The sequence below is a fragment of the Shewanella psychropiezotolerans genome (assembly GCF_007197555.1).
In the GTDB taxonomy this organism is placed as follows: domain Bacteria; phylum Pseudomonadota; class Gammaproteobacteria; order Enterobacterales; family Shewanellaceae; genus Shewanella; species Shewanella psychropiezotolerans.
This window is the reverse complement of record NZ_CP041614.1, coordinates 3108668-3166338: the sequence shown is the minus strand read 5'-3', so window position 1 is coordinate 3166338 and position 57671 is coordinate 3108668. Positions and strand designations below refer to the sequence as shown.

General features: G+C 44.3%; 45 protein-coding genes and 2 pseudogenes (2 of these 47 running past the window's edge). 16 read left to right on the top strand and 31 right to left on the bottom strand.

What is annotated here, in order from left to right:
* Window positions 1–1495 carry the 3' portion of an NAD(P)/FAD-dependent oxidoreductase gene (locus tag FM037_RS13990; RefSeq protein ID WP_144046505.1) on the top strand. It extends 122 nt beyond the left edge of the window, so 1495 of the gene's 1617 nt are visible here — the last part of the coding sequence; its start codon lies beyond the left edge, outside the window; its stop codon occupies window positions 1493–1495.
* Between the two features lie 269 nt (window positions 1496–1764).
* On the opposite strand, the gene FM037_RS13985 is transcribed toward FM037_RS13990, so the two are convergent.
* Complete coding sequence (locus FM037_RS13985) at window positions 1765–2613, bottom strand: mechanosensitive ion channel family protein (protein ID WP_144046504.1); 849 nt, start codon at window positions 2611–2613, stop codon at window positions 1765–1767.
* 1063 nt (window positions 2614–3676) lie between these two features.
* On the opposite strand from FM037_RS13985, the gene FM037_RS13980 reads away from it, so the two are divergent.
* The 3 genes from FM037_RS13980 to FM037_RS13970 all read left to right on the top strand — a co-directional run bounded on the left by FM037_RS13980 (window position 3677) and on the right by FM037_RS13970 (window position 6567).
* Window positions 3677–4057 carry a helix-turn-helix transcriptional regulator gene (locus FM037_RS13980; RefSeq protein WP_221937512.1) on the top strand — a complete coding sequence of 127 codons (381 nt, stop codon included), beginning with the start codon at window positions 3677–3679 and terminating at the stop codon, window positions 4055–4057.
* Window positions 4051–5352 carry a type II toxin-antitoxin system HipA family toxin gene (locus tag FM037_RS13975; protein WP_144046503.1) on the top strand — a complete coding sequence of 434 codons (1302 nt, stop codon included), beginning with the start codon at window positions 4051–4053 and terminating at the stop codon, window positions 5350–5352. Before FM037_RS13980 ends, FM037_RS13975 begins: the two co-directional genes overlap by 7 nt.
* A 483-nt stretch (window positions 5353–5835) precedes the next feature.
* Window positions 5836–6567 carry a type 2 periplasmic-binding domain-containing protein gene (locus tag FM037_RS13970; protein ID WP_144046502.1) on the top strand — a complete coding sequence of 244 codons (732 nt, stop codon included), beginning with the start codon at window positions 5836–5838 and terminating at the stop codon, window positions 6565–6567.
* Between the two features lie 171 nt (window positions 6568–6738).
* Here FM037_RS13970 and FM037_RS13965 read toward each other — a convergent pair whose 3' ends face one another.
* Window positions 6739–7644 carry a ketopantoate reductase family protein gene (locus tag FM037_RS13965; RefSeq protein WP_144046501.1) on the bottom strand — a complete coding sequence of 302 codons (906 nt, stop codon included), beginning with the start codon at window positions 7642–7644 and terminating at the stop codon, window positions 6739–6741.
* Between the two features lie 497 nt (window positions 7645–8141).
* Between FM037_RS13965 and FM037_RS13960 the strand changes: the two genes are divergently transcribed.
* Window positions 8142–8723, top strand: a complete 582-nt coding sequence (locus FM037_RS13960; RefSeq protein WP_229381194.1) for a DUF2913 family protein — start codon at window positions 8142–8144, stop codon at window positions 8721–8723.
* 811 nt (window positions 8724–9534) lie between these two features.
* Here the strand turns inward: FM037_RS13960 and FM037_RS13955 are convergent.
* The 12 genes and pseudogenes from FM037_RS13955 to FM037_RS13905 form a co-directional block, all read right to left on the bottom strand.
* Window positions 9535–10425, bottom strand: coding sequence for a nuclease-related domain-containing protein (locus tag FM037_RS13955; RefSeq protein WP_144046499.1), 891 nt, complete (start codon window positions 10423–10425; stop codon window positions 9535–9537).
* A 167-nt stretch (window positions 10426–10592) separates the two neighbouring features.
* On the bottom strand, window positions 10593–13892 hold the full coding sequence (locus FM037_RS13950) for a DEAD/DEAH box helicase (protein WP_144046498.1): 3300 nt from the start codon (window positions 13890–13892) through the stop codon (window positions 10593–10595).
* Between the two features lie 170 nt (window positions 13893–14062).
* On the bottom strand, window positions 14063–14968 hold the full coding sequence (locus FM037_RS13945; RefSeq protein WP_229381193.1) for an HsdR family type I site-specific deoxyribonuclease: 906 nt from the start codon (window positions 14966–14968) through the stop codon (window positions 14063–14065).
* Between the two features lie 28 nt (window positions 14969–14996).
* Window positions 14997–15215, bottom strand: a pseudogene (locus tag FM037_RS13940) (type I restriction-modification system subunit M N-terminal domain-containing protein); the annotation flags it as partial.
* A gap of 1 nt (window position 15216) precedes the next feature.
* Window positions 15217–16164 (bottom strand): restriction endonuclease, encoded by a 948-nt coding sequence (locus tag FM037_RS13935; protein ID WP_229381192.1) that lies wholly within the window; start codon window positions 16162–16164, stop codon window positions 15217–15219.
* Window positions 16165–16441: 277 nt separating this feature from the next.
* Window positions 16442–17527 (bottom strand): HNH endonuclease, encoded by a 1086-nt coding sequence (locus FM037_RS13930; RefSeq protein ID WP_229381191.1) that lies wholly within the window; start codon window positions 17525–17527, stop codon window positions 16442–16444.
* On the bottom strand, window positions 17520–18212 hold the full coding sequence (locus tag FM037_RS13925; protein ID WP_144046497.1) for a class I SAM-dependent methyltransferase: 693 nt from the start codon (window positions 18210–18212) through the stop codon (window positions 17520–17522). The genes FM037_RS13930 and FM037_RS13925 overlap by 8 nt, the downstream gene beginning before the upstream one ends.
* A gap of 422 nt (window positions 18213–18634) precedes the next feature.
* Window positions 18635–18916, bottom strand: a complete 282-nt coding sequence (locus tag FM037_RS13920) for a hypothetical protein (RefSeq protein ID WP_142874973.1) — start codon at window positions 18914–18916, stop codon at window positions 18635–18637.
* Window positions 18917–19396: 480 nt separating this feature from the next.
* Window positions 19397–19627: a DUF1851 domain-containing protein gene (locus FM037_RS29475; RefSeq protein WP_229381237.1), complete on the bottom strand. Its 231-nt coding sequence runs from the start codon at window positions 19625–19627 to the stop codon at window positions 19397–19399.
* 168 nt (window positions 19628–19795) lie between these two features.
* Window positions 19796–20061, bottom strand: a pseudogene (locus FM037_RS29470) (GAD-like domain-containing protein); the annotation flags it as partial.
* On the bottom strand, window positions 20061–22115 hold the full coding sequence (locus FM037_RS29465; RefSeq protein WP_229381190.1) for a polymorphic toxin type 15 domain-containing protein: 2055 nt from the start codon (window positions 22113–22115) through the stop codon (window positions 20061–20063). The pseudogene FM037_RS29470 and the gene FM037_RS29465, both read right to left, overlap by 1 nt.
* A gap of 204 nt (window positions 22116–22319) precedes the next feature.
* A complete protein-coding gene (locus FM037_RS13905) occupies window positions 22320–23615 on the bottom strand; it encodes a DUF1570 domain-containing protein (protein ID WP_221937511.1) in 1296 nt (431 codons plus the stop codon).
* A gap of 1164 nt (window positions 23616–24779) precedes the next feature.
* Here FM037_RS13905 and FM037_RS13900 point away from each other — a divergent pair.
* The 3 genes from FM037_RS13900 to FM037_RS13890 all read left to right on the top strand — a co-directional run bounded on the left by FM037_RS13900 (window position 24780) and on the right by FM037_RS13890 (window position 27384).
* A complete protein-coding gene (locus FM037_RS13900) occupies window positions 24780–25523 on the top strand; it encodes an SGNH/GDSL hydrolase family protein (RefSeq protein ID WP_144046495.1) in 744 nt (247 codons plus the stop codon).
* Window positions 25524–25719: 196 nt separating this feature from the next.
* Window positions 25720–26880, top strand: a complete 1161-nt coding sequence (locus FM037_RS13895; RefSeq protein ID WP_144046494.1) for a hypothetical protein — start codon at window positions 25720–25722, stop codon at window positions 26878–26880.
* A gap of 216 nt (window positions 26881–27096) precedes the next feature.
* Window positions 27097–27384 carry a GIY-YIG nuclease family protein gene (locus FM037_RS13890; protein ID WP_144046493.1) on the top strand — a complete coding sequence of 96 codons (288 nt, stop codon included), beginning with the start codon at window positions 27097–27099 and terminating at the stop codon, window positions 27382–27384.
* Between the two features lie 6 nt (window positions 27385–27390).
* Here the strand turns inward: FM037_RS13890 and FM037_RS28560 are convergent, their stop codons facing one another.
* Complete coding sequence (locus tag FM037_RS28560) at window positions 27391–27552, bottom strand: hypothetical protein (RefSeq protein WP_185977033.1); 162 nt, start codon at window positions 27550–27552, stop codon at window positions 27391–27393.
* A gap of 294 nt (window positions 27553–27846) precedes the next feature.
* On the bottom strand, window positions 27847–28476 hold the full coding sequence (locus tag FM037_RS13885; protein WP_144046492.1) for a MarR family winged helix-turn-helix transcriptional regulator: 630 nt from the start codon (window positions 28474–28476) through the stop codon (window positions 27847–27849).
* Window positions 28477–28892: 416 nt separating this feature from the next.
* Between FM037_RS13885 and hmgA the strand changes: the two genes are divergently transcribed.
* The gene (gene hmgA, locus FM037_RS13880) at window positions 28893–30185 is read left to right on the top strand and encodes a homogentisate 1,2-dioxygenase (protein WP_144046491.1); all 1293 of its coding nucleotides are present in this window, start codon (window positions 28893–28895) and stop codon (window positions 30183–30185) included.
* Window positions 30186–30312: 127 nt separating this feature from the next.
* Here the strand turns inward: hmgA and FM037_RS13875 are convergent, their stop codons facing one another.
* The gene (locus FM037_RS13875) at window positions 30313–30543 is read right to left on the bottom strand and encodes a hypothetical protein (RefSeq protein ID WP_144046490.1); all 231 of its coding nucleotides are present in this window, start codon (window positions 30541–30543) and stop codon (window positions 30313–30315) included.
* A 396-nt stretch (window positions 30544–30939) separates the two neighbouring features.
* Here FM037_RS13875 and FM037_RS13870 point away from each other — a divergent pair, with 396 nt between their 5' ends.
* The 4 genes from FM037_RS13870 (at window position 30940) to FM037_RS13855 (ending at window position 36401) form a co-directional block, all read left to right on the top strand.
* Complete coding sequence (locus FM037_RS13870) at window positions 30940–32217, top strand: MFS transporter (RefSeq protein WP_144046489.1); 1278 nt, start codon at window positions 30940–30942, stop codon at window positions 32215–32217.
* Entirely contained in the window at window positions 32192–33148 is a 957-nt protein-coding gene (gene yidZ / locus FM037_RS13865; RefSeq protein ID WP_144046488.1) for an HTH-type transcriptional regulator YidZ, read from the top strand. Before FM037_RS13870 ends, yidZ begins: the two co-directional genes overlap by 26 nt.
* Window positions 33149–33726: 578 nt before the next feature.
* Entirely contained in the window at window positions 33727–34530 is an 804-nt protein-coding gene (locus tag FM037_RS13860; RefSeq protein ID WP_229381189.1) for a PepSY domain-containing protein, read from the top strand.
* A complete protein-coding gene (locus FM037_RS13855) occupies window positions 34530–36401 on the top strand; it encodes a 2Fe-2S iron-sulfur cluster-binding protein (protein ID WP_144046487.1) in 1872 nt (623 codons plus the stop codon). The genes FM037_RS13860 and FM037_RS13855 overlap by 1 nt, the downstream gene beginning before the upstream one ends.
* 95 nt (window positions 36402–36496) lie before the next feature.
* On the opposite strand, the gene FM037_RS13850 is transcribed toward FM037_RS13855, so the two are convergent.
* From FM037_RS13850 to FM037_RS13805, 10 genes are all read right to left on the bottom strand, one after another.
* Complete coding sequence (locus FM037_RS13850; protein ID WP_185977032.1) at window positions 36497–38575, bottom strand: ATP-binding response regulator; 2079 nt, start codon at window positions 38573–38575, stop codon at window positions 36497–36499.
* On the bottom strand, window positions 38565–38873 hold the full coding sequence (locus FM037_RS13845; RefSeq protein WP_144046485.1) for a hypothetical protein: 309 nt from the start codon (window positions 38871–38873) through the stop codon (window positions 38565–38567). The genes FM037_RS13850 and FM037_RS13845 overlap by 11 nt, the downstream gene beginning before the upstream one ends.
* 9 nt (window positions 38874–38882) lie before the next feature.
* A complete protein-coding gene (locus FM037_RS13840; protein WP_144046484.1) occupies window positions 38883–40085 on the bottom strand; it encodes an EAL domain-containing response regulator in 1203 nt (400 codons plus the stop codon).
* Complete coding sequence (locus tag FM037_RS13835) at window positions 40082–41044, bottom strand: helix-turn-helix domain-containing protein (protein ID WP_221937510.1); 963 nt, start codon at window positions 41042–41044, stop codon at window positions 40082–40084. The genes FM037_RS13840 and FM037_RS13835 overlap by 4 nt, the downstream gene beginning before the upstream one ends.
* A 387-nt stretch (window positions 41045–41431) precedes the next feature.
* Window positions 41432–41701, bottom strand: a complete 270-nt coding sequence (locus FM037_RS13830; protein WP_144046482.1) for a J domain-containing protein — start codon at window positions 41699–41701, stop codon at window positions 41432–41434.
* A gap of 517 nt (window positions 41702–42218) precedes the next feature.
* Window positions 42219–42485, bottom strand: a complete 267-nt coding sequence (locus FM037_RS13825) for a hypothetical protein (RefSeq protein WP_144046481.1) — start codon at window positions 42483–42485, stop codon at window positions 42219–42221.
* Window positions 42486–42639: 154 nt separating this feature from the next.
* Window positions 42640–44184 carry an efflux transporter outer membrane subunit gene (locus tag FM037_RS13820; RefSeq protein ID WP_229381188.1) on the bottom strand — a complete coding sequence of 515 codons (1545 nt, stop codon included), beginning with the start codon at window positions 44182–44184 and terminating at the stop codon, window positions 42640–42642.
* Window positions 44177–47344 (bottom strand): efflux RND transporter permease subunit, encoded by a 3168-nt coding sequence (locus tag FM037_RS13815; RefSeq protein WP_144046480.1) that lies wholly within the window; start codon window positions 47342–47344, stop codon window positions 44177–44179. The genes FM037_RS13820 and FM037_RS13815 overlap by 8 nt, the downstream gene beginning before the upstream one ends.
* Complete coding sequence (locus FM037_RS13810) at window positions 47344–48561, bottom strand: efflux RND transporter periplasmic adaptor subunit (protein ID WP_144046479.1); 1218 nt, start codon at window positions 48559–48561, stop codon at window positions 47344–47346. Before FM037_RS13810 ends, FM037_RS13815 begins: the two co-directional genes overlap by 1 nt.
* Before the next feature lie 386 nt (window positions 48562–48947).
* Window positions 48948–49706, bottom strand: a complete 759-nt coding sequence (locus FM037_RS13805; RefSeq protein ID WP_144046478.1) for a tRNA-uridine aminocarboxypropyltransferase — start codon at window positions 49704–49706, stop codon at window positions 48948–48950.
* Window positions 49707–50046: 340 nt separating this feature from the next.
* On the opposite strand from FM037_RS13805, the gene emrD reads away from it, so the two are divergent.
* Window positions 50047–51282: a multidrug efflux MFS transporter EmrD gene (gene emrD / locus FM037_RS13800; protein ID WP_144046477.1), complete on the top strand. Its 1236-nt coding sequence runs from the start codon at window positions 50047–50049 to the stop codon at window positions 51280–51282.
* A gap of 120 nt (window positions 51283–51402) precedes the next feature.
* Here emrD and pssA read toward each other — a convergent pair whose 3' ends face one another.
* Window positions 51403–52716 carry a CDP-diacylglycerol--serine O-phosphatidyltransferase gene (gene pssA / locus FM037_RS13795; protein ID WP_144046476.1) on the bottom strand — a complete coding sequence of 438 codons (1314 nt, stop codon included), beginning with the start codon at window positions 52714–52716 and terminating at the stop codon, window positions 51403–51405.
* A gap of 11 nt (window positions 52717–52727) precedes the next feature.
* Complete coding sequence (locus tag FM037_RS13790) at window positions 52728–53060, bottom strand: DUF1904 domain-containing protein (RefSeq protein ID WP_144046475.1); 333 nt, start codon at window positions 53058–53060, stop codon at window positions 52728–52730.
* 359 nt (window positions 53061–53419) lie between these two features.
* Between FM037_RS13790 and FM037_RS13785 the strand changes: the two genes are divergently transcribed.
* Both FM037_RS13785 and dacB read left to right on the top strand, forming a co-directional pair.
* A complete protein-coding gene (locus FM037_RS13785) occupies window positions 53420–53593 on the top strand; it encodes a hypothetical protein (protein WP_144046474.1) in 174 nt (57 codons plus the stop codon).
* An 82-nt stretch (window positions 53594–53675) separates the two neighbouring features.
* Window positions 53676–55136, top strand: coding sequence for a D-alanyl-D-alanine carboxypeptidase/D-alanyl-D-alanine endopeptidase (dacB, locus tag FM037_RS13780; protein WP_144046473.1), 1461 nt, complete (start codon window positions 53676–53678; stop codon window positions 55134–55136).
* Between the two features lie 91 nt (window positions 55137–55227).
* Here dacB and FM037_RS13775 read toward each other — a convergent pair whose 3' ends face one another.
* Together FM037_RS13775 and FM037_RS13770 are read right to left on the bottom strand one after the other, a co-directional pair.
* Entirely contained in the window at window positions 55228–56985 is a 1758-nt protein-coding gene (locus FM037_RS13775; RefSeq protein WP_144046472.1) for an acyl-CoA dehydrogenase family protein, read from the bottom strand.
* 227 nt (window positions 56986–57212) lie between these two features.
* A protein-coding gene (locus FM037_RS13770) for a DUF2058 domain-containing protein (protein WP_144046471.1) crosses the window boundary here: on the bottom strand, window positions 57213–57671 show its 3' portion. 84 nt of this gene lie beyond the right edge of the window; 459 of the gene's 543 nt are visible here — the last part of the coding sequence; the start codon falls outside the window, past its right edge — the gene reads right to left on this strand; it ends in the stop codon at window positions 57213–57215.

Sequence of the window (57671 nt, the reverse complement as noted above, 5' to 3'; positions counted from 1 at the left end):
GGGTTATGATGCTCGTAAGCGTAATAAAATCACCTTGATTTACACGCTAGATTTGACGTTTGATAATCTTGATGAAGACCAAGTGTTAACGCGCTTTGAAGATGATCAACTCGTGAGAAAGTCACCAGACACCAGTTATAAGTATGTCGCTCAAGCGCCTGCGGATTTAGAAGAACGTCCCGTTGTTATTGGTATGGGTCCATGTGGTCTTTTTGCTGGCTTAATTCTGGCTCAAATGGGTTTCAAACCTATCATTTTAGAGCGTGGTAAATCTGTACATGAACGCGCAAAAGATACCTTCCGTTTCTGGCGTACGGGTGAATTAAATACTGAATCAAATGTGCAGTTTGGTGAAGGCGGTGCCGGGACATTTTCTGACGGTAAATTATACAGCCAAGTGAAAGATCCTAATTTCCTCGGCTTAAAAGTAAAACAAGAATTCGTAGCCGCTGGTGCACCTGCTGAAATTATCTATGTCAGCAAGCCTCATATCGGTACGTTCAAGCTGGTCACTATGGTTGAACGTATGCGCAGCAAGATCATCGAGCTTGGCGGTGACATTCGTTTTGAAACCCGGGTTGAAGAGATCAATATCGTCGACAACCAAGTGACAGGGGTGACGCTCAAGGGCGGCGAAGTCATCAATTCGAAGCATGTGACCTTAGCGATTGGACACAGTGCACGTGACACAGTACAAATGTTGCATGATAAAGGCGTCTACCTTGAAGCCCAGTCTTTCTCAGTGGGTTTTCGCATTGAGCACAAACAACAACTGATTGACCAAGCGCGCTTTGGTAGCAATGCGGGTCATCCGATTTTAGGTGCTGCCGATTACAAATTGGTGCACCACTGTAAAAGTGGGCGTTCGGTTTATAGCTTCTGTATGTGCCCAGGCGGCGTTGTCGTAGCGGCCACATCAGAAACCGAAGCCGTGGTCACTAATGGTATGAGCCAATATTCACGTAGCGAGCGTAATGCCAACAGCGCCATTGTGGTGGGTATTTCACCAAGTGATTTCGATAACGATCCACTGCAAGGTATCGCCCTACAGCGCAAGCTAGAACGTAATGCTTATATCTTAGGCGGCAGCACTTACCAAGCCCCAGCGCAACGAGTGGGTGATTTCTTGAAAGGGGTTGAAGCCAAACCATACGGTGACGTTGAACCATCATATAAGCCAGAAGTGACCATGACAGACCTCAGCACTAGCCTGCCTGATTTTGCCATTGAAGCGATCCGCGAAGCATTGCCCGCGTTCAATAAAAAGATCCCTGGTTTTGCCCAAGATGATGCCATGCTCACCGGCGTAGAAACACGTACTTCGTCACCGGTTCAAATTAAACGTAATGCGGATTATCAGAGCATCAATACCAAAGGATTATACCCAGCCGGCGAAGGCGCAGGTTATGCGGGAGGTATTTTATCTGCTGGTATCGACGGGATTAAAATTGCAGAAGCCGTGGCACTGGATATGCTCAAAGCAAGTAGCAGCTGAAATAAGCAGTCGAAGTAAACAGCTCTACTTAGCTGCTGTCCCAATTGAAACAGTTATTCCAGTTAAGCAGTCTTCTGACCATCTTGCCTTCTTGCCTTCTTGGCCCCTGCTTCTGTCATACCAGACTCCATCTCGTCATGCCGGACTTGTTCCGGTATCCAGCTTTTGTCTGTAAGTTCAAAGAATGGATTCCGGCCAACAAGAGTGCCGGAAAGACGAGCTAGATATAGATGTAATCCAGTGACTTTTTGCTGTATCAGACCTATAAATTATTCTGAAGCTTTTTTAGAAAATGTTTCATGGTACACAAGCATAAAGTCTTCTCTGATCAACTGCTCTAAATGGGCTGCGCGTTCTGTTGGGCAAAAAATCGTAATATGCACCATCTGCTCACCAGCAGGTCCGCTATGAATTTGAATGTGCGGCTCGGGTCCTGGCAAATCGACACCAGCATGTCTCTCAATAATACTATTATATCGAATCGCCACATCGTGAAAATCTTCACAATGCGCTTCAATTTGTTCAATCAGCTCAGGAAATAGCGGGTACAGATTCACGAAATCAACAATCGTTATATTAAAACTATGATAAACATAGCGCTTCATAAAATTGTGGTTTTTAACCGCGTAACTGAAAAACATACTATTTGGAAAAGTGACCGTTTTACCCGTGTAATTATATTGGCCGTGAAGTATGTCGATCTCTTGAATGACCGTCGCCATCAAGTTGTGCTCAATCACCTCACCACACAACTTACCCACTTCAATCCAATCACCAATCACAAACGAACGCGAACTGGCTCGCTGAATTGAACCTGTAAAACACAAGATGATCTCTTTCGATGCCACCACAAAGGCAATGGCAATCGCCGTAACTGACAGCGCAAATTTATTAATTTCGGTTTGCCACAGCAGAAACAAGACCATAATAATGAGGATGAAAGTGCCATTTTTAGTACGCGACATCCACTTACGTTGACCTTCGGTGACAAAGGGCAAGTCACCACGAATTTTAGATACCACCAACCGCTTAAGAAACGAAATACACACAATGATGATGACGGTAAACAAAAGCTTATAGGTTGAAAAAAATTCGATGACAATATTAAGTTTATCCACAAAACCTTCTTAAGAATTGATAAGTAACTGTTTAGTCGTTGGTAGATGCAGACTGACCATTGATAACCAATTGGTAAATAGTGAGTAACGGGTTATATAGCCAGAAATCGCACTTTAACATAAACCATTAAAAGTGATATCCCAATCTATATGTTAAGCAATTATCAGCCCAGACTTTCTTGTTCTTGGATCCTACTTCTGTCTTCGACCGCCAGGAATGGCGGAAATGTCGATTATGCAGGAGCAATTATCGACCCGGGCTTTCTTGTTCCGGGATCCATTCTTCGCTTCTCAAACAAAGAGTAGATTCCGGCCAACAAGAGTGCCGGAAAGACGGGGATATGTCATCGCCCCACTTCCCTTATGGTCTTCCCGGACTCGTTCCGGGATCCAGCTCTCGCCTTTAAGTCCAAAACGCTGGATTCCGGCCAACAAGCATGCCGGAAAGACAATAGGAATTGTCATCTGACCGCCACAGATCAGTGATATTCCCGATATCATTTAGACATTTCCCATATCCCTATGGGTCAAGGTTGAAATGTCGATTATGCACGACTATATGGATATAGGAGGTAGGAGGTAGGGTGAAGCAGGGCGAGAATCATGAAATGATGGTTTTGAGCGAGAGACATGGAAGTCGAACTGGCCTTTTAACAAGGAGGTTATTGCCAGAACCGAGGAGTAATTATCGACCTAGCTTCTTGTTATGCCGTCTTCCCGGACTCGTTCCGGGATCCAGCTTTTGTCTTTAAGTTCAAAGAATGGATTCCGGCCAACAAGAATGCCGGAAAGACAGAATGTAAGCACACCGGAATGACGAGATAGGTTTAAAACTTGTTCCGGGATCCATTCTTAGCTTCTCAGGCTTGCATGTACTAGCCCATTAGCAGTAAAACTTAACTTTCTTGAACATATCGCTGGTAGTGGGTATTTATTTACCCTTAAACCTTATATTTACCATTAATGGGTAAAAAAGTATCCATTAATGGTAACCCTAGGCAGTTCAAATTAATGAGTATATAATTACCCTATAAAGCCATAATAGTCATTAAAGGTTACTTTTATGCCCATTAACAATATTTATGCGATGACCGACGAAGGCATCGCCCAAGAGCTTGGTTCGCGAATTGAACAGATGCGCCTTGAAGCAAACATCAGCCAAGAGCAACTCGCTGAAGAGGTGGGGATCACCCGAAAAACCTATAGGAACCTGATCAATGGCAATGGCAAATTCCAATGGGTGATCGCGGTACTTCGAGCGTTAAAACAACTTCAGCTTGTTGATGAGTTCATCCCAGAAAAAACATATAGCCCGATGGCGTTACTTAAGCAACAGGGGAAAAAGCGTAAAAGGGCCTCAGCATCAAACCGCAGTGCCACTACTGACGTGGCCAAGACACACTTAACCCGACACAGTGTCATTAAGGAAGAAGATAAATGGTAAACAAGAGTCCTACCGTTGCGCGAGTCAACATTGCCGGTGAACTTGTTGGCGCACTCTCTATCGATAAGGGCATATGCTCTTTTCAATACGCTGATGGTTGGCTCAATAAGGGGATCGAAATATCCCCTATTCACTTACCTTTAAGCGACAAGATCTATTCCTTTCCACGGCTTAATACAGAGACTTACAAAGGACTTCCTGGCGCATTTGCTGATACATTACCGGATGATTTTGGTAACGCTGTGATTGATGCTTGGTTGGCGCGACAAGGTCGTACCAAAGAAAATTTTACGGCGTTGGACCGCCTGCTCTACACTGGTAATCGAGGCATGGGGGCCTTAGAGTACGCCCCCGGTTATGGCTCTGACAAGGGTAAACTATCAACACCGTTAGAGATCCAATCATTAATGGAGATGGCGCAAACCGTGCTGGATCAACGGGCAGGTATCGAGCTTGCATTCGATCAGGACAAGGAAGCCGCATTAACTGAAATGATGCAAGTTGGCACTTCAGCGGGCGGCGCTCGCGCTAAAGCCGTCATCGGCATCAACCAAAACAGAACGGAGATCAGGAGTGGCCAAGTGGCCCTGCCCCAAGGTTTTGAGCATTGGTTGTTGAAATTCGATGGCGTAAGTGAGTCCCAGTCTAGTAAAGAAACATTCGGGGATCCCAAAGGATATGGGAAAATGGAATACGCTTATTACCTGATGGCGCTCGATGCCGGCATTGAGATGCAGCCGTGTGAATTATTGCATGACGGTGATCGCGCGCATTTCATGACCAAGCGATTTGACCGTGATCATAATAAGAAATTTCACTATCAATCCCTCTGTGCAATGGCACATGCAGATTACAAAATGCCAGGAGGCTATAGCTACGAACAGCTTTTTTCGTTGATGCGACAGTTGGGTCTTCCTCGGTCTCAGGCTGTGCAAATGTTCAGACGGATGGTGTTTAACATCGTGAGTCGCAATAACGATGACCACACCAAAAACTTCGGCTTCATGCTCAACCAGAAGAATGATTGGAGCATAGCGCCCGCTTTTGACATCGCTTATTCGTACAGACCAGATTCGTATTGGGTCAGTCAGAGCCAGCTAACGCTTAATGGCAAGCGTGATGACTTTGATATCAATGATCTGATGATCATCGGCAAGTTATTCCAAAAAGAAGCCGCTTCCGTGATAGAGCAAGTGGTCGACTCTGTTTCAAGGTGGAACCACTTCGCCAAAGAGGCTGGGGTCTTTACGCGCTTTCAAACAACCATTGGCAAACACCACCGCCTGGACATCTAGCCTGCGTTGATGTTGTCTTATTATGCAGTCCCAATTGAAGCTGTCGTCTGTCTATTTCGTCTTCCCGGAATCCTGCTTCCGTCATCGACCGCCACGGAGGGCGGAAATATCGATCATGCGGGGAGCAATTATCGACCCGGGCTTTCTTGTTCCGGGATCCAGCTTTTGTCTTTTAAGTTCAAAGAATAGGTTCCGGCCAACGAGAGTACCGGAAAGATGGGAGGTTCCGGGATCCATTCTTAGCTTCTTAAACAAAGTACTGAATATACCCAATTTTCGCGGTATCTTCCGTTGGGCCCGTAATAAACGACAGGTGAATAACTTTCGAGAAAAAGGGATCCCTATGGAATAAGCAGCAATCGCATCGATATAATTATCCTATACTCAATCTATCTTATCCTTGCGAGCTTTGAGTATATTAAGATGCACTTACAACTCCTGCGCATAACTTTCATTATTATACTCTCCTGCTTCAGTTTTATAGTGCAAACTGCTGATAAACAGCAGATCACACTTGCTCTAATAACCGACCCTAACACTAACCTCTACGGGAAATGGGGAGTATTGATTTATAACGAGGCTTTTAGCCGTCTTAATATTAACGGCTCCTATATTGTGCTACCTGCGCTCAGAGCAAGTAATACGGCCGACTCTGGAAAAATAGACGGTGAAATGGGAAGAGGTGAATGGTATGCCAAAAAACACCCCAACTTAATTCGCATCGAGGAACCACTTTTCAATAGTAATTTAAGTGCTTTTGTAGTCAATCCTTCAATAAAAATACAATCATGGGACGACATCAAAGCAGGCCAATATAAAGTTGAATATTATCGTGGTATAGCCCTTGCTCAACAGAGACTTACTCAGCGTGTTCCCCAAAATAATCTCACAGATTCATCCAACCCTATTAACTCATTAAGGCTTTTACAACGTGGTAGAATTGACATCTATATTGGCGTTTCTCTTATTGTCAATGAACTATTAGTCACACCTGAATTTATTGATGAAAACATTCATCTTGTTGCAATCTTAGAAGAAGGTAAAATATATGGTTACTTGCATCACCGACACGAAAAAATGGCCAGTAAACTCGCAGAGACTTTCCAACAGATGAAATCAGAGGGGCTATTTAATGTTTATTTAGAGCAAGCTCGGCAATTTATTAAGACTCAAGATAGCACTAAGTCTCTCAGTACTTCATCCACTGATCAATGAAAAAACTGTTGAGCCTCAACTAGCTTGTTCGGTTCGTATAGCCTCATTTAATAATCACACTAAATAAAAATGCGTTGCCTAATCTAAAAGATACCAATTAAAGTTGATCACGCATTAAATCACTAAAGATTTTGGCGAACTTATCTATATTACATTATTTGTAACAACCGCCTACTCATGAAGAAATTGTGTTTGTAAGATATGAGTCACCCTAACAAGTTCGGGTGTGGCTATATTCCTTATCTTAGCCATGTGAAGTAAATTAGTGTAGACGGCCTCAATTTCCATGGGACGTTTACCGTCATAGTCCAGCTTCATACTAAAATAGGCCGACCGATAATCTTCACAAGCTAACATGTCGAGAATATCGTCCATGTTTTTTTTCTCTAAGTAAACGCCATAAACTTTGGCCACTTGGCGGACTTCTTTAGCCAACAAATGTATCATCTCTTTCGCTATGGGCGCCTGCGTAAGTTCATACATACTCAGGTTATAAATCACCGAAGGGGCATTGCAAGCTGCGTTTACCATCAATTTAGGAAACCTGACTTGATAAATATCAGGCCTGTGTTCTACCTGAGGGAAAACCTCACGGATCACCGTTTCTAGGCTTGGATCAGACTCAGTGCCATTAAGATCGGCGTAAATAAAATCAAGTTGATCATTTTGTACCTCAATTTTATTATCAGCATGCATTGTCACCTTAATATGACTGATGGCCCCCAAGACCTTGTTGCTGTCATCTATCGCTTCAGCAAGCAGCTCTTCTTCCCCAATCCCGTTTTGTAGCAAGATCAATTTTTTGTTCTTTAGATGACTTAGGCTAGCAAACAGCAGCGGGTTTGATACCGATTTTATGGTAATAAAAATGATATCACCGGAAATATGCTGGCTATTACTGATGATATTCTGATAAGGAACCTGAAAAGGCTCTTTGCCGATGACATGTAACTGAGATAACTCGAGTAAACGGCTATTGGCACTGACCATAAGCTGAACAGGATAGCCAGCCTCTATCAACTTGGCGGTAACGAATCCGCCTAAGGAACCGACGCCGATAACGGTGATCTTTATCATATTTGCTCCATTCTATATTAATATAACCTGAACTCGGGATTAGCCATGAAGCTAATCGCCTCTTTCTATTTCTGTCATTCAGTTACTGGCACAAGCCTATCATTAACTGGTACCACTCACTTCTTGCAACCGTCATCATCACTTTGAAGTGACATACCCCATGCGCTATAGAACCGTTTATAAACGGTCAAAGGTGATAAAACAGGTTAAAGATAAATATGGCGCACTGAAAAACTCATCATAGTTTACAATATTTCCGTGAGATTCAATGGATCAGAATTTAAACTCTTTACATCATGCGCATTGTGTAAAGAGTTTATAAATTTCAGGTATTAAGTCTATTTCTGCTAGCAAGAAAACCGATTTTTGCGTCAGCGATATTATAAGTGAATTCGATTTTTTAATTTATAGCAAGATGTTCTAGTGGATAGTTTTGCATCTGGCTCAAAATGATAAACTTCAGCCTGATTTCTAATCTGACTGCTTTAGGTATTTTTTTGAAAAATATAGCCTTCAACTCTTTAGTGAGCAATCTCGTCGATAACGCACTCTTGCATCTGTACTTTTCCGTCGAAGAAACTTCCCGATTAATCCCAATGCCTAAGCGCAATGAGATCTTGGTACGTTATTTAAAGCCGAAGCTTAAAGACAACCATTATCGGCAGATCAAAAATGAACTGAGAAGTCTGCTTACTATTGGCCGAAGTGCCAAGGGGGATCTGGAAACTAAGCTTTTAAAAGTTCGAAAGGTGTATCAAGGCCGAGATAAAAGATCTACTGATGTGCATAAGTTGTTTGATCTACTTAAAACCTTGCGTTGTGAACAGGGTTTAGGCAATCGGTTGGTTAATGAAAATAATAAAAGCGTGCCAAAATTCATTTACATGCTAGAAGAAAATGTTGCGCATGGATTTAATCAGGCTGGTGAGCAAATAGCCCCAATGTCGTTATTTTTGGAATCGAATAAGATCAATAGTGTTATAGACGTTGTTGAGCGAACAGGTATATTTAGTGCTGAACTACAACCCTTGACTGAAGATACGCAGCAAGGGCATATCTTGTTACATCCAAAGAATTAGCTGAAAATTAACGTACGATCCCACGAATAAATAAGCGAGGTTACGCGGGAGGTATTTTATCAGCTGGTATCGACGGGATTAAATATGTTAAAAGTGAAGTAAAGCAGCTCAACTTAGCAGCTGTCCCAATTGAAGCTGCGGTCCTGCTACTCCTCTTGCAGTCTTCCAATTTAAGCAGTCATCTGACCATTTCGTCTTCCCAGCCCCCCAGCTTCTGTCTTTCCGGACTCGTGCCGGAATGACGGGGATATGTCATTCCCCCGCTTCCCTTATGGTCTTCCCGGACTCGTTCCGGGATCCATTCTTAACTTCTTACACAAAGAGTAGATTCCAGCCAACAAGATTGCCGTAAAGACGAGCTAGATATAGATGTAATCGAGCCTTCGCTTATACTGAGAGCAATTATCGACCTGCTGCTCCCTCTGCTGTAATCATGCTTATCGATTTTGTCTTCCCTGAATCCATCTCGTCTTCCCGGACTCGTTCCGGGATCCAGCTTTTGTCTTTAAGTTCAAAAAATGGATTCCGGCCAACAAGCATGCCGGAAAGACGCGCTAGGTGTAGATGTAATCGAGCCTCCTCTTATGCTGAGAGCAATTATCGACCTACTACTTCCTCTGCATTAATCACGCTTATCGATTTTGTCTTCCCAGAATCCATCTCGTCTTCCCGGACCCGTTCCGGGATCCAGCTTTTGTCTTTAAGTTCAAAGAATGGATTCCGGCCAACGAGAGTGCCGGAAAGACAAGAGGTTCCGGGATCCATTCTTAGTTTCCCTGACTTGCATCTACTAGCCCATTAGCTGTAAAACTTAACTTCCTTGGACACATCGCTGAGCGACTTGATAAGCAATAGCGTTGATCTGTTCTTGGTTATAGGTAATACGGTTTAATTTCGGAATGGTACCGACCAATTGCTTATGATTAATAATCGGAAAAGGTGGTTTTGTTTGAGTTGTAACGTACCAACCTGGGAAAACTAAAACAGGCAGTGCTAGTGTGGATTGGCCAACAGCTTTGGTTAACCATTCACTCACCCATTTTGCTTGTCTATCTGCTTGGCTGATTGGGGAAGTTTCAACCCAGGAAGGAAACTGAAGTTTGCCGTCTTTAAAAAGAAGTTCATAAGCCTTCTGTTTATCTGCAGCTTCATACTTCTTATCACGAAAACGCTTATGCCTGCCCTTGGTCTCTATAGCAAAAACACCATTGGGGCCAACAACCAAGTGATCGATGTTAAAACCATCGGCCTGAATATCATGAAACACTTGATAGCCTAAACCTTGTAAACGCATTAGCTCAGATGCAGTAGCCAACTCCGCCGTATGACCCAGTCGTAACTTAGTCAGTTTAGACATATTCCGATAAGTCTTAAAGCCAAAATATGGTAGAGCCAATACAGGCAATATTACATAAACCCAAGGTAAAGATCCTATAGTGAGATAGCCTTGCACTCCTTTAATCGCAAATGGCAAACACATAACCAATGTTGCCATAAACAGACCACTAAGTAGATTAAACTGATGATCTAAAATCTGGTTTTGAAGACCAAAACCAGGCATTCTAGCCAACTTATCTCTATCAATAGGTAGTTTAACGGTTAAATCCCGTTTTTTAAGCGCTACAAACATGGCGAATAAAACAACCCCCATACCAGAAAGCAACACTAGCAGTGATAAAATCCCTTTCAAAAATTCTGTCATGTATTACCTATATTGATTACAACATTATTCAAAAAGACCTTGAAAACACAATCAAGACAGCCCTTTTCATTCAATCGACTTCTAGTCTGAGAAAGTACTCCCTAGCAGAAAACTATCCACTGCATTTATGCCTTAAGAAACGCAACGCGACTCAATAAATTTAAAATCTAAGCAATACGAAGGTTAAGACTGTTCTGCCTTTCGTTTTCACTGCTTAAAAGATTGTTTGCTTCGTAAAAGAAACTTAATCCTGCCCATACTTTCTTTGAGCCAACAATATACACTTGCTTCTTAGCACGAGTCACCGCTACGTTTAGGATATTGGCTTTACTGGATGCCCAGTAGGCAGACCCTTTAGTTTCATCAGATACACCCAGCACAAATATCACCACTTTTTCTTCTTTACCTTGGAACGTATGTACAGTTCCAATTCGACCCGTTATCCATTTTTTCAGTTCTATAGAAGGAATACCCTGATTGCCAAGGTAACTGAGCAATTCTTCTTGGACACCATACGCGACTTTTCTAAAAGGAGAGATAATGTAAACATCCGGTAGTGTGTGCAATTCTCTGAAATACATGAGTACCATTTTCGCAATATGCTTGCCTTGTGTGGGTACATAATGTTTACCTTCTACTTCACCGGAAATATCAATCCAAGTGCTATGCCCCCAAATGTTATGGGCACAGCCTTCTGGTGAATCGCTGCCGTGAAACATTTTTTCGTTATAAGCAATTTTGTTTGCAATGCTAAACATAGGCTCATCACAGCGACGATGTACCCGCAGAGGACTTCCTAGCCACTCTCCCTTAGCAATCATCTCTGTACCATATCGGTTTATTCTATCCGCTAACTTTTGCACCGATGTCTTAGTTGGCGACCAGACACGCCATTGCTCTTCACCTAAAATCTCTTTAGCTAACCCCTCAACAAATTCCGGTGGGATAGTAAAAACAGGCTCAATTTGCAGAGGGTCACCCACAACAACAACCCGCTTGGAACGATACAGAGCACCAACCGCTTGTTGAGGGGAAGCTTGACCTGCTTCATCAATAAATAACCATCCAATGTCACCTTTTCCGAACATCGAGAACTGACGCGATACTGAAGCAAAGGTTGATGAAACCACAGGGATAAACATAAATAACCATTGCCATAACACCTTGCTAGCTTTTGGATCTTTGATGCTGTTAGACATGGCTTTATGCAAATAGAAGAGCACACTTTTGTAACCCAAATTAAAGTGTTTATATGCAGTAACTACCCATGCTTGATGTAGCGCTATCGCTTTAGACGTCACATTTGCCCGCTTCTGGTTTAATTCCAAACCATGAGCAAAAGCTGACCTTTGTAAACTCGCGCACTCTAGGTCTGCTTGACCGTCATCAAATCGCACATCAGTATATTTAACTTGAAACTCGCTACACCTTTGAATCTCTTTTTCTAACTCGCATTTAAAGTTCGCGACTTTTCGCCCTATTAGCATGTTTTCTTTACCTAAGAGTTCAAACCTTTGTTTCATTTTGAAAAATAACTGTCTTTGGAACCAAAACTTAGGTAGAAAAAACAACAAGTGTGAAAGCTGCTTTTTCTTCAATCGACCCACCAATATATCGAGTTTAAGACATCGATACTCTACCCGAGCAAACTTGCTTTCATAATCACGTAAATGACATTTTTTAGATTCGATCAACTGTAATGCTCTTAGCTCTGACAAACAGCTTTCTAATTCTTGCTCTGATTGTTTAAACGCATACTGAGCACGAGTAAATGCTTCATAAATATTACTCGTTTTGCTGGCTTGATCTTTAATCGAATCAAATAACGTTTGATAGCCTTCAGCTCCGGCTTCGACATCCAAGCTTTGCGGCTTCAAAAAGAACAGACGATCACCAACCACTTTTCGATTACTCTGATTACCAATGGCAGCAGCCATCACACCCCAGCACTCTTCATTGTGCTCAAGACATTTGAGTTTTGTTCTTCCATGGTTGTTTTTAGGATAGATGTGATTCGCGGCCAACTTCTGAGCAGCACTTTTGAAAAATTCAACCGCTTGATAACGCTTGCCCAGCGCTTTCGATTGAGGAAGTTCTTTGGTGATATTTTCAACCGCAGTATTGTTACTCGATACAACAACCATCTCATACCCGGTTAATGTCGGACATAAAACAGGAAGAGTCACACTTTCATCGCCAATATCAACCTTTATTGATTCTGGCGATGAGTCTGCAATTGAAGATAATACTGATATGCTCCGAGCTCGGTTCACTAAGTTATTAGCGATGATATCGCGCAACATCGTTGTTTTACCGGTTCCCGGAGGCCCATTGACCGAATAAACCCCCTGCTCCTCTAATTCCTTATAGAGAGTATTGATAGCAAACTGCTGCATCATACTCATTGAGTGCTCATCTTCACCTGGCCAGCGACCTAATGGTGTCATATTGAGGGATAAGTGCTTTCTAATTAATGATTGGCCTTTTTTCGACAATAGATCGCTTTCACGTTGCGGAGTATGCCCAACATAGGAAGCGAGTGCAGAATGTGGATCAATTTTTCCTTTTCGCAATTGTTCAATGACAAGTTCTATATCTCGGATATAAAAACTATTTAAGATTGAGATACTAGACTTCGACTCTTTGGCGTTATTCTGATCATTATCGATAGCAGAAGACGCATTGGAAGCCTGTGAATAATATTGTTCTATTCGTTGATTTAAATCCGACAAATCAGGTAGAGGAAGATCATTAAAGTCTCGAATTTGCGGCGAATACTCTTGCTGCTTGTATTTTTTCGGCTGCAACTCAATAAGCATAAATGGTATAGGCTTACCTGATATTGGCTCGAATTTCGCCCACTCGGCGATCAACCTTGTAAATTCAATCAGTTCATAAGTCGTCAATACTTTCGGGTAGCCGTGTTCTTCTTTAATATTATTCGCCACAACACAAACTTCATTGAACTTATCACACAATGCATTGCCTTCATTGTCGAAGTGTTCAAATTTCAGCTCATGAAGTTGCTTGTTTTGTGTTTTCCCAATAGCCCAAGGTGCGGTGGATATTTCCGTCTTGTCTAAGTCGATATTGCCATACTGATCAATATGGAGAATCACCGAACAAGTAAACCCCGAATCTTGATTACGTTCATTACCATCTAAACTTTGGTCTTCATAATTAGGTAAGTATTGCTTCCCAGCCTCAAAGATTTCCGTTCGCCAGAATAATCCTAGGTACACTTTATAAGTATAGTGCTCGGTATGCTTATATTTCTCGCCCGCGCGACGAATATGGTTTCGGTTTATCCAAGGTAAGCAATCTGGCGTATCCCAAACCTGCTGAGTATCATAATGAATAGCCCCATTACCACGTTTGGCAATATCTCCCATATCGGCAGAGTTAAAGAACTCAATTTTGTGCCAATAATCCAGTATTTTAAGTGCCAACTTATTATTTACTTCCATGATTAACCTATTTTTTCTTTTTCATATTAGCAGTTTTCTTAAAGTACTCAGATTACTCTAATAAGCTCAAAATAATGCTTTATGCTTTCGTTAAACCGCCTTTTCGACGATAGAGTTGGGTAATTTTTTCCTCACTTAAACAGGCTATGGATGTTCTATCACTACAATACCTATCCATTTAGTTGCCCCTTGAATCGACTTAACATATCAAACACGACACGGGCAAACTGTGCATTTTTATTGGGGTCCGATAACAACTGCATCATCTGATTTTGATGTGCATCACTGCTATCGAGAATCGCATCATCAATCGCCTTGGGAAAATCGCCTAACATGGCCTGCTCTGCAGTGTTGTTGGCGAGTTGGTCCATGACTACAGAGTTTTCTTTTACCTTATCCATGACCGTGTAGGCGTAGTTCACCATATCGGCTTCAGTTAGCTCATCGGTGATAAACAGCTCATTCAACCTTGAGACTATCTGCGATAAATACTCTTCCTTTTTATCTTTAGGTTTCGCACTGCCCAGACCATCACCAGGTTGAAGCTCATAATCAGGGGAATCTTCTTTTAACCTAATATCCTGCTGGCGGATCTTAGAAAGGCGATAATGACTCATCACCACATTGCTCAAGTCAATATCATCTTCCTCTTCGATAGACTCACGCAGCATGGGACGAAGATTACGCGCATACAGGCTAAGCTTCTCCAGCTCCTTGTCGTCATAATCGACAATCTGTGACATAAACTCGTAGAAGCGTACAAAGGTACCTAGATCCTTCTTAAATATATCTAGTGCATCCTTCTCCTGCTTACACTCTTTAAAGCTGTTCTCGGCATTGGCAATTAATACTGCATCATCGGTACGTTTGGTTCGTTCAAACATATCCTTAGCTTGCTTGTATGCCGCAGCAGCCGATTTATAGCGAATATTCCAACGCTCCACTGCAGGCTTACAAATATTGGCGATAGCGGCGTTACTCTTGCTCTTAACAAAGAAAGCGTCACAAAACTGCTCAACTTCATGCCAATAAAAAATTCCTGCAGCACGCAGCTTATCGAACAGGTCAAATATCAAATCAGGATCGGAGACATCTTCCAGAATTTTCCTGTGCCTCTTCAGGCAGGTTCATCTTCTGAACCTTTTCATACTCTGCCAATACAGCTTCTTTGCTCTCTTCCAGTACTCCTTCCAAACGGCGCAGTAATGTGAATGGAAGAATGATACGGCCGTATTGGCTTTGCTTAAAATCACCGCGTAATAAGTCTGCGATTGACCAGCAGAAGGCGGCTAAGTTATTTGGAGTTGTATTATCTTTTGTCATGTTAATCTTCTATAAAATAATCGCTGTCCACAGCTTTGATGGTGTAGGTCTGTTTAACCGTGACGCCTAGGCTGTGTTCAATCATAAGTTCGGTAAGTTGTTTGCCATCGATGAGGACTATTTTCTTCTCTATCAATGACACAAAATCTTGTGCTTCTTTGCTGAAACGTGACGTGGTGATAAACACGCCCTTCTTTGCTCGGTGCATATCGAGCGCACCGGCAAAGGCTTGAATATCGGGCCTTCCAACAGTATTGGATGCTTGATAACGCTTGGCTTGCAGGTAAATCATCTCAAGACCGAGTTTGTCTTCTTTTATAATGCCGTCAATGCCACCATCTTGAGTGTATTGAGTCGCCTGCCCTGCATCTTTTCGGCTACCGCCGTAACCCATAGCCACCATTAAATCGACAACCAATTGCTCGAAGAACTTTGGGGATGCAGCCAAGATTGCCTCCAGCACTTCATCGGCAAGAGAAGCATTTAAGGACTGAAAAGCATTATCTATCTGTTCTAGCGGAGGCAGTTCGTTAAACGAGTCTATTTCTTTTGCAACTGCATTGGAGCTAACTTGAGTCACATCATCTGAGTTCATTTTAAAACTGATGAATTCGCTAAATTGATTTAGGTATTGATTATCAATCAGTCTATTGCTGCCTAAGGCATCTAAACCACGTTGGGTGATGATACAGTGGCCACGTTTGGGTTGCTCAATTAGCTTAGCTTTCACTAGATAAGTTTTAGACCAACCGATACGACTTCGAATATAAGTCGCTCTGCCACTGGGAATACGCAGGTTCACTAGCTCTTCTGCGAGACTTAGCTCGTTTACCACTCGTTCATAAATCTGAGGAATATTGAGTAAGTCTCCATCTTTAAGCGCTATCAGAACTGGCTTCATAAGAGATTGGTAGCTAGGTATGTTATTCAGTGGTTGCTCTAGCATCATGCACGTCCTTTTGCGGATCTAGTTAGTTTGAATTGTCTAATTATATTAAACCTAAAAGGCGTTAAGATTCTGCCACAACGGCTTTGAAATAACATCACTTAAACATAGATTAAACTATTGAAATAGCGATAGTTTGATCTGGATAGTAAACGAGCTATAAAGTATCAGGTTGTATCTAGACTTAGCGCTTGAAATATTTACAGAACCTTATCTTATAATCTCAAATTAAAGACTTGGCTGCTCTGGAACTAGATCATTATCCGTTGCAGTTGTTCTATTACACCAATAACGCCTTAAACACTTTACCCTTCAACCATAGCGGCGAACTGTTCTGCGCTGCGAGTTGATAGGCCCAGGTTGCAATGGCTTCAGAGCGCGGACTCTCACAGACAAAGTAGTTATTCAGCTCTGAGGTAATGATCTTTTCATGTTTGATGATGTTCTGCTCGAACCAACGTTCTTTATGTTTTTCAGCGGCTAAGTGATCACGCTTGGCGTTATTACACTTGCTGTGTGCCAGTACGAAGTTATGACCAAGATCTGACGGATAACGTGCCCAGGGGATGAAATGGTCGACTTCGCCCTGCTCTTTCAACGGTTGCTGACAATAAAAGCAGTTGCCATGCTGTATCTGCAGCAATAATGGTCTCGCTTTAGTGATTGCCTTACGATCACAGCCAAACAGAAAGTCAGACAGATTGCCTTGGCCGCCGATCACGTTTTGATTGGAAGCAAAGTCACACACCTTCAGAGTCCAGTGACTGCGGGCCAGTGAGACGACTAGATCATGAAAACGTCTGAAACAGAATGCGATACTAGGGTTCAACTGAATGTATTTTTTACTCTTGTCATGGGGATAGTAAAAGCACTCCGCATTACCAGCCAATAGCTGTAATCGCCACAACGGGCCTTCTTTGAGAGTTTTACGTGTTTCACTACACAACTTGCTCCAACCACTATGGGCTTTAAGTTGCGACAGGTTTCTTATCCCTTGGCTACGAAAAGCACTTAGGTTATTGATTAATGCCGATTGCTTACCGCTATTTTGTAACAGCAGAAAAGGTTCGGCATCTGTGGCGCTAAATGGCAACGAGTGCTGCCAGTAGAGTTCGATAAACTTCTCGACAATTTCATCTATGGTGATGACGCCATCAGTTTCATGACTTATATTCGAGCCTGCATTCGGGCGTGTGTAATGAGTCTTTTCGATACAGATATCTGCCAGTGCATGAAGCAGTGCAAACTTATAGGTGGCGACAAAGTCCCCTTCTACCAGTAAGCGCTGTAAGTAAGCGATAAACTCGACCTGCTTTGTGGCATCGACCTCTTTCAAAAATGAGTCTTTTAAGAATGCATTATTCACTGAGTGACCTCATGCTTGCAGTTGAAACACTTGCGTGTGCTAGCACTAAGGTTTGCCAATAAACTTCCGCCCTTCCCAGCTTATCGGTTACGTTTGCTGAGGTATCGATAACGGTTAGCCCCACGTTCTCTGCCAGTTGTTTAAGTTCTTTATCGTTCACTTGAAACATCTGACGTTCATCACTGCACGGGCCATGACGAAGCGTAATGACCAATTTTCCATTTGGAGCGAGTAATTTAACCAGCGTTCGAACTGAATCGGCTCGTTCTTGTGGTGGAATATGCATCCAGATGGCACTGAGCAGAATGAGATCGAAACGGGAGTCTAAACTTGTGAGTCTTGCTAAAGCCGGTAACGCATCATCAAGCCAAGTGACATTAAGACCTTGAGTGAGCTTTAGGCCAAAAGCTGTCAAGCCTTGTGCGGGCTCGACAGCATAAACTTCTACTTCTCGATTTACTGTGGTCTGCTCTGCCAGATACTTAACATCACGCCCTACTCCGGCACCAATATCTAAGAAACTCAGCTTGGCTTTCTGTTCACTTGGATTGAGGATGCTGTTGAGATGAGGCAACCAGGACGCGTGAACCTCTTCGAAAGGCTTAGACAGATACTGCTCAGCCAAGTCATCGGCATGTTCATTGTAGAAACGGATGTTAGTGCTGTCATAGATCTCAGTTGTCACGATCGCGATTCCCTCTGCGCTGATTGGTTACCTAATCGGTGGTTACTCATTTGATATAACTATCAATTATGCAAAAGACGTTACCATAGTGACGCAGAGAAAAGAATAGTGAAATATCCTGTTTACTTGACCTAGAACATATGGCGGTCAGATGACGAATAAGTGAGGTCGCGAGTATCGAGCTGCGACTAAGACAGCACTTACCCATTAAGCCTATCTATTGTCTTTCCGGTACGCTTGTTGGCCGGAATCCATTGTTTAGAGCCTGAAGGAAAAAACTGGATCCCGGAACAAGTCCGGGATGACATTTCCAGCCTGATCCATAGGGATATGGGAAATGTCTGAATGATATCGGGAGTATCACAGACCCATGGCGGTCAGATGACTGAGTCTTTAGTCTTTCCGAGATGACGAATGCTTAGTTAGGCACTCAAGATATTGTTGCGCACTAGACCCCGGCGCACATTCTTGCAGAGCTTGCCGAAGCGGGAGATCTCATCGAAATTAGGGATAGCACCACGCTCGATGGCCGACTCCCAATAGGTCAATTCGGTATCGACCAGTTCCAAGAGTTTCTTGGGGCAACCTTCGCAGCTGCCGTCCGGACCGCAGATGAAGGTGTCGGGTTCATACAGGGGCAAGCCATCTTTTACTTGTTCAATCAAAAGTAACATGGCTGTCTGTCTATCTGGCTTCTTACTCATTTGCCATTCCTGTTTATACCTAGGTAAGAATAATTCCTAGATAAGAATAAATGCTAAAACTGAATTAGTCGTGGCCGAATTCTATGCTTCTAGTGCGATGAAGGCCAGATAATTAGCGACTATTAATAAGAGATCAATAAAGCCGTGAGGTAAAATCAAAGATGACGACTTCGTCTGGAGAAGCAAACACGGCGTTGCGCTGGTGAAGCTAAGATGATGGCTTCGCCTAGGAAAGCTGAGACGAGAAAGACTAGTTGCGAGGTGGAAGCTAAGAAGGTACGAGTTCCTAGTGTCGAGTGGCGAGGAAAGTCTAAGACCCTTTATTTCTGTCTTTCCGGCATGCTTTTAGGCCGGAACCCACTGTTTAGAGCTTAAAGATAAAAGCTGGATCCCGGAACAAGTCCGGGATGACAACAAAGAAGAAAGTCTAAGACCCTTTATTCCAGTCTTTCCGGCATTCTTTTAGGCCGGAATCCAGTTTTACTTGTGTAGTGCATTCGACATAGCGACAATATCGGCCATGACAGTCTTCTCCCCTAAATCAGCTAGGAATGTTAGATGTTCAATGACTTTCACTTTCTGAAGGTTTTCTAGCTTAGGTGCACCACCTATTGCAAGTGCAGGAACAAAGCCATACATCTCATCGGCTTCTAGAGGACCAAGTAGCGCCATAGCGCGTTCGAAAAGAGGATTTTCATCTAGATCTTTCATATCCATGCTTTCTTTTCGGCTTGAAGCAAAAAATAGATCCATAATTTTGTCAGGGCCATGAATATTCATTTTTTCAGTGTTATCCGTAGGAAATAGCATCCCATAAGCAGAAGATATCTCTAAACTATAACCTGATCGTTCACCCCAAACTCGTAAATTCCCAAATGCATTACGTCCAATAACATAATATTTGTCTTGATCAACAAAAGGAGTATCACTTAACCACTTGGCTAAAATATCATCATAGTCAGTTGGATTTACTGTCCAGAAGATACCTTCCCCCAACCACAAAACCCATATTCCTGCCAATACTCTAATAAACGAGCTGGTAGCTTATCTTCGAAAAAGTTAAGTTCTTTAGCTGTAGGTTTTATAGATTGGATAGCGGGGCCAAAATTAGAAAAATTATAAAATCGATCGAATAGCTTGTTCATCATTTACACCTATGTAAATCTACGTTCATCTTAGTATTTGGCCCATGCTCTGCCAGAGCTTTATGTGCTTCTACATCCATTAGTCCCACTCGACTTGACGTCTCACCGCCCTTTGTTTTCCACTGTGATCCAATGGACTGATTGACACTCGCATCCCCAAGATCGAGTGCTATTCCATTTCCTTTGGCATCTTTAGCATCAAAACCACCAGCAATCATATCAGGATTGTGCAGTGCATTAAGAGTCTTCATATCTTTTAAAGCAAGCTCTGTTGCTTTATCTAAAATATCCTCATCGTTAGCACCTTCCAGTAATAATTCATCTGTATATTGTTCGATTAGCTTATCTTTAAATTTAGTTCTCGCTTCTTTTTGAGCTGCACCAGTCCCCTTACGGCCTATTTCTTTATAAGCTTTACGGTTATCTAAGTATTGCTGCACAGTCATATCATTAAGGCCATCTTGTTGGCCTTTTAGCTGCCTCTCATATTCGGTTGCATCACCTCTGCTATTCTTTTTAAAACAGGCGACCTTGTGTCTGGGAGCGACGATAAGCTTGGCTTTATTATCATCATCGGCAGCCTTAGATGACTTCTCTCTCTTCAGCGGTAGTTCATTCTCTTTCTTATAAGGCTTCATGTCATGCTGATTATTGATTTTTTTCAGCGATTTAGATATATCGGCGACGATATTAATGGTGCTTTCGAGTGCCTTGCCGCCTTTTCGGGCTGTGGTCGCGGTGAAGAGTATTCCCGCTGCAACGGGCCCACCAACACCTCCTGCGAGAGTACCGACAGCTGTACCGCCAACGACCACAGTGGTATCCATCCCCATCTGGGTCATTTGATATGCGGTTAGCTCTGCGATTTGGTCTTCAGGGAGGGCTGCCAGAATACGTTTTGGTATACTGGCTAACATTTCACGGCTAGTCGGGTCGCAGAGTAATAGAATGAGCGTTTCCATGGTTTTACGGGCTTGTGATAAACCTTGCCCGCCTCTATCATTCCACTCTTTTAGTTTATCTTCTAAGTCGTTGATGTTACCAGTGCTTATGGCTTCGATCAGCATGGTGATGTCTATATCGGCAGCGTCCATCAACTTACCGAAATCACCTAAATCCGGCAGATATTCGGTGAACCCGTTAGATGCGCCCTCTTTTGCGGATTTGGCTAGCTCCCATGACTGCGCTAAGTACGAGAGGTTATCAAACTCTTCACTCTGGGCGTTTAGCTCTGCAATTTTGCTATCTACTGCGCTTTTAAATGACTCAGTCACTTCAAAAAGCTTTTTCTTCTTGGCGACCTCTTTGGCATCGAGTGTTTGCTGTGCAATTTGTATAGCGACGTCATTAAGTGCTGTGTCTAACTGCTTATATTGAGACTCAAGTGCCTTTTCTGCTTCGGCCTTGTCTGCTTCATCACCAAATATCACCTGAGCTGGATAATTGGGTCCGCCTTCGACCATAGCCCAGCCTTTATCATTAAGAACGCCCTTAATGACGGTATTAGCTGGGTCACTGAAGATCACGCTATAGGGCACGTTACTGGCGTAGGTTTTTTCGCTGTCGTCGTAACAGAGTTCGAGTTCCAGCTTAGGTGGTGGTTTGCCAAAATCGTCACTGATTAACGCGGGTTTAGGTTTGTTTTCGGCCACTCTGACTCTAGATGTGTCAGCGACATAATCCAGCGGCGGTGCAGGATCCAGATTGTCGTTTTTGTTACTAGAAGATCGACCACTACCAAAACTATACAGTGTACTGCTGCCCCTTGACTCGAATCGTCGGGTTAACTGATTCAGGGTTTGTGCACTGATCCCATTCCCGTATCCAGAGTTTGCGGTTGGCTTGCCCTGCTCCATGGCAAACAGTGGCGATCTAGGAGTGTCAGTAAGCACCACTAGCTCACCCTGCTCTAGTTCGGTTTTCACTTTATCCAATGAATGCCCAGACGGGGTTATGGCTTGCCAATCTCCGTCACTAAGACTAGATAAATCAGACTCAATGAGCACTGCATCGTGCAGCATTAATGAATCAAGTGTGGCTAAACGTATCGACATTCTGCGTGACTTCCTTTTACAGCATTTAAGGAGTTAGGTATAAATCTCTCCGCATACAGCAAAAATCACACCAAAACGGTAAAGTCAGTGTTTATCTAGGTTTCTGTTTTTAATATGTGAGTACTGGGCAATATGTGGCCCAGAATTGAGCAAGAAGTTGCCCAGCGGGCAATAAATGGCCCAGCTTTTGGGACTGGTTACGCTCTAAAACGTGTGTGCACGATATTGACGGTTATTCATCCAATCTATCCAGTCATTTTGTAGTGGGCTTAAACCACCAGGATATTGGCTGAGTATGCTTTTAGGATTTGATGTCTCACATCTTGTTTGTACCATGTGAGCTAATAGCGCTGTGATGGTCTGCTTGCCCTGCTTACTGCTCATTAAGAAATGAATAAGCGAATGCGACTGAGCATACATACTGCTTTGCTGGCTTCCGGCCCAGATTTGTCGTTTGGAGTTGAGTAGCGCATTTAAACTAAGCTGTTTACCTGTAAGCGTTCGCTTCCAGTCTCTTACGGGGATTTTAGCTGAGAAGCCTGACATCTCTATGCTTTCAAAGTATTCAGCCATGCCCTCATTAAACCAACGCGGTGTAGGGCCAAATAAGCCTGCGTTGAGCACGTGCACGGATTCATGAACCGAAGTTTGATGCGCTTGGCGGTCATTTTTATGGTGTACCACGGCCATATTTTGTCTGGCGACATAAAACCCTTGGCTAGGGCCAAGATTAGGGGCGTATTTAGCCTGTAGATTATTATAACTCGCTTTGGATTTAGCTAAGGTAAGATTGACTTTAACGGGTGCTACACCTGAGTGTGGAAGATAGCTTTTATAGATGTCGCTCACTTTTTTGATCGCTGCGGTAACCTTGTCCTTGTAGTACAGAGGTAACTTGCCACCAGTCGAGTTAACTTCGAGTTCAAATGAGTATTCAGGCTCTTGGTATTGAGTGAGAGCGATATCGTGTTGAGCGTATTCTCTGTCATCATCGGTGAAGTGCATCTGGCCATTTTCATCGGTCCAGCTATAGATACGCTTTCTGTTTTGTTTTCTTTGGGCCTGCTCGGCTTCATTCAAGGTTGAAGTGGCACAACCTGGGATATTGTTGTATTTAAATTGATTTTGGTTTGAGTTCTGTTCTGTATGCTCGAATGAGTAGCCCTGAGTAAATTGAGTGTCTTCTTGTTCAGTGTTAAATCCTGAATTGGGCGTGCTTTTTGACGTTGTCAGAGTCTCATTATGCTCTATATTTCGCTTCTGCGTGCCAGCGCCATTCTTTGATACTGTTGTCGTATCAGGTTTACCGGATGTCTGGCCAAGTGTGAATCGGCTTCTTGGTAACTCAGCCCAGTTTTGACAAAACTGCCAGCCTTTGTCGCGGCAGATAACCCCAGCTTTATAGCGATTAGCCAAGAAGTGTTCGATGACCTTGTCTTTAGTGGTCATACGCAATCCGTCTTTGCCGTACTCTTCAACGACTAATCCGATAATTAGCATTAATAGTATGAATAATAAATACCGGCTTAAACGTGTTTCCATTGGCTATTTTCCGAGCTCACGAGTCATTCATTCGAGATAGACAGCAAGGTTACCTGTTTGTAACGAATGGTGAAAGCCTTGTGAGTGTTAAGGCAAAAGCTGGATGCCGGAATAAGTCCGGCAAGACAGCAAAAGAACAAGCTTGTACGACCATTCCGACACGCTTAACGGCTACCATTCCTGTGTGCAGCTTAACGACAGCCATTTCAGTGTGCTTACTACTGTCATTCCGACGTCCTTGTATATTGTTTTTCAGGTACGCTCGTATATTGTCTTTCCGGCATGCTTGTTGGCCGGAACCCATTGTTTAGAACTTAAAGATAAAAGCTGGATCCCGGAACAAGTCCGGGAAGACAGCAAAAGAACGAGTCTAGAAAGACTAATAGAGGACTTTCGGGGTTAGCCCTGGATGACATACTTCATAGCCGTCAGAATACGGCAATGGTACCTAGGTCGGGATAACTAATGAGAGCCCCCTACTCTATTCCGATCTTTGATCTTTTTCTGTTTTAGGTAATAACCACTTAAAATTAGCTTTTCATACTAAATGAATGTTTTTTAGTTTGTGGTTAATTTATTTTAAATTATTTTTAATCGCTACATTTTGTTTACACGCTGTTTTAAGTAATCACTCTAATGGTGGTTTGACCAGTATTTTGATAAATATTATTTTATAACTTAACCTTAGCACTAATGTTTTATTGACCCGTTTAAACTGGGTGAATTGGATCTATATGTTAAACCCTGATTATTTCCTGAACTAGTTGTTACCTTTTAATTCCTTAATCAAGTTTACATGATAAAACAACATCTTAAAACTTACTTCCGATAATTTACCTATCTGACATTCCATTCAAGCTACCCACTAAGAGTCAAAGACTTAAGGGCTTAATAGTCGCCATGGAGATAGGAAGTTGTCTGCTTAAATTTGGTGTTTTTCTGAAAAAACTATTTTTACCTGCTGTGTTTGAAAAGATGAAAATAGGCTTTATAAATTAGATAAATCTCTATTTTTACTATTTGACCGATTTAAATCTCTGCTTTAGGTTGTGAAATTGTTATCAATTAAAAATGGATAACAATTCAACTAATGAATGTTCAGAATAAATTCAATGGAGAAGAATGATGAACAAGAGACAGAGTAATAGCGTATTAAAAAATACACTACAATTCGCCAAACTGACGGCGGGATTAATATTCATGGTCAGTGTTGTAGGCTGTAGCGGCAATCCTTATGTATCGAATGCCGAAAGAAACGAGATTATTACCTTAGGTGATTCGATCTATGATCTTTCTGGTGAGATCCAGATGTTTTTGGAGCAAGATGCCGGTGAGACATTCAGAGATTATACCCAAAGTGGTGCCGAACTGGCTGGTGGCGCATTGGCTACCTCTGTCATTACACAATATGCCGATGCTAAGGCTGATCATTCAACCATAGAAACTATCGTCATGAACGGTGGAGGCAACGATATCCTCATTCCGGCCATGATATTCGACCCCTATCGTTGTAAGACTAAATGGTACCGTCCAAATTTAACCAACTCTTGCATCTCTTTAGTTGATGATGTGTATGTTGACGCGGTGACCTTGCTCAATCAAATGGAAACCGAGAGCGTATCAAACGTGCTCTACCTGGGTTATTACCACACCACAGGTAACCTCACTAGTCTGATCAAGGCTGTTGATTACGGCAACACGCGTTTGTCTGAGGCTTGTAGCAATACTACTGCTAATTGTAGCTTTATCGACCCACGCTCGGTTATCGTCCCCAGTGATGTTATCTCCGACAATATCCATCCAACCACATCTGGCTCACAAAAGATGGCCGCGCTTATCTGGCCTCTGTTAGAACCTCTGCTATAGAAAGCGCCTGAACATTAGGATGAAAGTCGACTGGACCTAAGGCGCTGTTTTCATCCGAACTTTTCAACTAATTCTAAGAGCAATTCGAACAACATTTTTCAGAATATTTACAGAACTATTTTAAGGACAACTAACAAAGTAGTTCATACGATTATAAACCCGGTTCAGCCATCTTCATGGATAGGACATTTAGCTTATGACAGTACCGATAGATAAACCCACTCAGCAATCTAAGCTAAACACATTTTTACTTATCTTAAGTGCGTTAACACTCATAGGTGTAGCCATATACATGTGGAGCTCGCAAGAACGGCAAGCCGATAATTCAAGTGTTATAACTCACAATGCCAATTTAGATCCAAAGTCAGAACCTAAGTTAGCACAAGCCATGAAGTCAGTGGGCAACTCAGATGAAGTTATGACTGAAGCCGATAAAAATCTGATTCAGTTTAAACAAGCCTTGTCGGATAACCTAAAACAAGAATTCCCTAATGGCATGGCCGGTATCGTCAAGCAGCTGTCATTAATCGAAGTACGCGCCTATGTTATCGAAAACTACCATGATGAAGGTATAAGCATCTTCAACGAGGTGATCACTTCAGTATTTCCCTCATGGGCACACGATATTTTAAGCGCCATCGCCACCATGGATATCTATAACGCCTGGTTGCTCGACAGCATGGCAGAGCTCAATACACTTCCCTTTTTAGAAAGAAATGGTCAACTCTGGAATAAACGCAATCAACTGTTTGGTAATAATGCCAAGTTGATTTGGTCCGATGAATTAGATCGCATCGCCGCACGAGAAGCCAACATGCAGCAGACCATTGCCTTACTCGATGCTGCTGATGATACCGAGATCAACGAACGTCTAGTGATATTACAAAGTGCCCTGGAAGATAACTATGGCGGCGAGATACAAAACTTACTCATCAGCAAGGGCATGATAGCCGACATTTTCTTCAGATTCGGCAGCGTACAGCGCGATCTCGCAGCCATGGACGTACAAGACAGACAAGCGCAAATCGACAACATCAGACGAGACCTGTTATACGATGAAGATCAAATAGCCTATCTTGCAGATCAAGACCAAATTAAAGAAGATAACTGGCAAACCGGCTACGCCTACATGACAGAGCGAAAAGCTATGATGGCAACGCTCACAGGCCCTCAACTTGATTTAGAACTTGAATCAAAAACTGAACTGGCTACTGACGTAAATCAACAACAAGCATTACAGACCGCGCTCAGCAGTCTAAGAGAGAAGTACTTCGAACAAGATTCCTCCACCATATCAAAAGAAGAACAAAATGGCTTCTACCGCTACACCCGCCCCCGCATCTACGGCAGAAATTGAATGACAAATGCCCTGCTATTATGCAGGGCTTCAACTACTGTCATTCCTAATCAATCATCATTCCGGCATGTTTAACGACTGTCATTCCGGCATGCTTAATCAATCGTCATTCCGGCATGCTTTTAGGCCGGAATCTATTCTTGTCTGCTTTTATCCCTGCTCCTTGTGACTCACTAGTCTAAAATTAGATTTTATTTATCTTCATGGACGAAGAGCATGCAGCCTTGTGTGTACATATTAGCCAGCAAAAAAAATGGTACCTTGTATGTGGGTGTCACTAGTGACCTGATTAAACGCATCTGGGAACATAGAGAGCACCTCGCCACTGGATTTACTGATAAGTATCATGTTACCCAGCTGGTTTACTATGAGCTTACGGATTCTATGTATTCAGCGATAACTCGTGAGAAGAAACTTAAAAAGTGGTGTAGGCAATGGAAAATCAATCTTATTGAAAGCCAGAATCCTGAATGGCATGACTTATGGGATGAAATTCAGAGCTGAACCTCTTTAGTTCGTCTTTCCGGCATGCTTAACTATTGTCATTCCGGCATTCTTGTTGACCGGAATCCATTGCTTTGAATCTAAGGACAAGAGCTGGATCCCGGAACGAGTCCGGGATGACAGCAAAGGTAGCAAGTCCGAGTCGATAATTGCTCTCGGTTCTAGCATCCATGCTTCACTCTACTTCCTATATCCCTATAGTCACCACAAATCGACATTTCCTACATCCCTGTAGGTCAGATGACAGTAAAATCGACTAGTTCAGTGTTCTTCAATCTCGTCTTTCCGGCACTCTTTTAGGCCGGAATCCACTCTTTATAACCAAAAGACAAAAGCTGGATCCCGGAACAAGTCCGGGAAGACGAGATGTACGTCATTCCGGTATTCTTTTGGCCGGAATCCATTGTCCAGGCTTTAAGTGAGCTCTAAGCTTCAATAAGCTGGGTATAGAGAACTTCAAACTTAAGCTAGTCTATTATCCAGTTTATCTATTATTCGCATCAAGTCGCGGTATTCGGACGCGCTGAGCACATCTAATAAATCAGCTTCCCAGGCTAAAGCTTTTGGGGCAATGGTTTGATACAGCTTTTTACCCTGCTGCGTTAATGCCAATACTGAGGCGCGTTTGTCATTTTCATCGAGCTGTTTTATCAGGTAGCCTTTGTCTAACATAAGTTTGACGGCGCGTGAGACGGTGGACTTATCCATCGATGCCAGTATGGTGAGCTCTTTGGCGCTAATGCCGGTAGGCTCGGTACTTTTATTCTTCTCAACTATCTCATTTACCACAGCTCTCTTGGTTGTCTCACTTTTCTCCGTTCTTTCTACTCGCTCACTTTTGTCTGCCGCCTCAACTCGCTCAGCAGTATCATTATTCTTAGCACTATTATCGACTAAGTCTCTTTTACCATTTCCATTATTGCGATCATCATGCTCGGCAAGGTGGACCAGTATCCTCCACTCTGGTGTGGTTAGATTAAATTCACTCTGGTAGACCTCGGCGAACTTTTCACTCACGTTTTGAGCCAGGTTCACTAACCTATAGGGAAGGAAGTTTTTTAACATGAGACTGGATTCGCGTGATTCAGGCATTAGCTTTCTCTTTGTTTGGTTCTTGATTTAGTTCTTAGTTTAGGGCGTACGGATACTGATTAATTCTCACATGAGACTAGTTTGTTGCCAAATCAGTTTAACGGCACTTGGTGACTATTACGCTTACTATTTCTGATTAAACCTAAGAGCATGCACAAGCAGAACCTGGCAATCTATATATTTTGTAACACTAGACTAGAGACTTATAACCTACAATATCTCAATTGGCTTTATCAATTTGTACAGTTTCATTTACAAAACCCAGTCAAAGTTGACAGTAAATCTCGTGACTATTTATAGCATAAAGATTGAAACTAGTCTCACTTGAGAGTAGTTTTATTGTGATAGAACAAAATAACAATACAAGAATCAGATCATCTGAGTGTGAACTTGGGTGCCATAGAGGACAAGCAAGCATGACGATTGAACTAAAATATATGACAGGTTTTGGTAACGAGTTTGAGACCGAAGCCCTGCCAGGTGCCCTGCCAATCGGTCAGTTTAGCCCGCAGAAGATAAAATATGACCTGTATGCCGAGCAGTTTAATGTCACCGCCTTTACTGCGCCTCGCTGTGATAACCGCCGTAACTGGTTCTACCGTATTCGCCCTTCTGTGGTTCAAGGTGAATATGAAGCGATAAACAATGCATTGGTTCGCAGTGCGCCCATCACTGAAGTCGTCACCCCGCCGACGATGCTACGTTGGGATCCCGTTGAATTACCGACTGACAAAACCGATTTTATCGATGGTTTAGTCACTATGGCGGCTAATGGCAGTGTTAACGGTCAGGCTGGTATTGGCATTCATATCTATGTGGCCAACAGCTCGATGGAAGGCCGTTATTTTTGTAATGCCGACGGTGAGCTTTTGTTTGTGCCTGAGCTTGGTGAGATTATCTTGCATACAGAATGTGGCAAGCTTGCCATTAAAGCCGGTGAGATTGCGGTGATCCCACGTGGTATTAAGTTCTCTGTCGAATTACTCACCGACACGGCTCGCGGCTATATTTGTGAAAACTATGGCCACCCTTATGTATTAGCCGAACGCGGCCCAGTTGGTGCCAATGGTTATGCCAACGATCGCGACTTTGAGTATCCAATAGCCTGTTTCGAAGATAAAGAAGGTGATTTTGAATTAATCACTAAGTTTGGCGGTAACCTGTTCCGTTGTGACATAGGCCACTCCCCTTTCGATGTAGTTGCCTGGACCGGTAATAGTGCGCCTTACAAGTACGACCTTTCACGCTTCAATGTGATCAACACAGTGAGCTTCGATCATCCTGATCCTTCAATCTTTACCGTGCTGACTTCCCCTTCTGGTACGCCAGGTGTGGCCAATATCGACTTTGTGGTCTTCCCGCCGCGTTGGATGGTTGCCGAGAACACCTTCAGACCGCCTTATTACCATCGCAACATGATGAGTGAGTTTATGGGCTTGATTGAAGGAGTGTACGATGCCAAGGAACACGGATTCGTGCCTGGAGGTTCAAGCCTACACAACTGCATGTCACCCCATGGGCCCGAAGCCGAAGTATTCGAGAAAGCATCGAACGCTGAACTTGCCCCACAGCGCTATGAAAACACCATGGCATTTATGTTCGAGTCTCGCTACATCATACAGCCGACTAAGTTTGCTCTTGAAGGTAAGACCCGCCAGCCAAATTATTCGCAGTGCTGGAAGGCGATAAAGAAGAAGTTTAAAGGTTAAGAGCAGAGAGGGAAGAAAGCTGAAATGACGACCTTCGGTCTGGAGAGACCGAAAGGATGGCTTCGCCTTGGAAAGCAAAGATGGTCGCTTCGCTCGGTGAAGCTGAGACGAGGGCCTAGGACCTCTGTTAAAGCTGAGATGTCGGTTTCACCTGAACTGCTAAGATGGACGCTTCGCTTGGTGAAGCTAAGAAGACGACCTTTGGCCTGGGAAATTTTAGTACTTCCCCTACCGTCTTTCCGGCACGCTTAACTACTGTCATTCCGGTACTCTTGTTGGCCGGAATCAATTCTTCACACCTAAAGAAAAAGCTGGGCCCAGGAACAAAAAAGTCCGGGTCGATAATTGCTCCCTGCATGATCGACATTCCCGCTTTGACCCATAGGGATATGGGGAATGTCTGAATGATATCGGGAATATCGCAGACCCATGGCTGTCAGAAGACCATTTACACCCACCTCGTCTTTCCGGCACTCTTTTAGGCTGGAATCCATTCTTCGCACCAAGAGTAAAGCTGGATCCCGGAACAAGTCCGGGAAGACAACAACAGCAAAAGTCCGGCTCAATGCATGATCGACATTTCCTCCCTCTGTGGCGGTCGAAGACAACAACAGAAAAAACGGGATGACATATCAAAGCAAAACGTATTTCCATATAGGAAATACCTGTTGTCGTTATGGCAACTCGCGCTTCAATGCATAACTCATTAGTCTCTCGGTCATTCCTGTTTATCAAAATAAGACCTTAACTGATAATGTTTAGATACCTTTTGTGTAGTTTCGCTTTAGTGCTTATATATCCCTTAGGCATAGATCTATATTTAGTCGGTCTGCCTGATATCGCGCGAGATTTAAATGCCTCACAGGCTGACTTGCACGTGGCCTTCTCTATATATTTAGCGGGCATGGCCTCGACCATGTTGCTAGCCGGATGGTTCGCGGATCATGTCGGACGTAAACCCGTTGCCTTGATGGGCGCTGCAACGTTTGCTATTGCCTCCTGGTATGCAGCAAACTCTGTGACTGTCGAATATTTCTTATTTGCACGATTCGGCCAAGGTGTTGGCGCAGGCTTTTGTTATGTGGTGACCTTCGCAATTTTGCGCGATACCTTAGATGATGACAAACGCGCCAAGGTACTGACCATGATCAACGGCATTACCTGTATTGTGCCTGTTTTGGCCCCTGTAATAGGTCATGTGATTTTAATGCGCTTCGAATGGTCTAGCCTTTTCTTCTCTATGGCAATTATGGCCATGCTGATCTTTCAGCTTTGTTTGTTGATATTAAAAGAAACTAAGCCTCGTCTTATTGAGGCGTCTCATACGAATACAAGTACACAGTCAGAAAACAGCTTTAATCATGCTCCATACAATGAAGGTACGCAAAAAAGCAGCAATGAGTCGCTAGTCTCTCGATTATTTATCAGTCGTTTAATTACGACCTCTTTGGCCGTCACCGTTATCCTGACCTATGTAAACATCTCTCCTATGTTATTGATGGAACAGATGGGCTATTCGACCGGTGAGTACTCGGCGGCGATGGCAGGCTTAGCGGCGATTAGTATGGCAACCTCATTTTTAGCACCTAAGTTACTGACGTATTTTGGACAACAAAGAATAATGTTAGCGTCTCAGTGCCTATTTATATCATCTGCTGTAGTGCTAATGGCGGGCTATCAATTTAAGCTAGATAGCAGTGTGATCTTACTCGGTATAAGTTTGATTTGCGCAGGATTCTCGATCGGGTTCGGCACGGCAATGAGTCAGGCACTATCTCCTTATAGCCGGAGAGCGGGCATGGCGAGTTCAGTGTTAGGTATTAGCCAGATAGCTTGTTCTGCCGCCTATATCACACTGATGGGCTGGCTGAGCATGAGTGCACTTAATATGTTGATATTCTTGTTGCTGCTAGCAAGTGTAAGTAGCATCATACTGCTGCTTGTTGTCCCCAGTGACACAGCATCGAGTGACAAGTTAACTCACAAGGTTTCGGAGCTAAACAGTAATGACAAAGTCCCTGCATCGTCTTGATTTAAATCTGCTGTTTACCATGCAGCTACTCTTAAACGAGCGCAGCGTGACTAAGACAGCTAAAAGGCTGTCGGTGACACCATCGGCGGTGAGTAAATCTCTGGCAAAACTCAGAGATTGGTTTGACGATCCCTTGTTTGTGCGTACACCACAAGGATTGCAGGCCACACCGCTTGCTTTGAGTATGGAAGGCGATCTTTCTGAATGGTTTCAGGTTGCGACTCAAATCGCTGCCAAACGCAGTAGCGAGACGCCTAAGGGCGTCAGCTTTCAGCTGATGATGGAGTCGCCGCTACATATGCTTCAACTTGGCGAGTTACCCCAACGTATCAATCAACAATATCCAGATGCCAACATAAAAATCCGTAACTGGGAGTATGACTCGTTAGCGGCCATTATCAATGGTGAGGCCGATATCGGTTTATGTGGACGAGAAAGTCATCCGCGTTCATCAGAAACACTCGACTTACTGCCCTACTTTATCGATTATGAAGTGCTGTTTACCGACTTGCCATTGGTGTATCTCAGAGAAAATCATCCGGCGCTGGATGAAAACTGGAATATGGACACCTTTTTAAAATACCGTCATATCAATATACTTTGGGAAAAGGCTGAGACCTGGGCACTGGATGAGATTTTAGCTGAGACTGGGTTAAGTCGTAATATAGGCCTGTCGTTATCGACCTTCGAGCAGTCCTTGTTTATGGCGGCGCAGCCCAATCAAACCATGTTCACTACAGCGCCAAGCTATTGCCAAGACTATATTAAGCAATATCATCCCAACCTGGTCACTAGGCCTTTACCCATCAGTGCAGCAGCGAGCAAACAAATCGAGATCCCCATTACCTTGATGTGGCATAAACGTAATTCACATAACCCCAAGTTACGTTGGCTCAAAGAGACGATTAAGGAGATGGTTGAGCAAAGCTAGGACGAGGAGAAGCTGAGATGACGGCTTCGCCTTGGGAAGCAAAGAAGGGTTTAAATCTGCGATGAGTGAAGAGCTAAGTGAACGGCCTTTCCTTTCTGTCTTTCCGGCGTGCTCCCTTTATGTCATTCCGGCACTCTCATTGGCCGGAATCTATTCTTTAGAATCTAAAGACAAAAGCTGGATCCCGGAACGAGTCCGGGAAGACGGAATCGTTGATCATTCCGGCACTCTTGTTCCAGGATGACGTAGTAATATGTCATGTCGGCATACTTGAGACGGGTATCGAATAAATCATACTCAATCTATTCACTCTGTTACATTTTTATTGCCCGTGTAGCAGGCATTTAGTTTACATTGTTTGCTGCATCTTTTAGGTGCACGTTACTCGGCTGAATCACGTTAGCTTCATTATTTGACGACTTGTAGCTCTGTAGCTCACAACTAAATAAGGATTAACTCGAGCATGGCTAGCTATAGTTAATCATTGTCTGGCTATTAACTAATGGCTAGTTTGGACATTATAATAACAAAGGCACTGGCTATGACCGGTGCGGTAAAATCTACAAGGGAAAACAACAATGAACTTATTGAAAATAAGTCGTAAATACCATAGATGGTTGATGCTATTTGTGGGTGTGCAGTTTGTAATTTGGTCCGTGTCTGGGGCCTATATGGTGATCTTCGATATTGATTATATTCACGGCGACAGCTTAGTGGAGAATCATCAGACTAAGCTCAATCCGGATAAAATCGACTATCCCTTAGCCGAACTGGTCCAGGCTTATCCGGACGCTGAGCGTCTGGAAATGGGCGTATTTCTAGGCAAAACGGTGTACAGCTTCAAGCAAGGTGAACAAGATTTTTTAATCGATGCGCATACTGGCCTGCTATTATCTCCCCTCGACCAAACAACGGCAGTCAAAGCCGCTAAGCACTATTACACTGGTGACGGTGAGGTAGCAGAAGTTGAGTTAATCACTCAAGACCCACCTTTCGAGCTCAGCCGCCGGGTGTTACCCGCATGGCGGGTAAGTTTCGATGACTTTGGCAGTCCCTCTATTTATGTGTCGGCCGAGACAGGCAAGTTGGTGACTAAACGTCATGAGTTCTGGCGCACCTTCGATCTTATGTTCAGTCTACATGTGATGGATTATGAAGATGAAGATCCCAGCAACTGGTTGTTGTTCTGGTTTTTACTATTTTCTCTAACGGCTTCGATATTGGGTCTTATCTTAACTTATTTCAGAGTCTTTAAATCCAGTGAGGATGAGGAAGACTCAGTTGCACCCAATGACGGCAATAACTTACACAAGAGTTCTAACAAGGGCTCACACGGTCAGTCTGACAAGAGCAAGACCTCTTTAAATCAGGAGGTCAGCTAATGCTATTAATTAAGAAGATTCATAAATGGTTATCGCTTCTGGTTGGCTTACAGCTGCTTATTTGGCTAGGTACAGGCTTGTATTTTAATGTCATGGATCCCTTAGCGGCCTCGGGCAATCAATATCGCGTACGCGTCACCGAGCCCAGTGCTGACTTGACACAACTTGTGGAGCCAAAACAGGTATTACACACTTTTAAAAACTCAGTCTCACTGTCACAAATATCATTACTCGCACAACCTTACTACCTGCTCACCCATGATAAAGCACTCTATTCATACTTTAACAATGACTACACCTTAGTAGATGCATTAACGGGTAAACAGGCGTTTGTCGATGAGACTATGGCGAAAGCACTGGCGATCGCGTCATATAAGGGGCCAGGAAAAATAGTCGGCGCCGTTAAACAAGGGCCACCATTTGATGACAGGCTAAAGGAGCAAAACATTCTCTGGCGTATCGATTTTGACGATGAGATAAATACTCGGGTCTATCTCGATGCAGGCTCTGGCAGACTCGCGGCGCATACCAACGATGACAGACGTATCGTCGATATCGCCTTTATGCTGCATTTCATGGATTACGCCGAAGAACGCAGCTTTAACAATGTTCAAATTATCGTTTTCGCCGTATTCACCCTGTTTTTCGCCTTTACCGGCCTTATCTGGACCATAGAGTTAGGGTTTAATGGCCAATATACCTTGGCCTCTCTGTTTGGCGGCCGTTTCGCTAAAACCAAGAAGATTAATATTTTCGACAAACACTCGAAGAGCTTGGGCAAGCTGGCTATGTCCAGTCATGAAAATCTACTCGATAGCCTGATCAACCATGATATTGCCCTGCCCTCGACATGTGGCGGTGGCGGGACATGTGGCCGATGTAAGATAAAGGTGATGTCTAAGGTTAAGATGACCTCGGCGGATAAGAGTCAGTTGACCGAGCAAGAGCTGGATATGGGTTATCGTTTAGCCTGTCAGCATAATAGCGACGAGCTTAATCAATTAACCTTAGTCGATGTGACTAAAGCGGCAAGCCACGAGTTACAGTTAATAAGCAGTGAATTTATCAGCCCTTACATCAAGGAGCTGCGCTTTAAATCTGTCAGCGGTGAACGCCTTGAATTTAAGGCCGGCGCCTTTATGCGCTTCTTCATTCCATCGGCTCAAGGTAGCTCTATTCCCGTCGATTTACCCACAGACTTGCTACACCATTGGCAAGAAGTGTTACACATGGACTATGAGCACCTTGCCTGTAGTCGTAACTACTCCCTGGCTAATGGCGATGGCCTGACCGATGAGCTAGTGTTTACCGTGAAGATTCAGACGTCGCCAAGCGAGAAGGTTAAACCCGGTATCGGCTCGAGCTACATCTGTAACTTGACTCCAGGTAAAACCATAGAAGCTGTGGGTCCATTTGAGGAGTTCTTCGCAATAGAATCTACGAACAAAGATTCAGCTTCACCTATGGTACTGATAGGAGCAGGCTCAGGCATGGCACCGCTGAAATCCTTGATAGAGGAGCAGCTAATAAAATTAAATAGCACCCGGCCGATACATTTCTATTTTGGTGCACGTACCCAGGCGGATCTTATTTACAGAGACGCTTTCAGGCAACTTGCGACCACTTTCCCTAATTTCAAGTACATTCCCGTGCTGTCACGCGTAACACCGACCAAGGGTAATGGCTGGGATGGGGCGAAAGGATATGTACAGGATCATCTGGCAGAGGATCTGAGTACTGAGTTTGAATCATCATTAGATAAGGTCGAGTTTTATCTGTGTGGCCCATCCGCCATGATGAGCTCGACCATAGACCTGCTGAAATCCAAAAAAGTAGATGATAGTCAGATAGCCTTCGATGATTTTACTTAAGTTAACGGTTTAGTGAGAAGCTCGTAAGACAAGCCCGGCATACCCTTTGCCGGGCTTTTTCTAATACCGATTGGTATAGCCACCTAATGTCTTAATCAAGCCAGTTTAACTTTCAGATCCAGCAGCTGCATAAATACCTCTAGATTCAGCGGCTTTTGCAAGAAGCTAATGTCGGGATAAGCATCGGCATTGGCAATTTCACTCTTGTCGTTAGCCGATAAGATAAAGTAGTGAACGTTGCCTGTTTGAAGCTGCCGCATCTCCCCGATTAGGCTGATCCCATCGGTTTTAGTTAGCCTGTAATCCATGACGACTATTTGAGGCGTCGATGTCTTAAACGCATCGAATGCCTCATCTTCATCTTGAAATGCACTGACTTTGAATCCTCCGGTCTCCAGTATGCTGCCACAAACCTCCAAGTTAAATCGATTATCATCCACGAGAAGCAGAGACACATCGGCATATCTGGCCTTAGTGATATAGCCTAGGCTAGCCGGCGTTGAATGGGCGAAACCTGTGGTTCTCTTTTCTGTATTCAGCCTGAGATTAGCCGATGGAATAGGGGTTCGGTTAGACTCCCTCCCTGAGTTTATATCACTAACCTTATGTAAATCTTTAATATTTCCAGACTTAATCTTACTCGAGTCATCATGATTTGAGGCCTGTTTCTCACTAGCGTTCACCTTTGAAGACGCTTGTCGATATGGGAAACGAAACAGCACTAATGTGCCTTTATTTTCTCTACTGCGAATACGTATATGGCCACCAACCTCTTCTATCACCTTCTTGCAGGTGTAGAGGCCAATTCCAATTCCTGACTGGCTGGTAGGCGTGACATTGGGATCGGTATTGAAAGGATGGGTAATGGCTTTCATCGACTCAGCTGACATGCCTTTACCAGTATCTTTGACCGCCACACGCACGAAATCTTGTCCTGCTACAGTTTTTAAACTGATATCGAACACGACTTCTTTGCCGCTGCTGTATTTAAAGGCGTTATTGATAAAGTTAGTCGTCAATTGGAAAAACTTAGTGCTGTCCAGGCCGATATATTCCGGCATATCGGCTTGTACCTTCATGACTAGACGCTTGTCGTGGGTTTGACTAAAGGCGTTGTAGTAATCATTTATCGCATTGAGTTCATCGAGGAAATTAACATCCCGATAATCTAAACTCAGGTGCCCAGCTTCGGCTTTTGAAAAGTTCAGAGTATTTTCTGCGACGCTATTGAGCAGATTTGCCGACCAGATGATCTTATCTAAGGTGTTTCGTCCGGATACATCGCAGTAATCACTGTCTTTGAGCATCTGACTGTAGCCTAAGACCGCATTGATAGGCGTACGGATCTCATGGTTTATGCTCGACAATAAGGCAAACTTTGACTTAGTTTCTATGGTCAACTGGATGAATCGCATATGGTTACGGAGCTTAAGATACAGGAGTACAGACAGGCTCATGCCCATGGCCGTGATAAATAACACCAACAGACAGAGTTCGTATGTTTCGCCAGCCGGTGCGATAGACCAGGCTGAGATGCTGTATTTCTTATTGTATTCTGGCAAGTCGACAGAGTCGGAACCTTGATATTTAAAGAATGAGGTCAGCCAATTAGCATCTTCATTATGGCAATACTCATTAGTGAAATATGTGTCCTCCAGAGTCAACTGAGCACAGATCCCCTTATGCTGCTCTAATCTTTTCTGCACCCTTTGATGTGAGATGGCATACACCAGAAACGGCATATTCTGCTCATCTATGTTCACTATGAGGCTGGAGAAGCCTTCCATCAGATATTCCAACTGACCGTCTGGACCGACTTGCACCTTACCGGCTAATATCTCAGACTGAAACTCTGGATCCGATATGTATTTAACCCGGTGATCATTGTCCAGAGTAAATGCAACGGCTGATTTTATCTTCAACAGCTCCTCGGAAAAAATATTAAACTCTTCCTTGGTGACTATAGCGGAGGCATTGAACAAGGAGCGCAGTGCATTGAGTATGATCTTATGCTGCAGCAACATATCATGAGTCGAATTAAACAAGAGATCTGCTTTTTGCTGATAGTCATCTTCGAACTCTTTATAGGAGTGATGCAAGAGTAATATATTGACCAGTAAGGTTGCCAACAAACCTATGATGATACAAAGAAAGGACGAAGCTCTAGATTTCACACTTAACGACCTTAATTTCATTTTGTAGCATTAAAATTGAAAACATGAGTTCTTGTTTGCTCTTTACATCGAAAAGAAATACTTCATTTTGGATCAATAAATAGCGACAGATCCCCTTCAACTTATGGGCTAATGATGAGAGCTGCGAAAGCTCTGAGGCATCTAATTCCTGGGTCTGAGAAAATAAGCTGTCTAACTCTTCACTCAGTATATCAATCAGATACAACCTTTTCCCTTCATGCTGGTGGTTGAAAAATGCAAGTATTTTATGATGAATAAAATGATTACCGCTATCCATAGACTCTTCCTATTTTTGGCTGTAACTGTCTATCCAAGCCGTCACATAACGGCCTTCTATCGGCGGACTAAAATAATAGCCTTGGGCTATTTCACACCCTAAACCTTTCAATAAATTCAACACACTCAATGTTTCTACTCCTTCGGCAACCACTTTCACTTTTAGCTTCTTGGCTAAAGCTATCGTCGACTCGACGATAGCCAGATGTTTAGGGTTAGTGTCCAGATCTGAGATAAAATCTTTATCGATCTTAATTTCATCGAATGGAATATTATCGAGGCGGTCGAAGGTTGAGTAACTTTTACCGAAATCATCTAAGGAGATGGTGATATCGTTGATAATCAACTTAGCAATGGATCTCATTGCCAGATCTTGATCTATGGTTTGCTGGGATTCCGTTAACTCCAAGATGAGATGAATATTGGGCTGGTCACTTTTCTTTTTAATAACGTAATTAATGAATGTTTCAGAAAGCAGATCTTCTGCACTGATATTAACCGAGAGGGAGAATTTCTGCAGTTGTGGGCACAATTCCCATTGAGTCATTGCCTGATCGAGTACTAACTTTGAAAACTGGCAATTCAATCCTGCCTCGTTTATCAAAGGAATGAAGCGGTCTGGATAGATAAAGCCATCGCCTTGGATACATAACCTTGAGAGCGCCTCGAATCCCACTATCGACTGACTGCTGATATCGACTTTGGGTTGGTAACATAAGATCAGGTTGTCTTGATTGAGTAAGGCACCAATTTCCTTACTGGTAACGCCATCTATGGTCTCGACTAATTTAGGCTCCTGTTTAGGAGCCTTGTATTTAAGGGCTGCCAATAAAGTAAACAAGTGCCCGATATCGACAGGTTTTTGAAATACGCCGACTAAGTTCAGGTTAAAACTTTCGGTAATATTACTGATCAACTCTAAGGTCCTGACATCTGAGCTGCTCACCACCGCCAACGGGAGTCCATGGCAGTCACTGCAGGTGGCCATATGATTGATAATGGACAGGCCATCGCCGTTATCCATCTTAAGATCTGCAATCACTAGATCAAATTTCTCAGCAGCGGGCATATCGTTATTTTTAAGCAAGTCTATCGCTTGATTGCCACTGTCCGCCTCGAAGAATTGCATGGGTTGCTCATCGACCAACTTTTCGAAATCCGCTTTTATCGATTCCCGAATAAAACGTTGGTCATCCACTATCAAAATGTTCATCTTGCTTGTTTTCCTTTAACGCCAACATCGATTATCTGATTTAGATTCGAAGGAGAAATGACCGCCAACTTTAACAAGAATCGATTTGCCATCACTTCTGAACGACTGACCAGAAATGAAGTTATGTCGACCTTATTTTTGCCCTTAGATACTGATTTAACTTTAAAAGGTGATAACTTAGCCCCATTGAGTTTTTTAACGAAGCTATCATCACAAACACTGAAACTCAGGTAAGTGAGATGTTTCTGACTGGCAAAGAAGTGCATATAAATAGACATCAAACTGTTCTCAACCTGGGTCGTCGCACCCGCAGAGGACAAGACTAACACCGCATTGGCTTGGCCCTTAGCGTCGAGCTCCGCAATATCCTGTAGATTAATCTTGAAGTTTAACAGCTCGAGAATGATATGGGACCTTGTCTCCATAAAGAGACAATGACCGATTATCTGACCGCCAAAGGCGGTAGCCACACTGATTTTAAGCTTACCGAGTTGCTTTCTCTGGCTGTTAATCTCATCGAGACTCAAGCAAGGGTTGCCCTCATATTGGAGAATCATCCCCAAAATCAAGTGAAAACAAGGGTGATCATTGTCTATCTCTTCGATAAGATACTCATCGTTACGATAATAAGGATGAGATGATTTACGCTTGTTAATCGGTAACGCCAATAGCTTAGTGCACTCATTAAGAAACTCATTGTCTTTGCCATATATATCGACTAATTCGTGATTATATAGCTCAACAATTTCAGCCTGTTTGGCAAGCGAAGGGATGTTGACCCCTCTCTCCCAGCGGCTCACAGTGATCGTATCCAAATTATAAAAGAGACTGCTCTGCTCCCTTAAATACAGACAGAATTGCTCTTGAGAAAGATCATTATGGTGTCGAGTATTTCTTAAAAAGATAGAGAACACATGACTGTCTTTATCGCTTGTGTAGCAGTAAGCTGTAGAGCTCATATCGTGTTCCATTGGTTTTGCTTATATTTTTTAAAAGGTCCAAGTATTCATCTTTATTGATGCCATCAATCCGTTCTGGATGCGTTTCTGTGTAAATGATCCACATACGATGGAGTTTTCCGACAAAATATAGTCCTGTGACTTGTTCATCAACCATATTTTTCCCCTGGTCTTCAAATCATCATTAATTGTTAAATTATCTAACATACGAGTTTAAAACATTCTTGATACCCGGGACATTGGCAAGTTGGATCCGAATTTAGAACTGAAATGCCTACAAGCCAATTCAATGTATATATATCATTAAAACGATATATATCAAGTAGCCCAATAAAACTGTTTTTACAGGATTTTTATACATTTCGTCCAACATGTAAAACCCTCCCGTTATGTCCGAATATTCAATTTATATTGCTCTATAGAGTGTTGATTCAGTGTTTTGTTGATGACGAGTCGACTAGATAATAAGGCAGACTCATTAGTGAAATATTCCATAGCTTGTTTAACAATTCTAAACTTTTTTACACATCCGCCCTGCTTATCCGGATGATACTTATTGACCGCCTTAATGTAGCATCTACGCAGATCACCATTGGAAGCACCTTCCGGGAGTTTTAAAATTTTCTTCGCTAGCGTTAATGTCATTGCTATTTTCATCTGTTTATTCCACCACTTTCGCCTATCAGTGTTTCATGCTGTTATTGACCACATTTATAGCATTAACAAGCTGTATGAATACTGTACACGCGACGCCAGAAGTGAGAAGTTATTCAATACAAGCATCCAAGGGATAACTCGGAAAAACGGGTGAGACATAAGTAGCCAACTCATAAATAGAAAATCCATCGGATTATTTAGTGCTGGGTTATTTATGGGTTGATAATAAATTAAGATAAAAAAACAAGTAAAGACAAGATGTTAATATCACCCCATCTATTGACAATATATTTTATGGGGTGTAGAGTCTAACTAAAATAGTCGGTAGTTAATACCAGTCGCATAGCAGCGAAAACAATATACATATTTTAATGGTGAATTATTATTCAAACATAAAGAATAAATAAACGATTGGCAGTTCGGTTTCATTTCTATATTAGAATTCATATTATTGCCAACAGAGAGCACTGCAGGAATATGAATACTGTTACACAGCGACAAGATGTGCCGTTAGTTATCAAGCCAGCAGGCCCCTAGGATATGCCCATTTCTCGCAGAACTCCCAACCATTTTCTCGACAGGCAAACCCCGCCTGATATCGATTGAAACTGAGTTGAACACCTTGACTAGGAGTCGATGCAGTGGCGAGTGTTGAAGCTTGTGTTGCAGAATCGAATGTTTGAGACGTGACACTCGATAATGCCCCGATGACAATCAAGGCAGTTAACGAAGCCGCGGGGGTAATCGTGGTTGAATGTATGTTAAATCTCTGTATAAAGGCCATCTACCACTCCATGAATATCTTTATTTGCCCAACAAAATTGACTCATGTCAGTCAGGATGGGCAAAGCTATAGGGTTAATATAAGGAAATCCCCACCATATGGCAAAACTGATGGGGAATAAGATATTTTTCTAACCACTATGTTAATGGGATGCTTAGTTCAGTTCCTGAACGGCCTCTGCAGTACCTTCGCCGTTATCACCTTGTGATACTGCGATCTTGCTAGTGGAGTCTTGCACCACGGCCTGCCCTTCCTTACTCTTCTCTTCTTGAGCTAACAGGCCTCCACCGAGTGCTCTGTATAAAGTGATCATAGACAATAACCTGTCACGCTTTACCAGACTTAGGCTGAGCTGAGCACTAAACAGGCTCCGCTGAGCATCCATAAGATCCAGTGAGCTCGAGACGCCATTTCGATACCTGAGCGTCGCCAGACGATTATATTCAGTCGATGCCGCAACCAACTCTTGTTGCGCCTCGATGGCGAGCTCTGAACGTCTGAAGCTGTTCATGGCATCATTAACTTCAAAGTAGGCTCTGAGCACAGTGCTGCGATAGGCCAGCAATGCCTGCTTAGAGTCCTCTTGTGCGATATCGTATTGAGCAGATATGCTGCCTGCATTGAAGATTGGCGCGGTGATCCCGCCAAGCAGAGACCAAGTCACCCCTTGACTGTCGAAGATGCTGCTCAAGTCATCGGTTTCCGTGCCATAGCTACCTATTATGGTGAATGAGGGGAAGAAGGCGGCTTTCGCGACGCCTACATTGGCATTCGCCGCCACTAAGGCCTGCTCTGCCGACTTGACATCGGGACGCTGAGATAACATCTGCGACGGCACACCGACAGCAAACTGATCAGGAAACAATTTCCCTTCAGTCTTAATGTCAGTTTCCGTTTTGACCGCTAAAGGATAACTAAATTCGCCGAGTAATATACGCAGTTGGTTCGCTTTCTCCTGCCGCTCAAAGTCCAAATCTGGCAGAGTGACTCTCGCACTTTGATACTCAACCTCAGCTTGACGCACCTCCAGTCCGGAAATAACGCCGTTTTCCTTACGCAAACGCGCCAGATTGCGCTCTTTTTTACGTAACTCTACTGTGTTCAATGAAATTTGATATCTTTGCTCGATATCCAGCCACTCATAGTAACGACTGGCCACATCGCTGATGAGACTGATCACAGCCAGGTTAAGTGACTCTTTCGCCGAGAGAAAGTGAGCATACTCAGCTTCGCTGCGTCGCCGGTTTGCGCCCCAGATATCCAGCTCCCAGGAAACAGTTCCCTCCAGATCAAATTCGTTCTCATGACTGGGATTAGTGTTGGTGATACTACTGTCGATAGAGCGCTCACTATTGGCATTTATTCCCAACGCAGGGTAAAGCGCCGCATCCGTTACAGTGATATTTGAGCGTGCGGCGATGAGCCGTGAACGTACGGTTTCCAGATCTAAGTTCTTGGATAGCGCATGCTCAATCAATACTTGTAAGTCCGGGTCAAGATAAAACTCACGCCAAGGGCTCATACCGATATTCGGTCCAGGGGCTTGCGCCAGGTCATCATGATATTGCCCGGGGATCTCAAGGTCTGGCTGCTGATAATCTGGTCCCATGGCACAGCCTGACAGCAATATGCCAGTCGATAACGCACAAGCGAGTCCCTGTCGTTTAAAAGAATTAGCTGCAAGGTAGTGTTTAAACATGGCTCGACCCCTCCACTGATCCATTAGACCCGGTATCTGAGCTGTCCTCAGCGTCTGTTGTTGGTTTTACCTTAGATTTAAGCCATCCCGCCGTGGTGACGAAGAACAGTGGCACCATGACTATGCCTATTGTTGTCGCAAATATCATGCCGCAAAGAATAGGAATAGAGATACTTTGTCTGCTCACAGCACCTGGGCCAACCGATAGTACCAGCGGCAGCACACCGAGTATGAAGGCCATAGAGGTCATCAAGATGGGTCTGAAACGCATATTGGCCGCTTCCAAAGCGGCATCGAGTCTACTCTTCCCCTGTTTGTGCAGCTGATTAGCAAACTCTACGATCAAGATGGAGTTCTTGGCGGCCATCCCTATGAGCGCGATAAAGGCCACCTGGAAAAACAGGTTACTCTCCATGCCACTCACTAAGGTGCCCAGTGATGCACCTAACATGGCAATAGGCGCAATAAGCAACACGGCTATGGGAATAGTCCAGCTTTCATAGAGGGCTGCGAGAAACAAAAAGACAAATACCATGGCCAAGGTGACCGCAATACTGGTCTGGTTGGCCGATTGCACTTCTTGATAGGTAATTCCGGTCCACTCATAACTGAACTCCTTAGGCAGCAAAGGCTCAGCCACACGCTCAATGGCCTTAATCACATCACCCGAGGCATAACCCGGCGCAGGTGTAGCATTAATTGAGGCGCTGGAAAACAGGTTATAGTGAGTCACCGCCGCGGGTCCCACCGTGTAATCATACTTAGCGAGTACACCTATAGGCACCATGGCCCCGGTTGCCGAGCGCACATAGTAATCTTTAATCTGCTCGGGAAACTGACGATAGCTCTCTTGTGCCTGAACCTTCACCCGGTAGACACGGCCGAACAAGTTAAAATCGTTCACCGTGGATGAGTCGGTAAAGGTCTTTATGGTGCTATAGATATCGGCGACATTGACTCCGATGGCCATGGCCTTAGCTTCATCGACCGTCAAATGCAGTTGAGGAATGGCGCTCTGTAGAGATAAGCCCGCGGTGGCAATTTCCGGCTGCAGCTTAAGCTTCTCGACCAATTCATCGGCTGTTTCCATCAGGCCCCTGAAGTTAGTGCCTGAGGTATCCTGCAACTCCATTTCAACGCCTGCTCCGTTGCCGAGTCCCGGCACGGCGGAGGGTAAATAGCTGTTAAATTCTGCCTCCAATATTCCCTGCAACGAAGCTTGGATCTCTTTCATCACCTTTTGCACAGTGGCATCTTTCTCTACCCGCTCAGACCAAGGCTTTAAGATTATTTCAAATTGACCATTTGCCTGATTTGAACCCGAGCGGCGGTTTTCACCGGCTAAGGTAAATGAGTAGGCCACGGCGGGATTGGCTAATACCTTAGCTTCGGCTTTTTTAAGCACGGCTTGTGAGCGGTTTACCGTCGCGCCATCGGGCAAGGTCATGTCGATAAAGAACCTACCCTGATCTTCATTGGGCATAAAGCTGGACGGCAAGTTAGACATGATCAAATACACACCGCCCACCATAAGGGCAAACACAAGGTAACTTCTCTTGGCATGCTTAGTGGTTAGGGCTACTAAGGCGACATACTTACTGGTACTGGTATCGAGTCTGTCGTTTATCCATTTAAAGAAACCCGATGTGGCTTTGTCGCCGGGTTTGAGCAATAAGGCACATAAGGCTGGCGACAGGGTCAAGGCTACCACAGTAGAGATAAGCACAGCCACTGTGATGGCTACCGCGAACTCCCGGTACATGATGCCAGTGATCCCAGACAAGAATGACACAGGCACAAACACGGCTGCGAGCACCAAGCTTGTGGCAACCAGGGCCCCGGATAGCTCTTTCATGGCGGTGCGGGTAGCCTCGGCCGGACTGAGGCCATTTTCATTCATCAAGCGCTCGACATTTTCTACCACCACGATGGCATCATCCACCACTATGCCGATAGCTAGCACCAGGGCTAACAGACTCACGGTATTTATGGTGAAGCCAAACACTAGCATGGCCGCCATTGTGCCTATCAGGGAAACTGGCACAGCAATGGCAGGGATGAGTGTGGCGCGAATGTTTTGCAGAAACAGATACACGACTAAGATGACCAAAATAAGCGCTTCGACTAAGGTTTTAACCACCTCATCGATGGAATTCTCGATAAACACGGATGCATCGAAGAAGACTTCCCAATTCATGCCTTGAGGAAACTTTTCAGCTAGCTTAGCCATCTCCTTCTTGACGTTTTTGGTCACCTCTAAGGCATTAGATCCTGGTAACAGATAGACCTGTAAGATGGTGGCGTTGGCACCATTGAGCTGAGACTGCAATGTATAAGCGGATGAACCGAGCTCAATCTGAGCTATGTCTCTGAGGCGTATGAGGGAGCCGTCATTATTGGCACGAACGATGATCTCATTAAATTCGGGCACACTGCTCATGCGGCCCGAGGCGGTAATTGGCAAGGTCATACTGAGCGTGTCGCTGTTGGGCTGAGAACCGATAGTGCCCACAGGAGACTCCTTGTTCTGCGCCTTGATAGCACTGATCACATCCGCCGTAGTCAGGCCATAGCCCGCCATGGTATCAGGCTTTAACCAGACTCGCATCGAATAGCTTCGTGCGCCAGTGTTACGCACCCGCCCGACGCCGGGAATGCGTTTAAGCGCAGATTCGATGTTGATGGTGCCATAGTTACTCAGATAAATTTCATCATAGCGCTCATCGCTGGAGGTCAACGCCAGCTTGAGCAACTCAACCGAGGCTTCTTTCGATACCGTCACTCCCTCGGTTTGTACATCTATGGGCAAGCTGCCGCTGGCTTGTTGGGTCGAATTTTGCACATCCACCGCGGCGAGATCCGGGTTGGTGCCCACATCGAAGGTGATGGTGACATTAGCGCTACCCGAATTAGTACTCTTGGAGCTCATGTAGATCATATTAGGCAAGCCATTGAGCTCTTGCTCTAAGGGCGTAGCCACTGACTCCGCCGCCGTCGTCGACGTCGCGCCCGGATATGATGCAGAAACCTTGACCTGAGGCGGAGTAATATAGGGATATTGATCGATAGGCAGATTAACCATGCCTATCAGGCCCAACAGCACGATAACGATGGAGATAACACAGGCAAAGACAGGACGATTAACGAAATACTGAGCCATTATTTCTGCTCCTGCTCTAGTGCCTGCTGTTTGAGTGCCTGCTCCTTCTGCTTAGTGTCTTCCTGCTTAAGATATTGCTCCGCGGTTAAGGGCTCGGCCAATTGTCCGTGACGAACGCGGTGCATGCCTTCGACAATAACCAGCTCTCCCGCCTTGAGGCCGCTCTTAACCACTACACCCATTTTCCCCTGATGTTCAATCACGATAAAACGGCGTTCCACTTTATGATCGGGTAGCACCACCATCACATAGACTCCGCCTTGCTCGACTTGAGTGGCTTTCTGCGGAATAACGATGGCGTTACTCACCTCATTGAGCTTGATACGTACATTGGTATATTGACCCGGGAGCAGCTCTTTATCTGGATTGGGCAACTCGGCTCGTACCTGGAATGTCCCTGTCTCTGGATTGACCGATGGGTCGGTAAAACGTACGTCACCAAGATAGCGATACTCACTGTTATCGGGCAAGGTGATGGTCACAAAGCCTTCGACCGCTTTACCTTCGGCCTCAGCCTCTTTTTGTTCGCTATAGCTGGTCATGCGTCTCCTGGCATTGAGATAATCCAGCGCCGACATGTTAAATGTCACATAGATAGGGTCTACCCGTTTCACTCGGGTCAACAATGACTGGCCACTGCTCCCCACCAGGGCACCTATGTCGACTTCTGAGCGACTGACCAGCCCTGATATGGGTGAGCGTATTTCTGTATAACTTAACTCTAACTCAGCTTCTTCCAATTCCGCCTTGCTCGCAGCCAGACTCGATCTTGATTGGGATAGGACTGACAAGGCATTGTCGAAATCCAGCTGACTGGCGGCATCTTGCTCGTAGAGAGGTTTTAATCTGTCGACATCACGTCTGGCCTTATCTAGCATAGATTGCTGTGACTCGACATTGGCGTTCAGTCGGTTCACGACGGCGAGATAAGGACGATTATCGATCCGATAAAGCACAGTACCTTCTTTCACCGCGCTGCCTTCGATGAAACTCTTATCTTCAACAAAACCATCAACACGCGCTCTCACCTCTACATCGAGTGAAGCCTGAGTGATCCCCACATAATTTCCATAGAGTGGCACAGTGGCCGTAGTGACCTGCTCGACGACCACTAATTTCGGGGTAATTGGGGGCACATCCTTCTCACAACCTATCAATGTTGCAGCGCCTATGAGCAACGCTAAGGTGAGCGCTGAACGTGTGAAAACCTGTGCCATATTCATGTCCCAAAATTGTATTTGATGATCGGATGCCTATTTTTGTTCGATTTACAATCAACTAATGTGTCCGATAAAGAAATATTCATTAAGTTAATCAAATGTAATTGTAAGTTCTAAACAACTGTAACAGCAAGAGAATGTTAACTTTAATACAGGGTTGACCAATAAACGCTCAACAAATACACGCAAATAGCGCATTTTTTTCTTAGCTGTTGAAACTGTGTAATTGAAATGCAGGAGAGTATTGATTTTTTTTGAGTGGAACACCGACTTAACTGTTGCGGTATTTTACGTACGATCAAGACAATGGAAGAGATAAAGAGGGTAAAACGAATAAAACCAGGTCTAGGCTGGGCAAAAGCCAGACCTGAATAAAGTGAGACTTACCGAGAAGGTTTTACGTCAACCATTTGCGTAAACTCTTCTGAGAGTTGATTCAGGGGACTGAGATCTTTATTGCTTTGACGACTTCGACTAAACATCGAAGCGGCGATAAACAGCTCAAACCAGATACTCAGCGCCTCGGCATTACCCTTCTCACCCGACGCCGCTAATGCCAATACTGCCACTTCGGCTGTGCCAAGCTGAAAATCCCGGCTGCCCTTTCTCAAACCGTACTTGGCAAGGGTCTCAGGGGTAAAAGAGAGCAATGGCAAATCATGTAAGTAAGGGCTCTTGCGAAACATCTTAATCGCTTCGCGCCAGCTACCGTCTAGCATAATAAACAGTGGTTTCTTAGCGCTATCTAAACCTGTGGGCTTAAGCTCACTGACCACTGTTTGATCTGGGTAGGCATATTCACCAGGAAAGATGACGAAAGGCTGATAACGAGGATCTTGTATCAATGCCAACATTTTTCGGTTTGCCTGGGTTCTGGACCAGATATAGGCATAGGTATCGGGGATCAGATCTGCGATGAGGCGACCACTATTACTCGGTTTTAGCACCTCATCATCATACATGATGAGTAAAAATGCATTATCAGACACCAGTTGGCGGCGACTCTGACAGGTGCAATATGTCTGTGCCAGTAAACACAGCTCACATCTGATCAGGTTCTTGCCCCTGGCTCCATAAGGCCGGGTGGAGATCGCCTTACGGTATTGGTAAAGCTTGTGGATAGCGTGTTGCTTAAGATTCATAACTCGTCATTTGTGATTAAATTTTTTGATAGCCGTTATCGGCACATCCGCTATTTTACTATCGGGCCGAACACCACACAATAGTTTTCAGCTACCTGCAAGATTACCCCCTCTGAGGTGATGAGCTCGCCTCAATGCCATGTTATCGACTTATTTCATGGTTAACCTTAACCATACAAAACGTAAACTAATAATTACAGCCTTTTCACCTTAGAAAAATTGATGAAAACGATGAGAATAAATGCCTGATAATAAGGGTTGTTATCCATTGAATTTGTTTCAGTACCCAGTATGATGCCGCTTCCTTATCAAACCCCTGTTTTATCCTTTTGGAGTCATCATGACCGGCCCTCAGTCAACACCTGTTTCTACCGGAAAAAATCACGGTCAGGAAACGGGTTTCTCATCCCTAATTTTCCTAATCGTTATGATGGTCGCCTGCGGCCAGATGGCTCAGACCATCTTCGTTCCCGCGCTTCCAGACATAACGGCTAGCTTCCATGCATCACCGGGGCAACTTCAAGCCATCATGGCCTGTTATCTGCTGTCCTATGGCTTACTGCAATTTATCTATGGTCCCGCCTCCGACAGATACGGTCGCAAACCAGTATTAATCGTTGGCTTGAGTATTTTTATTCTCGGTGCCCTGCTCGCCAGCTTTGCCACCAACTACCAATTACTCATCGCGGCAACCTTACTGCAGGGAGCGGGGACCGCCAGTGCCGGAGCCTTGTGTCGCAGTATTCCGCGGGATCATTACTTCGGTGAGCCTCTGGTCAGAGTTAACAGTTATATCTCAATGGCCGTGGTATTTTCTCCCCTAATAGCCCCTTTTGTCGGCAGCTTTATGACCCATTATTTTGGTTGGCAATCGGTATACGATCTGCTCGCCGCATTCGGCATCCTGGTACTCCTGCTGATCATGTTCAAATTTAAGGAGTCGCTGCCCATCACACAGCGAAAGCCTGAGTCGGTGTTAGCCTCATACCGCTTCGTACTCTCCAATAGGAAGTTTAAGAGTTATCTGCTCTGCCTGGTTGCCACCTTCGCCGGCATTGCCGCTTTCGAGGCTGTTGCCGGTATCTTTTATGGTCAGTTTCTCAAATTGTCACCTTTCTGGGTCAGCTGCTATTTTGTGGCACCAATACCGGGTTACCTGGCAGGTGCATACTATGCAGCCAAAATAGATAACAAACACAGCGTCGTTTATCGAAGTGTGGCGCTTCTGGGGGCCGGTACTCTGTTTATCTTGATCCCTGGTCTGTCAAACTTAGTGATTGGCTGGAGCCTGCTCCTAGGTTCGATTCTCTTCTTTAGCGGTGCCGGCATGCTGTTTCCGGTGCTGACCTCGGCGGCACTGGAGCCATTTCCCCGCCATGCGGGTGTTGCAGGCGCCCTACTCGGTGGTCTGCAGAACTTCGGCGCGGGACTGGCAGCGCTCTTGATGTCACTGGTGCCCATGCACGGTCAACTCAGTGTCGGAGTCTTGTGCGCCATCATGGTCTTCTTAGTCATGCTGGCACTGAATTACGCCAAAATGGGTTCAGATTTGGGCCACAATTCTGCCAGTACTTGATTTATTCTACTAATAGATTTTAGGTATTTAGTCGCTAGGTAAGAGACAACACTTAATAGGTGAGAATTGAGATTTTATAGACGAGGTCCTGATCACGATGGTCAGGACCTTACTTGAAGCCTAAAGAATACGTCTTAGCAGGAAGTCTGCTTTTAGGCGCCTGATACGAGTCATTATCTTACGCACCGGAGCCGGATACTTGTTTAGTGTCTCTATCTGGCTGTAATGATACAAGCGCTCTGTGTGCTGCAGGATATGCGCCTGCTCCTGTTCAAACTTATCCTTCCAGGCACCGCACTCATCATGGAGCAATAAGCCATTCTCCAGATCCAGCGCCCATGCACGAGGATTTAAGTTACTGCCGGTGAGCAAATGACGTTTACTGTCGGCACTGATCCCCTTGAGATGATAGCTATTTATGCCATCTTTCCAGAGATGAATATTGAGTTGGCCATTCTCCACCGCCCATTGCTGACGCTTGGCGAATTTTCGAAGAGACTGCTCATACATGTATGGCAAGGCTCCTATAGTTGAGAAATCTTGCTCTGGCGGAATATAGAAATCATTGGCGGTTTTATCCCCCACTACGATATCGATACGCTTACCGTCTTTAAGATGCTTAGCTAAGGCACGTGCCAGTATGTAAGGTGGGTTAAAATAGGGAGTACAGATAAACAAGGCATCTTTTGATTGCGCCACCATATCGACGACTATCTTATTGAGCTTGTTTTTCTTCCTGCCTAAACCCACTAAAGGCGTGACGCGATTGCCTATGGTGGTGGATTCATATTGATAGCTCGCCTTAGCTAAACGTGACTTGAGTGTACGGATATCGTGTTTATCAGGCAGAGATTCTGTAGCTTTATCTTGAGTCAGTGAGCAAACCGCGGGATCTTGTACCAAATAGGTTTGAATCATCTGCCTCATGGATCGCGCCAGTTCAGCCGATTCCATCACATGATATCGATCGAAGCGGTATTTTTCACCTTGATGCAGGTAGATATCATTGATGCTGGCACCACTGTATATCACGGCGTCATCGACAATATATCCTTTAAGATGCAGTACGCCCAAAAACTCACGAGATTTGACCGGTACACCTAAAATTTCGATTGGATGCTTAGCAGCCTGCATCACCTTGCGATACATCTGATAATTCCCACTGTCACCCTTATGACCTATCAGGCCTCGCCTGGCGCGATGGAAATCGACTAAGACCTTGATGTCGAGTTCAGGGTTCTTGTCTTTGGCTGACATTAATGCCGCTAAGATCTCTCGGCCCGCCTCATCATCTTCGAGATAAAGGGCGGCGATATAGATTGAATTAACCGCAGCGGCGATACGCGTTAAGAGTTCAGCCTTTAAGGCTTTGGGCGTAAGCAACCATTGTAATGCGTCGGGTTGGATTGGTATTCCACCAAGCTTATCAAGCAAGGTCATCTCCTTTAAAAATGCTTTCCGTCACGGTAGTAGGTGCTCGGGTCTAATGCGCTAAACATTACAGCCAGATGCTGCAACTCCGGATAAGCCGATGTGATGGCTTTACGGATCGCTTGCTCTACTTTATCGTGGGTATCGGGATCTTTAGGGAACCAGAGTACTTCAACTTGTGTCGTACTCAGATCGACTTTGCCATCGCGGTAACTTGTACTTGGTATCCAGTCCAAGGTAAACCCTTGAGCATCGATCCGACATAACTCGGCTAATTGTGCGAGTAATGTACGGCTCAGGCTGGCTACAGCGTCTTCAGGTAGTCCGCGCATACGAATATGAGGCATATCGATCCCTTATATAAATCATAAGGGGATAGAAATTACCGATTTACACCCCATTGGGCAAGGGTTTTCTCCATTTTTGCAGCATAAGACTATAAGAAGTGTACGTATTTCGAGCAAATGCAGATTTGAGTGCACAAAGCGCTCAAATTAAGCACTAACCGACTTGCATAGCAGATCGAACTAATGTGAATAATGTTCACAGCAATTTATCGGTATTACCCAAGCTATGCAACCCAGTTGTAGCATCGGCAACGAAAACTTAGCTTAATTGATATTAATATCTTTCACTGGACACGGCATTGAATTCAAACTTTGGTTATAATAGCCGACTCGTCAAAACAATCGATATGGAGATAATAATGAATGTTAAGATATTAAGCACAATCGCGATAAGCCTACTCATGGCATGGGCTATTTTTCACTTCAAGGCACAGCTGGGGATTTTTATCTTACCGCTCTTTATCGGCTTAGTGACCTTTGTGACGTTAAGGCTCTATCGGTTAATGGAAAAAGATAAACCCGAAGATGAATAACCGCTATGATATAAGTCTGTACTCTTTATTGACTTAGTCACCCATGTTCATCACTGCTAAGTCACTTACCTATGTGAATTTTATGAGACCTCTCGTTAACGCCTGTTTTCTGCTTAGCTGTTTATCTCTCCCTGTTCTAGGCGATGACTATTTTAATAATTTGTTATCCATCATTAAGCCGCCTCATTCCCATACGGCGATCATTGCTACAAACCTGGTGACCGGCAACATCATCTTTGAGCAGAACCCGGATACCTTACTCTTACCCGCCAGTACCATGAAATTACTGACTGCGGTAGCAGCCACATCATCACTGGGCAACGAGTTTAGATTCAGCACTCGTGTGTACTCTAGATTTCCCATAAAGGACGGCGTGATTGCCGGTGATGTCTACATCAGCTTCAGCGGCGATCCAACATTGAAAACCCAAGATCTCAGGTCACTGCTCTCACAGCTTACCGAGCAAGGCTTATATCGAATCGAAGGCAGCCTCTATTTAATCGGTCAGGCCAATGAACAGTTACAAGCACCTGGTTGGGTTTGGGATGATCTGGGGATCTGTTATGCAGCGCCTGTGTCAAGTTTTGTACTCAACCGGAACTGTGTTCACGGAAAACTCTCCCCAAAACTGGCCAGTAATCAGAGTCAATTATCGGTTCCAGGCTATATCCCTATCAGCATCACCAACACCTCAGTGTTTGATAAATCGGGCATCGAAAAATTTTGCCAATTAGATCTACAACGCTTACCCGGCAATCATTTTTCCCTTAGCGGCTGCTATTCAGGCTCACAAGCCATTAAACTCGCCATTGCCATCACAGATCCCGGCTTATTTATGCAAGAGTCTATGTCGCAAATACTCAAAAGCAGTAAGATTCTACTCAAGGGACACATATCGATTAAACACCAGCTACCTACCCAGGCTCGCTTAATTGCGGCCCATGATTCCGCCCCTCTACCCGACTTACTAGGGATCATGCTGATCAAGTCCGATAACCTGATTGCCGATAGTTTACTCAAACAGCTAGGCACAAAAAACTATCAAGGACCAGGCAACTTCAGTAACGGCAGCCGAGCCCTTAAAGATGTACTCAGTGGTGAAGGTATAGTGTTAACCCATGCACAGATTGTCGATGGCTCAGGGCTCTCCAGATATAACCTACTCAGTGCACGTCAGCTCAGTCAGGTATTACATTTGATCTATACCGACTCAAGATTTGCCCAGCTCATAGACTCACTGCCGGTTGCAGGCGTCAGCGGCACACTCAAATATAAGGCAAGTTTTAATAAACCGCCCCTGCTCAAGCATGTCATGGCTAAAACGGGATCTATGCAGGGAGTGGATAATCTTGCTGGTTTTATCAGGAGTGAAACCCAAGGTGACACCCTGTTTGTGATCTTAGAAAACGGTCAGAGTCCCCTGGAGAAGAAACAACAAAGAGCGCCTTTCAGCGCACTGTTTCTACACTCTTTAATGGATAATACGTTAGCCCAAGAGTCTCAAGCAGGCTCTGCCCTCACCCCTTCGAGTCCAGCAAATTGATGGCTTAAGCCACATAAATTAAGGCCCAAAACAAAAAAGCGAATACTGAGGAGTATTCGCTTTTTTACGCGCTATATCAATTGGTATTAGATCAGAACAAAGATTCAGGTATGTCCATAATGGTAGCTTCACCGGCACGCACCTGAGCCAGATGATATTCGGCCTTAGGCAGCATCTTGTTGATGTAGAAATCACTCAGGTAGCGTTTCTGAACAGCGAACTCTTTATCCGAGTGTGGCACGGCGGCATCTGACATCAATAGCCAGAAATAACCATATAAGACATGGCCAAAGGCATCGAGAAAATCGACGGCGCAGGCATTGATAACTGCAGGCTTTTCGAGTTTCTTATCATTGATCTCAGATGCGACTAAGATAAGCTGTTGCAACAGCTCAGTCACCTTAGCCTTGTGTGCTGCATCGGCATGACTCAGGGTCGATAGCTTGGCAGTACACTCATTAACAAACTCAGTTAAGGCAGCCAGATTATCCCCTGTGACCTTACGGCCAAGAAAATCTATGGCCTGAATACCATTGGTCCCCTCATAGATTTGTGCAATTCGAGTGTCACGTACCAGTTGCTCAATACCCGTTTCACGGATATAGCCATGACCACCAAATACTTGTTGAGCTGTGATGGCAGCGTCAAGGCCGCGATCGCTCAAAAATGCCTTAGCTACCGGGGTTAACAGGCCAACATATCGACTCGCCTTAGCTTGAGCCTCACCTTCTCCGTATTTGGCAATATCCAACTGCTGCCCAGTGAGCACAGACAGGGCACGGCCCGCTTCGGTTAACACCCGAATGTTGAGCAACATACGGCGTACATCGCCGTGCACTATGATAGGGTCGCTAGTCGCACCAGTCGGTGATCCACCTGCAGCTACCCCTTGAACACGCTCTTTGGCGTAATCGGCTGCCATTTGGTAAGCCGCTTGTGATGTACCCAGACCTTGGATACCAATCGCCAGACGCTCGTAGTTCATCATGGTGAACATACAAACTAAACCTCGATTAGCCTTACCGATGAGATAACCCTGTGCATCATCATAATTCATCACACAGGTCGACGATGCCTTCAGCCCCATCTTATGCTCTATTGAACCGACGGTGACGTTATTCGAATCACCCAAGGCACCAGAATCGTCGACCTTGATTTTTGGAACTAAGAAGAGTGAGATGCCGTTGGAGTCAGGCAGCTTAGCCAATACCAGATGAATCACATTTTCGGTGAGATCATGATCGCCACCTGTGATAAATATTTTGCTGCCTGTGATGCTGTAACTGCCATCATCTAAAGGCACTGCCTTAGTGCGGATGCCCCGAAGATCTGAGCCAGCTTGAGGCTCTGTCATGTCCATGGCGCCTGACCACTCACCGCTGTACATCATAGGCAGGTATTTTTGTTTCAACTCATCGCTACCGTGGGCATTGATACATAAGGCCGCGCCAGCTGTAAGTGAGCCGTATAAGGTAAACGCGTTACAGGCGCTGTAGGCCATTTCATCGACGAGTACGCCCAACATTTTAGGCATACCCATGCCACCGAGCTCAGGCTCGCCACAGAGGCCTACCCAACCGCCTTCGGCATACTGGGTGTAAGCCTCTTTATAGCCATCAGGTGTGATCACCTTATCATCTTGATGCACCACACCTTGCTCATCACCACTACGGTTTATAGGATGGAGTAATTCGCGACTTATCTTTTCTGCTTCATCCATTATCGCCACCGCCGTGTCCATATCGACATTTTCAGCAATGGCAGGTAAAGATGCCCATGTTTGAGGCGCATCAAACACCTTATCTAACAGGAATTTCATTTCGGCTAACGGAGCTTGGTAAGGATTCATTATCGACTCTCAAACGTTGGATTTAAACACTTGTTTTAATTTATACCAGATACCGTAGGAAAAGAAAGAGATATTTGGATAAATTGAGGGAAAAGAGAGTTCAGCTAAAGAGGTAAGTATAGGATAAGGGACTAGAAACTAGGAACGAGGGATCTGGGAATGGGAAATCTAAGGACGAAGATGATAGGGACTAGGGACTAAGCACTCGAACCTAGTCCCTTGGTTTACTACCACATCAAATCATCTGGGATGACGTAATCTGCATAAGGATCGTCGTCGCAGACGACTTGGCTATTGTCATCTTTCACCCACAAGTAGCCACACCACTCGGACACCAACATATTGACTCGCTCTGCGAGTTTATGGGGCACTAAGTAACTGGTATCTTCATGACGTACTATACCCAGTTGTCCGTTAAGCAGTTGAGTCTGTAATTTATCATTCACATAAATCGAGAAGATTTTATTATTGTGGGTGAAATTAAACTTTATCTCAGCGCTTTGCGGTAGCTTTATGGCTAGGCGAGTGAATTCAGTCACTAGGCCTCGAACCAAGCCTTGCTCGGTTGCAGCAGCAAATTTTTGCTCATTTAATGCCTTATCTTTCGCCGCCTGCTCCTGTTTCTGCGCTGCTATTTGCAGTTTTAAATCCGCAGAGCCATCATCAACCTTGGCCTTACGGTCACG

What these genes read in the sequence shown, in the direction of transcription:
- FM037_RS13855 (WP_144046487.1), top strand. Translation starts at nt 34,530, where the DNA reads ATGCTATTAATTAAGAAGATTCATAAATGGTTATCGCTTCTGGTTGGC.
- FM037_RS13805 (WP_144046478.1), bottom strand. Translation starts at nt 49,706, where the DNA reads ATGAATCTTAAGCAACACGCTATCCACAAGCTTTACCAATACCGTAAG.
- FM037_RS13830 (WP_144046482.1), bottom strand. Translation starts at nt 41,701, where the DNA reads ATGAAAATAGCAATGACATTAACGCTAGCGAAGAAAATTTTAAAACTC.
- FM037_RS13935 (WP_229381192.1), bottom strand. Translation starts at nt 16,164, where the DNA reads ATGATGCTAGAGCAACCACTGAATAACATACCTAGCTACCAATCTCTT.
- FM037_RS13890 (WP_144046493.1), top strand. Translation starts at nt 27,097, where the DNA reads ATGCAGCCTTGTGTGTACATATTAGCCAGCAAAAAAAATGGTACCTTG.
- FM037_RS13860 (WP_229381189.1), top strand. Translation starts at nt 33,727, where the DNA reads ATGAACTTATTGAAAATAAGTCGTAAATACCATAGATGGTTGATGCTA.
- FM037_RS13775 (WP_144046472.1), bottom strand. Translation starts at nt 56,985, where the DNA reads ATGAATCCTTACCAAGCTCCGTTAGCCGAAATGAAATTCCTGTTAGAT.
- FM037_RS13785 (WP_144046474.1), top strand. Translation starts at nt 53,420, where the DNA reads ATGAATGTTAAGATATTAAGCACAATCGCGATAAGCCTACTCATGGCA.
- FM037_RS13870 (WP_144046489.1), top strand. Translation starts at nt 30,940, where the DNA reads ATGTTTAGATACCTTTTGTGTAGTTTCGCTTTAGTGCTTATATATCCC.
- FM037_RS13835 (WP_221937510.1), bottom strand. Translation starts at nt 41,044, where the DNA reads ATGAGCTCTACAGCTTACTGCTACACAAGCGATAAAGACAGTCATGTG.
- FM037_RS13920 (WP_142874973.1), bottom strand. Translation starts at nt 18,916, where the DNA reads ATGAGTAAGAAGCCAGATAGACAGACAGCCATGTTACTTTTGATTGAA.
- FM037_RS13955 (WP_144046499.1), bottom strand. Translation starts at nt 10,425, where the DNA reads ATGACAGAATTTTTGAAAGGGATTTTATCACTGCTAGTGTTGCTTTCT.
- FM037_RS13965 (WP_144046501.1), bottom strand. Translation starts at nt 7,644, where the DNA reads ATGATAAAGATCACCGTTATCGGCGTCGGTTCCTTAGGCGGATTCGTT.
- FM037_RS13980 (WP_221937512.1), top strand. Translation starts at nt 3,677, where the DNA reads ATGCCCATTAACAATATTTATGCGATGACCGACGAAGGCATCGCCCAA.
- FM037_RS13895 (WP_144046494.1), top strand. Translation starts at nt 25,720, where the DNA reads ATGACAGTACCGATAGATAAACCCACTCAGCAATCTAAGCTAAACACA.
- FM037_RS29465 (WP_229381190.1), bottom strand. Translation starts at nt 22,115, where the DNA reads ATGTCGATACGTTTAGCCACACTTGATTCATTAATGCTGCACGATGCA.
- yidZ (WP_144046488.1), top strand. Translation starts at nt 32,192, where the DNA reads ATGACAAAGTCCCTGCATCGTCTTGATTTAAATCTGCTGTTTACCATG.
- FM037_RS13815 (WP_144046480.1), bottom strand. Translation starts at nt 47,344, where the DNA reads ATGGCTCAGTATTTCGTTAATCGTCCTGTCTTTGCCTGTGTTATCTCC.
- FM037_RS13905 (WP_221937511.1), bottom strand. Translation starts at nt 23,615, where the DNA reads ATGCTAATTATCGGATTAGTCGTTGAAGAGTACGGCAAAGACGGATTG.
- FM037_RS13900 (WP_144046495.1), top strand. Translation starts at nt 24,780, where the DNA reads ATGATGAACAAGAGACAGAGTAATAGCGTATTAAAAAATACACTACAA.
- FM037_RS13820 (WP_229381188.1), bottom strand. Translation starts at nt 44,184, where the DNA reads ATGTTTAAACACTACCTTGCAGCTAATTCTTTTAAACGACAGGGACTC.
- FM037_RS13975 (WP_144046503.1), top strand. Translation starts at nt 4,051, where the DNA reads ATGGTAAACAAGAGTCCTACCGTTGCGCGAGTCAACATTGCCGGTGAA.
- FM037_RS13840 (WP_144046484.1), bottom strand. Translation starts at nt 40,085, where the DNA reads ATGAACATTTTGATAGTGGATGACCAACGTTTTATTCGGGAATCGATA.
- FM037_RS13825 (WP_144046481.1), bottom strand. Translation starts at nt 42,485, where the DNA reads ATGGCCTTTATACAGAGATTTAACATACATTCAACCACGATTACCCCC.
- FM037_RS13875 (WP_144046490.1), bottom strand. Translation starts at nt 30,543, where the DNA reads ATGCAGGGAGCAATTATCGACCCGGACTTTTTTGTTCCTGGGCCCAGC.
- FM037_RS13950 (WP_144046498.1), bottom strand. Translation starts at nt 13,892, where the DNA reads ATGGAAGTAAATAATAAGTTGGCACTTAAAATACTGGATTATTGGCAC.
- emrD (WP_144046477.1), top strand. Translation starts at nt 50,047, where the DNA reads ATGACCGGCCCTCAGTCAACACCTGTTTCTACCGGAAAAAATCACGGT.
- FM037_RS13845 (WP_144046485.1), bottom strand. Translation starts at nt 38,873, where the DNA reads ATGGATAGCGGTAATCATTTTATTCATCATAAAATACTTGCATTTTTC.
- dacB (WP_144046473.1), top strand. Translation starts at nt 53,676, where the DNA reads ATGAGACCTCTCGTTAACGCCTGTTTTCTGCTTAGCTGTTTATCTCTC.
- hmgA (WP_144046491.1), top strand. Translation starts at nt 28,893, where the DNA reads ATGACGATTGAACTAAAATATATGACAGGTTTTGGTAACGAGTTTGAG.
- FM037_RS13790 (WP_144046475.1), bottom strand. Translation starts at nt 53,060, where the DNA reads ATGCCTCATATTCGTATGCGCGGACTACCTGAAGACGCTGTAGCCAGC.
- FM037_RS13810 (WP_144046479.1), bottom strand. Translation starts at nt 48,561, where the DNA reads ATGGCACAGGTTTTCACACGTTCAGCGCTCACCTTAGCGTTGCTCATA.
- FM037_RS28560 (WP_185977033.1), bottom strand. Translation starts at nt 27,552, where the DNA reads ATGCTAGAACCGAGAGCAATTATCGACTCGGACTTGCTACCTTTGCTG.
- FM037_RS29475 (WP_229381237.1), bottom strand. Translation starts at nt 19,627, where the DNA reads ATGAAAGATCTAGATGAAAATCCTCTTTTCGAACGCGCTATGGCGCTA.
- FM037_RS13885 (WP_144046492.1), bottom strand. Translation starts at nt 28,476, where the DNA reads ATGCCTGAATCACGCGAATCCAGTCTCATGTTAAAAAACTTCCTTCCC.